This window comes from Streptomyces sp. NPDC007095 (assembly GCF_040634475.1).
Taxonomy (GTDB): Bacteria; Actinomycetota; Actinomycetes; order Streptomycetales; family Streptomycetaceae; genus Streptomyces.
This window is the reverse complement of record NZ_JBEYFS010000065.1, coordinates 1-53,751: the sequence shown is the minus strand read 5'-3', so window position 1 is coordinate 53,751 and position 53,751 is coordinate 1. Positions and strand designations below refer to the sequence as shown.

At 69.1% G+C, this 53,751-nt stretch carries 45 protein-coding genes, 1 tRNA gene and 2 pseudogenes; 26 read left to right on the top strand and 22 right to left on the bottom strand.

The genetic code is table 11. The annotated features are described in order from the left end of the window. Positions 1 to 55 precede the first annotated feature (55 nt). Both ABZ656_RS22995 and ABZ656_RS22990 read left to right on the top strand, forming a co-directional pair. Positions 56 to 1,216, top strand: coding sequence for a site-specific integrase (locus ABZ656_RS22995; protein WP_360270157.1), 1,161 nt, complete (start codon positions 56 to 58; stop codon positions 1,214 to 1,216). 325 nt (positions 1,217 to 1,541) lie between these two features. Beyond that, entirely contained in the window at positions 1,542 to 2,027 is a 486-nt protein-coding gene (locus ABZ656_RS22990) for a hypothetical protein (protein ID WP_360270151.1), read from the top strand. A gap of 142 nt (positions 2,028 to 2,169) precedes the next feature. Here the strand turns inward: ABZ656_RS22990 and ABZ656_RS22985 are convergent, their stop codons facing one another. Beyond that, positions 2,170 to 2,658 (bottom strand): GIY-YIG nuclease family protein, encoded by a 489-nt coding sequence (locus tag ABZ656_RS22985; protein ID WP_360270149.1) that lies wholly within the window; start codon positions 2,656 to 2,658, stop codon positions 2,170 to 2,172. 209 nt (positions 2,659 to 2,867) lie between these two features. Between ABZ656_RS22985 and ABZ656_RS22980 the strand changes: the two genes are divergently transcribed. After that, positions 2,868 to 3,206: a cyclic-phosphate processing receiver domain-containing protein gene (locus ABZ656_RS22980; protein ID WP_097285119.1), complete on the top strand. Its 339-nt coding sequence runs from the start codon at positions 2,868 to 2,870 to the stop codon at positions 3,204 to 3,206. A 188-nt stretch (positions 3,207 to 3,394) separates the two neighbouring features. On the opposite strand, the gene ABZ656_RS22975 is transcribed toward ABZ656_RS22980, so the two are convergent. After that, positions 3,395 to 3,772: a hypothetical protein gene (locus tag ABZ656_RS22975; protein WP_360270155.1), complete on the bottom strand. Its 378-nt coding sequence runs from the start codon at positions 3,770 to 3,772 to the stop codon at positions 3,395 to 3,397. Positions 3,773 to 4,382: 610 nt separating this feature from the next. After that, complete coding sequence (locus tag ABZ656_RS22970; protein ID WP_360270147.1) at positions 4,383 to 4,580, bottom strand: hypothetical protein; 198 nt, start codon at positions 4,578 to 4,580, stop codon at positions 4,383 to 4,385. 503 nt (positions 4,581 to 5,083) lie between these two features. On the opposite strand from ABZ656_RS22970, the gene ABZ656_RS22965 reads away from it, so the two are divergent. Then, positions 5,084 to 5,878: an NUDIX domain-containing protein gene (locus ABZ656_RS22965; RefSeq protein ID WP_079064827.1), complete on the top strand. Its 795-nt coding sequence runs from the start codon at positions 5,084 to 5,086 to the stop codon at positions 5,876 to 5,878. Here ABZ656_RS22965 and ABZ656_RS22960 read toward each other — a convergent pair. Next, positions 5,862 to 6,905 (bottom strand): helix-turn-helix transcriptional regulator, encoded by a 1,044-nt coding sequence (locus ABZ656_RS22960; RefSeq protein ID WP_360270153.1) that lies wholly within the window; start codon positions 6,903 to 6,905, stop codon positions 5,862 to 5,864. The genes ABZ656_RS22965 and ABZ656_RS22960 overlap by 17 nt on opposite strands. A 425-nt stretch (positions 6,906 to 7,330) precedes the next feature. On the opposite strand from ABZ656_RS22960, the gene ABZ656_RS22955 reads away from it, so the two are divergent. The 11 genes from ABZ656_RS22955 to ABZ656_RS22905 all read left to right on the top strand — a co-directional run bounded on the left by ABZ656_RS22955 (position 7,331) and on the right by ABZ656_RS22905 (position 13,709). Beyond that, positions 7,331 to 7,684 (top strand): hypothetical protein, encoded by a 354-nt coding sequence (locus ABZ656_RS22955; protein WP_095854622.1) that lies wholly within the window; start codon positions 7,331 to 7,333, stop codon positions 7,682 to 7,684. Between the two features lie 2 nt (positions 7,685 to 7,686). Next, positions 7,687 to 9,042 carry an FtsK/SpoIIIE domain-containing protein gene (locus ABZ656_RS22950; RefSeq protein ID WP_360270144.1) on the top strand — a complete coding sequence of 452 codons (1,356 nt, stop codon included), beginning with the start codon at positions 7,687 to 7,689 and terminating at the stop codon, positions 9,040 to 9,042. A gap of 81 nt (positions 9,043 to 9,123) precedes the next feature. Beyond that, entirely contained in the window at positions 9,124 to 9,330 is a 207-nt protein-coding gene (locus ABZ656_RS22945; protein ID WP_360270142.1) for a hypothetical protein, read from the top strand. Further along, positions 9,327 to 9,986 carry a DUF2637 domain-containing protein gene (locus ABZ656_RS22940; protein ID WP_360270140.1) on the top strand — a complete coding sequence of 220 codons (660 nt, stop codon included), beginning with the start codon at positions 9,327 to 9,329 and terminating at the stop codon, positions 9,984 to 9,986. The genes ABZ656_RS22945 and ABZ656_RS22940 overlap by 4 nt, the downstream gene beginning before the upstream one ends. A gap of 19 nt (positions 9,987 to 10,005) precedes the next feature. Continuing rightward, on the top strand, positions 10,006 to 10,197 hold the full coding sequence (locus tag ABZ656_RS22935; protein WP_069764280.1) for a mobile element transfer protein: 192 nt from the start codon (positions 10,006 to 10,008) through the stop codon (positions 10,195 to 10,197). An 11-nt stretch (positions 10,198 to 10,208) separates the two neighbouring features. Beyond that, the gene (locus ABZ656_RS22930) at positions 10,209 to 10,364 is read left to right on the top strand and encodes a hypothetical protein (RefSeq protein ID WP_360270138.1); all 156 of its coding nucleotides are present in this window, start codon (positions 10,209 to 10,211) and stop codon (positions 10,362 to 10,364) included. 24 nt (positions 10,365 to 10,388) lie between these two features. Continuing rightward, positions 10,389 to 10,721 carry a SpdD-like protein gene (locus ABZ656_RS22925; RefSeq protein ID WP_360270136.1) on the top strand — a complete coding sequence of 111 codons (333 nt, stop codon included), beginning with the start codon at positions 10,389 to 10,391 and terminating at the stop codon, positions 10,719 to 10,721. Positions 10,722 to 10,809: 88 nt separating this feature from the next. Next, positions 10,810 to 10,995: a hypothetical protein gene (locus tag ABZ656_RS22920; RefSeq protein ID WP_360270134.1), complete on the top strand. Its 186-nt coding sequence runs from the start codon at positions 10,810 to 10,812 to the stop codon at positions 10,993 to 10,995. Beyond that, positions 10,988 to 12,367, top strand: a complete 1,380-nt coding sequence (gene repSA / locus ABZ656_RS22915) for a replication initiator protein RepSA (protein WP_360270132.1) — start codon at positions 10,988 to 10,990, stop codon at positions 12,365 to 12,367. Before ABZ656_RS22920 ends, repSA begins: the two co-directional genes overlap by 8 nt. Next, on the top strand, positions 12,364 to 12,576 hold the full coding sequence (locus ABZ656_RS22910) for a helix-turn-helix domain-containing protein (RefSeq protein ID WP_360270130.1): 213 nt from the start codon (positions 12,364 to 12,366) through the stop codon (positions 12,574 to 12,576). Before repSA ends, ABZ656_RS22910 begins: the two co-directional genes overlap by 4 nt. Next, positions 12,576 to 13,709 (top strand): tyrosine-type recombinase/integrase, encoded by a 1,134-nt coding sequence (locus ABZ656_RS22905; protein WP_360270128.1) that lies wholly within the window; start codon positions 12,576 to 12,578, stop codon positions 13,707 to 13,709. The genes ABZ656_RS22910 and ABZ656_RS22905 overlap by 1 nt, the downstream gene beginning before the upstream one ends. Positions 13,710 to 13,801: 92 nt before the next feature. On the opposite strand, the gene ABZ656_RS22900 is transcribed toward ABZ656_RS22905, so the two are convergent. Continuing rightward, positions 13,802 to 13,876, bottom strand: a tRNA-Val gene (locus ABZ656_RS22900). A gap of 178 nt (positions 13,877 to 14,054) precedes the next feature. On the opposite strand from ABZ656_RS22900, the gene ABZ656_RS22895 reads away from it, so the two are divergent. From ABZ656_RS22895 to ABZ656_RS22885, 3 genes are all read left to right on the top strand, one after another. Continuing rightward, the gene (locus ABZ656_RS22895; RefSeq protein ID WP_360270126.1) at positions 14,055 to 14,831 is read left to right on the top strand and encodes a DUF4097 family beta strand repeat-containing protein; all 777 of its coding nucleotides are present in this window, start codon (positions 14,055 to 14,057) and stop codon (positions 14,829 to 14,831) included. Between the two features lie 74 nt (positions 14,832 to 14,905). Continuing rightward, positions 14,906 to 16,294, top strand: a complete 1,389-nt coding sequence (locus ABZ656_RS22890) for a hypothetical protein (RefSeq protein ID WP_360270124.1) — start codon at positions 14,906 to 14,908, stop codon at positions 16,292 to 16,294. A gap of 150 nt (positions 16,295 to 16,444) precedes the next feature. Further along, a complete protein-coding gene (locus ABZ656_RS22885; RefSeq protein ID WP_101405393.1) occupies positions 16,445 to 17,137 on the top strand; it encodes a DUF4383 domain-containing protein in 693 nt (230 codons plus the stop codon). 30 nt (positions 17,138 to 17,167) lie between these two features. Here the strand turns inward: ABZ656_RS22885 and ABZ656_RS22880 are convergent. Next, positions 17,168 to 17,530 (bottom strand): annotated as a pseudogene (locus tag ABZ656_RS22880) (amidase domain-containing protein); the annotation flags it as partial. Between the two features lie 340 nt (positions 17,531 to 17,870). Between ABZ656_RS22880 and ABZ656_RS22875 the strand changes: the two are divergent. From ABZ656_RS22875 to ABZ656_RS22860, 4 genes and pseudogenes are all read left to right on the top strand, one after another. Beyond that, positions 17,871 to 20,006 (top strand): zinc ribbon domain-containing protein, encoded by a 2,136-nt coding sequence (locus tag ABZ656_RS22875; RefSeq protein WP_360270122.1) that lies wholly within the window; start codon positions 17,871 to 17,873, stop codon positions 20,004 to 20,006. A gap of 1,098 nt (positions 20,007 to 21,104) precedes the next feature. Then, entirely contained in the window at positions 21,105 to 26,879 is a 5,775-nt protein-coding gene (locus ABZ656_RS22870) for an RHS repeat-associated core domain-containing protein (protein ID WP_360270120.1), read from the top strand. Positions 26,880 to 26,987: 108 nt separating this feature from the next. Beyond that, entirely contained in the window at positions 26,988 to 27,269 is a 282-nt protein-coding gene (locus ABZ656_RS22865) for a hypothetical protein (protein ID WP_360270118.1), read from the top strand. Between the two features lie 351 nt (positions 27,270 to 27,620). Continuing rightward, positions 27,621 to 28,295: pseudogene (locus ABZ656_RS22860) on the top strand (transposase). 222 nt (positions 28,296 to 28,517) lie between these two features. Here ABZ656_RS22860 and ABZ656_RS22855 read toward each other — a convergent pair. Beyond that, positions 28,518 to 28,817 (bottom strand): hypothetical protein, encoded by a 300-nt coding sequence (locus ABZ656_RS22855; RefSeq protein WP_360270116.1) that lies wholly within the window; start codon positions 28,815 to 28,817, stop codon positions 28,518 to 28,520. Between ABZ656_RS22855 and ABZ656_RS22850 the strand changes: the two genes are divergently transcribed. Beyond that, positions 28,816 to 29,196 (top strand): GntR family transcriptional regulator, encoded by a 381-nt coding sequence (locus ABZ656_RS22850; protein WP_360270114.1) that lies wholly within the window; start codon positions 28,816 to 28,818, stop codon positions 29,194 to 29,196. The genes ABZ656_RS22855 and ABZ656_RS22850 overlap by 2 nt on opposite strands. Positions 29,197 to 29,460: 264 nt before the next feature. On the opposite strand, the gene ABZ656_RS22845 is transcribed toward ABZ656_RS22850, so the two are convergent. From ABZ656_RS22845 to ABZ656_RS22820, 6 genes are all read right to left on the bottom strand, one after another. Further along, complete coding sequence (locus ABZ656_RS22845; protein WP_360270112.1) at positions 29,461 to 31,551, bottom strand: glycosyltransferase family 39 protein; 2,091 nt, start codon at positions 31,549 to 31,551, stop codon at positions 29,461 to 29,463. 71 nt (positions 31,552 to 31,622) lie between these two features. Further along, positions 31,623 to 32,699, bottom strand: a complete 1,077-nt coding sequence (locus ABZ656_RS22840) for a hypothetical protein (RefSeq protein ID WP_360270110.1) — start codon at positions 32,697 to 32,699, stop codon at positions 31,623 to 31,625. Between the two features lie 43 nt (positions 32,700 to 32,742). Further along, positions 32,743 to 33,225, bottom strand: coding sequence for a poly-gamma-glutamate biosynthesis protein PgsC/CapC (locus ABZ656_RS22835; RefSeq protein ID WP_234536483.1), 483 nt, complete (start codon positions 33,223 to 33,225; stop codon positions 32,743 to 32,745). Beyond that, on the bottom strand, positions 33,222 to 34,685 hold the full coding sequence (pgsB, locus tag ABZ656_RS22830) for a poly-gamma-glutamate synthase PgsB (RefSeq protein WP_360270108.1): 1,464 nt from the start codon (positions 34,683 to 34,685) through the stop codon (positions 33,222 to 33,224). Before pgsB ends, ABZ656_RS22835 begins: the two co-directional genes overlap by 4 nt. A 15-nt stretch (positions 34,686 to 34,700) precedes the next feature. Then, positions 34,701 to 36,944, bottom strand: coding sequence for a cache and HAMP domain-containing protein (locus ABZ656_RS22825; protein ID WP_360270106.1), 2,244 nt, complete (start codon positions 36,942 to 36,944; stop codon positions 34,701 to 34,703). Between the two features lie 296 nt (positions 36,945 to 37,240). Then, positions 37,241 to 38,611 (bottom strand): hydrolase, encoded by a 1,371-nt coding sequence (locus tag ABZ656_RS22820; protein WP_360270104.1) that lies wholly within the window; start codon positions 38,609 to 38,611, stop codon positions 37,241 to 37,243. Between the two features lie 495 nt (positions 38,612 to 39,106). Between ABZ656_RS22820 and ABZ656_RS22815 the strand changes: the two genes are divergently transcribed. Beyond that, positions 39,107 to 39,331 carry a zinc ribbon domain-containing protein gene (locus tag ABZ656_RS22815; protein WP_101408169.1) on the top strand — a complete coding sequence of 75 codons (225 nt, stop codon included), beginning with the start codon at positions 39,107 to 39,109 and terminating at the stop codon, positions 39,329 to 39,331. A gap of 141 nt (positions 39,332 to 39,472) precedes the next feature. Here ABZ656_RS22815 and ABZ656_RS22810 read toward each other — a convergent pair whose 3' ends face one another. The 3 genes from ABZ656_RS22810 to ABZ656_RS22800 are packed head-to-tail and all read right to left on the bottom strand — an operon-like array spanning position 39,473 to position 43,957. Further along, complete coding sequence (locus tag ABZ656_RS22810; RefSeq protein WP_101405389.1) at positions 39,473 to 40,300, bottom strand: HAD family hydrolase; 828 nt, start codon at positions 40,298 to 40,300, stop codon at positions 39,473 to 39,475. Further along, the gene (locus ABZ656_RS22805; RefSeq protein ID WP_360270101.1) at positions 40,300 to 42,744 is read right to left on the bottom strand and encodes a phosphoribosyltransferase; all 2,445 of its coding nucleotides are present in this window, start codon (positions 42,742 to 42,744) and stop codon (positions 40,300 to 40,302) included. The genes ABZ656_RS22810 and ABZ656_RS22805 overlap by 1 nt, the downstream gene beginning before the upstream one ends. 43 nt (positions 42,745 to 42,787) lie before the next feature. Next, positions 42,788 to 43,957, bottom strand: a complete 1,170-nt coding sequence (locus ABZ656_RS22800) for an HpcH/HpaI aldolase/citrate lyase family protein (RefSeq protein ID WP_101405387.1) — start codon at positions 43,955 to 43,957, stop codon at positions 42,788 to 42,790. A gap of 189 nt (positions 43,958 to 44,146) precedes the next feature. Between ABZ656_RS22800 and ABZ656_RS22795 the strand changes: the two genes are divergently transcribed. Next, on the top strand, positions 44,147 to 45,037 hold the full coding sequence (locus tag ABZ656_RS22795; protein WP_360270099.1) for a TerD family protein: 891 nt from the start codon (positions 44,147 to 44,149) through the stop codon (positions 45,035 to 45,037). 123 nt (positions 45,038 to 45,160) lie between these two features. Here ABZ656_RS22795 and ABZ656_RS22790 read toward each other — a convergent pair whose 3' ends face one another. The 6 genes from ABZ656_RS22790 to ABZ656_RS22765 form a co-directional block, all read right to left on the bottom strand. Further along, positions 45,161 to 45,901: a Tellurium resistance gene (locus tag ABZ656_RS22790; RefSeq protein WP_060896039.1), complete on the bottom strand. Its 741-nt coding sequence runs from the start codon at positions 45,899 to 45,901 to the stop codon at positions 45,161 to 45,163. Between the two features lie 107 nt (positions 45,902 to 46,008). After that, complete coding sequence (locus ABZ656_RS22785) at positions 46,009 to 47,157, bottom strand: DUF475 domain-containing protein (RefSeq protein ID WP_101405385.1); 1,149 nt, start codon at positions 47,155 to 47,157, stop codon at positions 46,009 to 46,011. Between the two features lie 111 nt (positions 47,158 to 47,268). Beyond that, a complete protein-coding gene (locus ABZ656_RS22780; protein WP_101405384.1) occupies positions 47,269 to 47,844 on the bottom strand; it encodes a TerD family protein in 576 nt (191 codons plus the stop codon). Positions 47,845 to 48,048: 204 nt separating this feature from the next. Then, positions 48,049 to 48,624: a TerD family protein gene (locus ABZ656_RS22775; RefSeq protein WP_054230998.1), complete on the bottom strand. Its 576-nt coding sequence runs from the start codon at positions 48,622 to 48,624 to the stop codon at positions 48,049 to 48,051. A 129-nt stretch (positions 48,625 to 48,753) separates the two neighbouring features. Further along, a complete protein-coding gene (locus ABZ656_RS22770) occupies positions 48,754 to 49,212 on the bottom strand; it encodes a peroxiredoxin (RefSeq protein WP_067369436.1) in 459 nt (152 codons plus the stop codon). 581 nt (positions 49,213 to 49,793) lie between these two features. Then, a complete protein-coding gene (locus tag ABZ656_RS22765; protein WP_054231000.1) occupies positions 49,794 to 50,222 on the bottom strand; it encodes a DUF3052 domain-containing protein in 429 nt (142 codons plus the stop codon). Positions 50,223 to 50,691: 469 nt separating this feature from the next. Between ABZ656_RS22765 and aceE the strand changes: the two genes are divergently transcribed. Beyond that, a complete protein-coding gene (gene aceE, locus ABZ656_RS22760; protein WP_101405383.1) occupies positions 50,692 to 53,439 on the top strand; it encodes a pyruvate dehydrogenase (acetyl-transferring), homodimeric type in 2,748 nt (915 codons plus the stop codon). The last annotated feature ends 312 nt before the right edge of the window (positions 53,440 to 53,751 follow it).

The following is a 53,751-nucleotide window of genomic DNA, read 5'->3' as shown; positions in this document are numbered from 1 at the left end:
CCACCGGATATGGAGACTTCCGTCCCACCAGGACACCCTTCCTCGGACCTACAAGATCCATTGTCAGAGTGTCCACACCACAGGGGTCGCCTCAGCAGGCACCATCACCAAGCGCAAGGACGGCCGCTTTCAGTGCGCGGTCTACGTGCTCCAGCCGGACGGCACTCGAGCACGCAAGTTCGCCTACGGCAAGACGTGGGCAGAGTGCGACGCCAAACGCCGGGAGCTGCTCGCCAAGGTCGACCAGGGCGTGCCCGTGCCCACCCGGTCGGCCAAGCTCGCCGAGTGGCTGCCCTACTGGCTGGAGAACGTCATCAAGCCTCGGCGGAAGCGGACCACGTACGCCAAGTACGAGTTCCACGTCCGGCTCTACCTGGTGCCCATGCTCGGGACGAAGAAGCTGGAGTCACTGAGCGTCGCTGACGTCCGCCGCTTCCTTGCCCGGCTGGAACAGCAGACCACCGCGGCTACTGCGAAGGAGACCCACAAGGTTCTCCGCACAGCGCTCTCGGCAGCGTGCCGCGAGGAGCTGATCGCCAGGAACGTCGTCACCCTCGTCGACGCGCCTCGGGTCGAGTCCCGCAGCCTCGATCCCTGGAGTCTGGACGAGACGCTCGACTTCCTCACCGCGGCTCGGACTGATCCGCTCTACCCCGCGTTCGTGCTCTCCATCGCGCTCGGTCTCCGTCGTGGGGAGGTCATCGGACTCCGGTGGCAGGACGTCGACCTCGACAAGCGCGAGATCAGGATCCGCAAGCAGCGGCAACGGGTCGGAGGGGAGGCATACGAGGACGATCCCAAGGGCCGACGTCGTAGGCAGGTCCTGCCACTGCCGGCCATCTGCGTGGCGCCTCTGAGGTACCAGCGCATGCGGCAAACGGCGATGCGTGAGCGTGCGGGTGATCGCTGGGAAGAGAGTGGCCACGTCTTCACCACGCGAACGGGGCGACCGATCGAGCCGCGCAACGTCTACCGCTCCTTCACCCGGGTCGCCAAGAACGCGGACCTACGGGTCATCCGACTGCATGATGCCCGGCACGGCTGCGCGACCCTGCTCACCGCGGCTGGCGTGGCGCCACGCGTCGTGATGGAGATCTTGGGGCACAGCCAGATCGCCGTCACGATGAACGTCTACGCCCACGTGGTCCAGGACACGCAGCGCGAGGCGGTCAGCCACATGGACCGGCTGCTCACGAGGCGCCTACAGCGCGAGTAGTCCCGGCGCTGATGTCAGATCCGGATGTCAAAGACCCCCAGCCATGATCGGCTGGGGGTCTTTTGCCTGGTGGGCGCGGACGGTTTCGAACCGCCGACATCCGCCTTGTAAGCCCGGTGGTTGGCCCCCTCAAAGACGCGCAGGTCATAGAGCAGATGGGGAGTGTCGAGCTGGGCGGGGTACCGCGACCGATGCATACCGCTGTTGACCGTGACTGACCGACCAATGTGGCACGGATGTGGCACGTCTGTTGATTGCCGTATGCAGCGGCGCGACCGCTGAGCTTCTGACATGGCTATCCCCAGTGGCCTGGGAACATGGTGCGATGAACATCGAGTGGGAGCTTCGTGGGCTGCTTGCCTCGCTGGCTCGGGAAGAAGGAGTCTTCGGCCGCGTCTCGCCTGAGGCTCAGGGTTCAGTGGAGGAGCAGATCCGGACTCTCGTTGTCGAGGCCGAACAGGATTGGGAGCAGTACGCTGCGCCCGGGGCGACTGGCCCCGACTCGCCGGCCGAGGTGGCTGAAGCGCTCATCGAGGTCGACTCCAAATATGCGACGGACCTTATGGCGTACCTCGCAGCGGATGACCTGGTGTTCCCCGGCAGTCCACGACGTGATCGCGTCCATGCACATCGGGCAGCAGTCCGCCTGGTCGAACTCCTTGGCTACGGATCCGCCTGGCACACGAACATCAGCGATCTCTCGGAGCAAGTACGCGCCTGGAGTTCTGTCACTCGCTATACCTTCGACGGCGTGGTCGCTGGCACTGGCCACGGCTTCACCGTGGTGCTGCTACAGGTCGGCGAAGACTGACCCTCGCCTTGTAAGTTCGATCGCAGCGCGGTGCCGTGTGCCAGAACGGGACCCGCTGGTCGCTCGCCGATCCGTCTGCGACCGCCCCGGTGCACCATCGTTCGCCGCCGTTGATGTCAACTGGTGATGTCAGCCCGACTGGCTATGCACTGACACTCAACTCCCTTGCCCGTTGCCGGGCTTGGAATCTCACTTCCGTGAGCCGACCGTGGAACGGGTTGTGGCGGTTCTGGTCGAGGTTCAGAGGCAGGTCGAGTTGAGAGATGAGCTCTGACTCCATGGTCCACGGTTCGTCACGCTCGATCCAGCACACTCGGGCGTTCTCTGCCATCCACTGACTGAGGGTGGCTTCCCCGGCCTTGCCGAAGGTCATGCGCTTCCCGCTGCCTACGCGGCGCAACTCGATCCCGAGCAGGCAACCGAGCGTGAGGCGAAGCGTTGATCCGGCCGCATTGCCCCGGTAGTGATACCGCACGCGCTTACACAGGTTCTGCGTGCTGATCCGGTTCGCCATGTACCGCGGGGCTATGCCGACGTAGAGCAGGCGCCCGGCATCGAGGTCCGGGCAGGGAGCCTTCTCGAAGTGCCATCCGTAGACCCCGGCCGCCGCCGGCACCGGGCTGGGACGCACCAAGACCTCCTGCGCCGACCACAGCCGATCCGGTTCAGTGAGAGCAGCATGGACCACGGAGCCTCCAAGGTCGGTGGGCTGATTGCCGCAGGCTACTGGCTGACCACACTGGTCCGCCGAGGGTGCCATCGTCGAGAGCTGCACCGGCCTAGTTCGGCGATCACGCTCCTCCGCTGGGCCAGCCGCGGCCTTGCCGTGATAATGCTCGGGTGAAAGAAGAGTCGCCCGTACCGACGCCCGTCATCCTCGGCATAGACGACCTCCGGCCGCTGCCCTGGACCACGCGGATCGCGCGCAGCAGCGACGAAGGTATCAAGCTCCTGCAAGAGCACCGCGACAGATTCATCGACGAACTCTGGCTCGACCATGACCTCGGCGGCGACGACAGTATCTTGCCCGTGGTGACCCTCATGGAAGAAGCCGCTTTCAACGGGCGGCCCTTCCGAATCGGCACGGTCTTCGTACACAGCGCCAACCCCATTGGCGCCGAGACCGTCGTCCGGTCGCTCACACGCTGGGACTACCAGGTCCGGCGAGCGACGGTCTAGGAATCTGATTTTGAGGTCTGGCCTCATCCTTATCAGGTCAATCACGGGGGACCGTCAAGGTCGGCGAACCGGGCCTGCGCCTCGGCCGATCGTCCACTGAGGTCCGGCGTCGACCGCTGCTGTTCGCGCTTGTTGGTGTCAGCCGCTGGTGTCAGCCACCGCACGCAGGCTTGACAGCGCATGCGGCTCTACTCCTCGGCGGAAAGAACTACGTCAGCAGCGCGCGCGTACCCCTTCGGATCGTCCACTGCCACCCGCACTCGCCATCGTTGCGGTCCCCCGATGTGCTTGACGAATCGGCTCTCTCCGAGCACGTCCCCGATCACGAACCGCCGGTCTGCCAAGTAGAGCGACCCGTCAAAGACCGTGGTGAACGACGGATCAGAGGCAATGCCATCGCCGTAGTCCTGGAACAGCCGCACCTTGATCAGAACCGTCTGTGCCTGTACACGAACAATGACGTGAGTATCGGAAGACGCGGCGGGGGCGCCCCGCAACTCCAGGTCTTCCCGAATCCAGTCTGGGGACCCCAAGGCCATGATCGGATGGTTGACGTACAAGTCCACTCCCGCTATCTGCACGGTCCCACCCTTCTGTCAGCCCTGGGCCTGCCGACATACTCGCGTACACCCGGCATCCAACCGGCACCCCCACTACCTATCCCAGCTCCCATCCCGTCCGCCGTCGACCCACACACCGTGGAGCGGGCGTGGTTCATGGCGTCCAGGTGGAGCGCGCCACTGTACGAACGACCTGGACGCCATGGGCCGCGTCTGCTCGGCTCTGCCTGGGTCGGCGGTGGTCGGGATGGGAGCTCCCCGCGCACGCCACCACGTGCCCGCGGTCGGCGACGGTGCCCCCTCCATCCCGGTGCCGGCCGATCCCCCGCCGGAGGCGGACTACCTCGCTCGCCTCCGCGAGCTTGGGCAAGGAACCCCCGGCTTCTTGCCTCAGTAACAGAGGTGCGGCCTACGGCCGCGCAAACCTTGGCAGCTCGCTGCGCTCGCGCGCGACGGCGTTCGGGAGCTCCCGCCCGCCGCGTGCTTCCGGGCCGACTCGGACCTGGCGTGCCCGACGGGTCGGCACAGTCCCTGCGACTCTCCCGGCTGCGCTCGCGAGGGAGCGCCCCGCAGCGCGTGGCTGCGGGGTGCCGATCGCAACAGGCCCTAGTGGGGTTTAGTCGACTGTCTGCCCGTCGTACATACCGCCCCTGCAGGTCGGGAGCACGGGCGTCGACCGATCGATCGTTCCGCCGCCGTCCGTGCACTCACCCGGGGTGACGCTGCTGGCGGTGGCGGTGGCGGCGCCTGTGAGGCCGAGTCCGGCGAGGGCTGCCGTGGCGATGACGGCGGCGAGGATTCGTCGAATGCGCATTTGGTTTCCCTTTCACGGATTGCCTCGGTTGGGGCACTAGTCAGCTTGATCTTCACCCATATGGGTGGCACGTCATGTTGGGCCATTCGGGTGACAGTGCTGTCAGGTGCGGGGTCGGTGACGTGACCCGTCGGACAGGCCCTGGAACGAAGAGACCACCCCGGCCGGATGGGTGGTCTCTTCGTTGTTCCGGAGGGGCAGCGTCCGCAACCATCGTCTTAGCCGTGGGCCGCTCTATGCGGTGATCGACTCATGGCCACCGGCCCTATCCACCAGTGGGCGCGCGTCGGCGCAGCGCGGGCGGAGCGGGCCGGAGGCAGGAGCGGCGCCCGCGGCGGAGCCGGGAAGCGCGCCCGGCGGAGCGGAGCGCAGCCGGGGCTTGATGAAGTAGGGAAAGTTCTACCGCACCCACATACGGATATCCGTACCTGGTCCAGACTCCGTACGTGGTCGCTACCCTGGAACGGACCAGCATCACAGGACGCAGGGAGTGTGCTCACCGGATGGGACCGAAGTCGGAGCGGGTCTACCTCACGATTCGCGAGTGGATCTCAACGGGCAAGTACCAGCCTGGCTCCAAGCTCCCGTCTGAGCGGACCCTGTCGGAAGAGCTGAGCATCGGCCGTACGGCACTTCGTCAGGTGCTCGCCAAGCTCATCGCCGAGGGCGCCATCGAGGTGCACGGCCGTAGCTCGTACCGCGTGCCGGACCGGTCCGTGAGCACTGAGACGCCAACAGACGTGGAGCCGTGGCAGATTCACGGTGAGCGGACCGTGTACGACAACCGTTGGGTGAAGCTCAGTCTCGTGGACGTCGAACCGCCCGGCGTCGAACGCTTCGAGCATCACGTCGTGCGGCTTCATCACGTCGCCATCGCCGCTGTCCTCGACGACCAGGACCGCGTGCTGATGCTCTGGCGCTACCGCTTCGTCCCCGACTCGTTCGGCTGGGAGCTGCCCGGCGGGATCGTCGACGAGGGAGAAGACCCGGCTCAGACCGCGCTGCGGGAAGTCGAGGAAGAGACCGGCTGGCGGCCGGACGCCCTGGAGCACGTGGTCACCTATCAGCCCATGGTCGGCATGGTCGACTCGCCTCACGAGATCTACGTCGGTCAGGGCGCGAAGCTCGTCGGAGAACCGACCGACCTCGAAGAAGCGGGGCACGTCGCCTGGGTGCCTCTCGCGGACATTCCCGGGCTGATGGCCCGCGGTGAGCTCATGGGCTCGGGGACGCTCGTGGCTCTCCTGCACGTGCTCGCCTCACGGGGTGCTGGAGCCGCGCCTACAACCGCTGCGTGAGCTGCTCGATCCGGCGACGATGACGCACTGACCCGGTACGGCTCGCCAGCAGTCGGGCCTGCCGCAGGTGCTCGTGCGCCTGGTCGTATTCGCCGCGCGCCATGTGCGCCTGGGCGAGATCACACCGCAGTCCCGCCGACGCTCGTATGAAGGTGGGGTCTGCGGAATCAAGGGCGTCGTACAGGCTCGTCACCGCTTCGTCGTCGCCTATCAGAGCGAGTGCGTTACCGCGCCACCTGCTGAGGTGCCCCTCGTTCAAGAAGATGCTCAGCATGTCCGCGTCTCGGGCCTCCTCCCCCGGCGGCAGGTGTCGCATCGCGTTTTCCAGCGCCCGCCGGCAGTCGTCCGGCAACCCCGCCCGGGCGCAGATCTCGGCTTCGGCCGCGTACAACCAGGCCATGAGTCGCGGGGACATCGCCTTGCCACCGACGCGTTGGGCATCCCGTATCAGCTGGACCGCGACGGAGGCCCGGCCCGCGTCGCACAGCACATACGCCTGCTCGGCCGTGGCGTGCGCGAGGTACATCGGCTCGTCAGCCTCCTGTGCCGCTCGCTTGCCCAACTCATAGTGCCGCCAGGCTCGTTCCACGGCGCCCACATCAAGTGCCTGCCATGCGGCCAGCGTTGCAGCCCCCGCCAACGCGAGGGCGACCGGGCGCCGGGTCTCCGGAAGTACGGCGAAGGTGAGCGCGTCCTCGAGCTTCGCCAGGTGCCCCGTCATCGGGTCGACAAGGCTCGCGGCGCCCATCTGCCGGTCCATGGTCCTGAACAGTTCCGTCTGATCCATGAACGTCGTCACCATGGTGAGGCTGACGCTGCGGGCGGCGTCGATCCGGCTTATGAGTTCGTCGTATCCGTCAGCCACTACAGGCACGGCCAACGCCTCGGCCCTGCCATGCAGTTCGTCGTCCGTGATGCCGAGAAGAGCGCGCAGGATCTTCGCGTAGCGAGCTGAGATCGAACGGCGGCCGTTCTCCCACTCCGAGACGTAGACGCGCAGGCTGGCCGTGGACGCGACGGTGAGCATGTGCTGATGCGCATGACGTTCGATCTCTCGAACTAACCGCTCCTGCGACCACTCTCGTGCACTCCGCGCTGCCTTGAGTCCGTTCGTCACGTCGCCTCGCCCTGCCTGTGGTTGCCAAGCCCTAATAGCAGCATGCCTCACATCCGCGCAGGTCGGCAGGGGTTAACGAGCCGGGTGTTAACCCCTGTTGGCTACCGGGGCGTTGGCAGAAACGGTTCCCTAGAAACGTCACAGGAAGGCGAGTTGAAGAGCCGGACCGACGACAACGCTTGACATCTGGTGCGCACCAGATGCAACCTACTGGTGCGCACCAGATTGAAGCGCAAACGCCCGCGGCTTTGCTGCAGGCCACCCGTCAACGCACAGGAGCGGCGACCCACCGCCAAGCAAGTACGCCGCTCCCGCCCCTGAAAGGGAGTTCCATCATGCGTCAGATTCCCGTCGACACCACCAACGCGACCGTGATGGTCGCCAAGGCTCCGCAGCCGAAGGTCAAGGACCGCCGTACCGGTGAGATCGCCCTCGACAAGGACGGCGTGACCCTGATGACGGTGGAGGTCATGTTCTCCACGCCGGACGAGGTAGAGATTCTCAAGCTCACCGTTCCGCAGCCCGGCGTCTCCGAGGACTTGGCCATGGGGACCCCGGTGGCCCTGACGGGTCTGGTCGCCTCGGCGTGGGAGAACGAGTTCAACGGGCAGAAGCGGCACGGGATCGCGTTCCGCGCGGTCGCGGTCACCTCGCTCGCCGCCGCTGGCTCGACGTCGAAGGCGGCCTGATCATGACCGCGTTAACGGTCGCCCTGGTGCTGGTCGTCGCCTCCTCAGTGATCCTGCGGTGGCGGCGCCCCGCCTGGTACTGGCTGGCCTTCGGTGCCGCCTTCGCCGCCCTGCGGGTCCTGGTCCGCTACACCTCCGTCATGGACGCCTGCGGGCTGACCGTCCCGCCTTCCCGCTGGCGCCTCACCCTCGCCCGGATCGCCAACCGGCCCGTCCCCGAGTCCCGGGCGCCTCGCATCCTGCGGATCCGTCCCACCCGGACCGGCCTGGTGCTCCGTCTCAAGCTCCGCCCCGGGCAGGACGCCTTCGACGTCTCCGCCGCCACCGACCGGCTGCGCCACTCCTTCTCCATGTACGGCGTCACCTCCCGCGAACTGCGCTCCGGCGTCGTCGAGGTGCGGATGACCGGCTATGACGTCCTCAAGCGGGTGCAGATGCCCGCCAAGACCGACACGGCGCCGATGCGGGTGCCGGTCGCCCTGCGCGAGGACGGCGCGGTGCACTACCGCGACTACCGGGCCGTCCCGCACGGGCTGACCCTCGGTGCCACCGAGTCCGGCAAGTCCGTCTACCAGCGCAACCTGGTCGCCGGGCTCGCCCCGATGAACGTCGCCCTCGTCGGCATCGACTGCAAACAGGGCGTCGAACTCTTCCCCCTCGCCCGCAGGTTCACCGCGCTCGCCGACAACCCCGACACCGCCCTCGATCTCCTCGAAGCCCTCGTCACCCACATGGAAGGCGTCTACCAGCTCATACGGGCTGAGCAGCGGATCACCGTGAACGTGCCGGACGCGGAGATCGCCGCCGACATCTGGGACCTGCCCGACCACCTGCGCCCGGTCCCGGTCGTGGTCCTGGTCGACGAGGTCGCCGAACTCGCCCTGTTCGCCACCAAGGACGAGGAGAAGCGCCGGGACCGGATCATCACCGCCCTGGTCCGCCTCGCCCAACTCGGTCGCGCCGCCGGGATCTACCTGGAGATCTGCGGGCAGCGCTTCGGCTCCGAACTCGGCAAGGGAATCACCATGCTCCGCGCCCAGCTCACCGGCCGGACCGCCCACCGCGTCAACGACGAATCCTCGGCGAACATGGCCTTCGGGGACATCTCCCCGGACGCCGTCCTCGCCGCCATCCAGATCCCCACCGAGACCCCCGGCATCGCCGTCACCGGTGACTCGTCCGGCGGCTGGGCCCGTATCCGCGCCCCGCACACCTCGCTGCGCGAGGCAGTGAACCTCTGCAACAAGCACGCCGACCGCACCCCGGACCTGCCCGCCCTCGCAGCCTTCCGGCCCGCCACCGCCGCGCTGCCCCCGGACCGGGTGCCGCTGTCCAAGACAGCCCCCGCCACCGCCTGACCCATCCCGCTTCCCCGGTCGGCGCGACCGCATCGCGCCAGGTCCCTACCCCCTCCATGCCCGAGGAAGGGAGAACACTCCATGTGCCCCGACTGCGACGACTTCGCCCGCACCGTCCTGCTGCTCGGCCAACTCGCCCTCTACGCCGACACACTCGGCGCTGACGACGACTTCATCGAGGCTGTGGGCCCGTCGCTGGCCGCGTCCCTGCCGGAGCCGCCGCCCGGCACCTTCCCGCCCGGCTACGACCCCACCGACGGCCCCGACTACCCCGGCGAGCCGTCATGAAGGCCCGGCCCGCGCTCCGCGTGGACGCCGTCCTCGTCCAGGCCGTCATCGCTGGAGCTCTGTCCTTCGCCCACCTGCACGACCTCGCCGACGCGGCCGGACAGGACGGGTGGAAGGCGTGGGCCTATCCGATCTCGGTGGACCTGCTCCTGGTCGCTGCCTGGCGACGGCTCCGCTCGGAGGGTCCGTCCCGGCTGGCCTGGTGCTGGTTCGTCATCGCGCTGTTCGCCTCGCTCGGCGCGAACGTGGCCACCGCCGGATTCCTCGACCTCGCCCACCCGCCGGCCTGGCTGCGGTTCGGCATCGCCGGATGGCCCGCCCTCGCCTTCCTCGGCGGCACCCTCCTCGCCCACTCGACCGGGGATCGGGTGCCGGTTCCGCCGGCACCCGCGCCCGAACCCGAGATCGACGTCGAACCCCTCCCCACCAATGCCCCGGAGGCCACCCCGGTCCCCGCGGCCGAGGAAGCCCCGGCTCTGCCCGCAGCCGAGCCCGCCCCAGCTCCGGCGGTCCCGGCCGCCCTGGTCGACCACGCCCGCAAGGTCGCCAACGACCACCACGCCCGCACCGGATCCCGGATCGACACCGACACCCTGCGCGCCCGCCTCGGCGTCCCGCCCCAGCTCGCCGACGCCATCGCCGCCCAACTCACCTGACCCGGAAGGACTGACCGACATGCCCGCCCGCGACCACTTCCACTCCGTCATGCGGATCGGCCCCGTGCAGATCGGCACCCACCGCGACCGCCACGGCCACACCAAACACGCCGCCGTGTGCACCAACGACCGCTGCGGCTGGTCCGCCGACTACTCCAGCCAGTCCGCCGCCCAGCTCGCCGCCCGCACCCACCGCTGCACCGCCCGCTGAGGAGACACCCCGTGCAGGTCCCGCTCTGGTTCGCCCTGATCGTCGTCGGCTGGCTCGGCATCAAGCTCATCCGCCCGCCCTGGTGGCTCATCGCCGTGCTCCTCCTCGGCGGCTACCTCCTCGCCGACAGCCTGCTCGCCCCCGCCATCGACACCGCCGTCAAGTAACCGCCCACGAAAGGAGACCCCGCCATGCTCCGCCCCAAGGTCCCGACCATGCCCCAGCCGACCGGCCTGGTCACCCCGCCCGCCTTCGTCAAGCCGACCACCGTCATCCAGCAGCACACCACGCAGACCCACGCGCCCGCCCCGGTCGTCTCCCCGGCCCCGGCTCCTGCTCGGCCGACCGTGCAGCTGACCCCCGGCGCCGTCATCGCCCTCGTCGGCAGCGGCACCGCCGTCGTCCTGGTCGTCGGCGCCGTCCTCGTCTCGATGCTCCTCGCGGTCGCCATCACCGCCGCGTCCGTGGCCGTGTGCGCGCTCGTCGTCCGCTCGCTGATCGCCTCCGAGGGCAAGCGCCGCTGACCGGCCCCCGGGCGGCCTCAACCGCCAAGTCTCCGCCGCCCGGGAGCCGTGCCCCATCCCGATCTCACAACCGGAAGGAACCCCCAGCATGACGCACCGCACCCGACCGCCGTCCCGGATCTGCCCGAACTGCGACGGCTTCGCCTCCGCCGCCATCACCCTCGGCGGCCGCGACCGGAACGGCCACCTGCGCACCATCACCGCCCACTGCCCGGCCTGCCACGGCACCGGTACCGCCCGCACCACCCGAGCACGGGAGGGCGCCCGTGCCTAACCCGCTGCTCGACCCGACCACCCTCGGCGACCTGCTGAGGGTGGCTTCGGCCGACGACTACAACCGCTGGCACGACCAGATCAAGCGCACCGGAGGATGCGCCGACCCCATCCACCTCACCGGCTGGACCCTCACCAAGGACAAGACCACCGGCCAGACCCTCCACCACTACACGACCGAGAATGAGCCCGGCGGACGGCTCCGGGTCGCCTGCGGCAACCGGCGTGCATCCCGCTGCCCGTCCTGCGCCTGGACGTACGCGGGCGACACCTACCACCTCATCCGCGCGGGCCTGGCCGGAGACGACCGCCGCGACATCCCCTCCACGGTCCGCGATCACCCCCGCGTCTTCGCCACCCTCACCGCCCCGTCCTTCGGCCCCGTCCACAACCGCCCCGACCATGGCGTCTGCCGCTGCGGCACCCACCACGTCCCCGCCGATCCGGCCCTCGGGACCGCGCTCGACCCATCCACCTACGACTACGCGGGCGCCGTCCTCTTCAACAACCACGCGGGTGACCTCTGGCAGCGCTTCACCAACCGGCTCCGCCGCGAGATCGCCGCCCGCGCGGGCCTCACGCAACGGGAGCTGAAGGAGTCGGCCCGGCTCTCTTACGGCAAGGTCGCCGAGTTCCAGAAGCGCGGCGCCCTCCACTTCCACGCCGTGATCCGCCTCGACGGACCGGACGGTCCCGACACCCCGCCCCCGTCCTGGGCGGGCGTCGGCCTGCTCACCGACGCGATCCGCGCCGCCGCCGTGCACTCCTACACCTCGGTCTCCGTCCCGGCCGCCGCCGACCAGCCCGCCCGCACCTTCCGCTGGGGCACCCAACTCGACGTCCGCCCCGTCAAGGCCTTCGGTGACGGCTCCGACATCACCGAACAGGCCGTGGCCTCCTACGTCGCCAAGTACGCCACCAAAGCCGCCGAGAACACCGGCACCCTCGACCGCCGCATCGGCGAACTCTCCGAACTCGACCGCCACGGCGTGCCCGACCACACGCGCCGCCTCATCGAGGCGTGCAAGCTCCTCGATCCGCTCTACCCCGACCGGCGTCTATGGGCCTGGGCGCACATGCTCGGATTCCGCGGCCACTTCTCCTCCAAGTCCCGCCGCTACTCCACCACCCTCGGCGAGCTGCGCCAGGCCCGCGCCGACTTCCGCGCCGCCCAGGAACGCCAAGCCCTCGGCCTGGACGACCGCGAGCCGGACACCGTCCTCGTCCTCGCCGACTGGCAGTACGCCGGACACGGCCACACCCCCGGCGAATCCGCCCTCGCCGCCACCATCGCCCGCGACCTCCAGCACAACCGTGAAACCGCCCGCGAAGCCCTACGCGACCAGTCCGCCATGGAAGGAGCCGCAGCGTGAATGACCGATACCTCAGCGTCGACCAGGTGGCCGAAGTGCTCGGCACCTCGGCGCGCTTCCCCCGTCGTCTGATAGCCGAGCGACGCATCACCTTCGTGAAGGTCGGCCGTCACGTTCGCATCCCGGAGAGTGCGGTGGACGCGTACATCGCTGAGCACACCGTGGAGCCGATCACGGGCCGTGCCTCGCACCTCAAGGCGGTGGCTTGATGCCGAACGCCAAGGGTCGCCGTCGCCGCTTCGGATCCGTACGCAAGCTGCCTTCGGGACGCTTCCAGGCCCGCTACCGGGGCCCTGACGGCCTGATGCGCACGGCTGACAAGACCTTCGCCACCCAGACCGACGCGGACCGCTGGCTCGTCAAGCAGGAAGCGAAGATCCTCGACGGCAACTGGCAGAACCCCGACGTCAAGGTGGCGTTCGGTGACTTCGCGGAGGCCTGGATCAAGGATCGCGACTACGCGGCCACCACCCGCGAGCGCAACACAGGCGTTCTCAATCGGCACATCCTGTCGACGTTCCGTGCGATCCCGCTGCGGGAGATCACCACTCCGCAGGTACGGCGCTGGCGTACTGATCTCCTCGACGCTGGAGTCGGCGCGGCCACCGTCGCCAAGGCCTATCAGGTCCTCCGCGCCATCATGAACACGGCCGTGGATGACGGCCTGATCGAGCGCAATCCGTGCCGGGTCAAAGGCGCGGGGACGGTCACCCACACCGAGCGGCCGTTCCTCTCCGTGCCCGAGGTGTACCGGCTCGCCGACGCCGTTCCGCCTCACTGCCGCGCCCTGATCCTCCTGGCCGCCTTCACGGCGCTGCGCTTCGGTGAGCTGGCGGCTCTCCAGCGTCGGGACATCGACCTGGAGGCCCGCACCGTGTCCGTCCGCCGCTCATACGCCGAGACTCGGACAGACGGCCTGACGGTCAAGGCCCCCAAGAGCGCGGCCGGTGTCCGCACCGTCGCCTTCCCGGCCTCGCTCGTGCCCGAGCTGGCGCACCACCTGGCCGAGCATGCCTCCGCCGGCCGAACTGGTCTCGTCTTCGTCGGGGCCCGCGGCGGTGTCCTCCGCCGCAACAACTTCCGCCGGATCTGGCTCCGCGCGCTCAAGACAACCGGCCTCGGTGACGTCCATTTCCACGATCTCCGGCACACCGGAAACACCCTCGCCGCGACCGGTGGCGCCACCACCCGCGAGCTGATGCACCGGATGGGCCACTCGTCGGTGCGGGCCGCGCTGGTCTATCAGCACCTCGTCAACGGCCGCGACCACGAGATCGCCGACTACGTGGACGGGCAGATCAGGAAGGTGAAGCGGCCCCGGCGCGGCCCATCTGGCACGTAAGTGGCACGGCGCCCCCCTGCGGCCGGAAACGACAGAGGCCCAGATCACCGGATTCTCACCGGTTGACCTGGGCCTTGTTCGTGTCCTGAGACTGGTGGGCGCGGACGGTTTCGAACCGCCGACATCCGCCTTGTAAGGGCGGCGCTCTACCGCTGAGCTACGCGCCCAGGACGAGTCGACAGCCTACATTGCCCGGGGGGATGCCCCGCAAACCCGTATCCGGGGGTTAACCCCACCTCCGGTCCGGGAGCAGCCCGGATCCCCCGGCGTACCCCGGAACCGTACGGTCGAAAGGCGTCGAAGGGCATCGGAGCGCGTCGGCGTTCATTCCAGGGGGAAATCTTCATGGCTCGGACACAGACACCTGCTCGGACCGTGGCGGTCGCCGGTGCCGTCGTCGCTCTCGTCGCGACCGCCGCAGGCTGCGGGGCGAGTGCCGGGGACGACAGGCATCCGGAGCATCGGGCGTTCGCGCTGCACGGTCGTACGCTCACCGTGGACTCGGACGACTCCGCGCTGGAGCTCGTGGTCGCCGAGTCGGCCGAGGCGGACAAGGTCGAGGTCACCCGGTGGTTCCAGGGACACGTCGTCGTCGGTGGGGATCCGCGCGTGACCTGGGCGATGAAGGACGACCGGCTGACGCTGCGGATGAAGTGTTCCGGCGTGGTCGCCGACTGCAGTGCACGGCACCGGATCGTCGTGCCGCGCGGTGTCGCGGTGAAGGTCGTCGACGGGGACGGGAGCGTACGGGCGGAGGGGTTCAAGGAGGCGCTCGGGATCCGTACGTCGGACGGGAGTGTCCGCGTGAGGAACTCCTCCGGCGCGCTGGACCTGCGTACCGCCGACGGCTCGATCCACGCCCTCGGCATCGGCTCGCGCCGCGTGCGCGCCCAGTCCTCGGACGGGTCCGTACAGCTCGAACTCGGCGTCGTACCCGACCTGGTCGAGGCCCGCAGCCAGGACGGTTCGCTCACCATCGGGCTGCCCCACGACACCTATCGGGTGACGGCCGAGAGCGGGGACGGATCCGTGCGGGTGTCCGTGCCCCGGGACCCGGCCAGTTCCCATGTGGTGTCCGCCCACGCGAACGACGGAAGCATCACAGTACGAACCGCGAACTAACCGGCCCGTGTGTTCGTCCTTAACCGGTGGGAGAATGACACCCGGCAAGGCGGATGACAGCACGGGAGAGGGATGTGACGGCGACACGTTCAGAGCCGTACACGCCGTTTGCGCCACGCGCGCAGTCGGTACGCCGTCAGCCCCATCGGTGCCGTGACGTGCTGACCCTCGTCACCCTCCCGCTCCTCGCCGCCCTCGTCCTGCCCGCCGCCTTCGCCGGTGGCGGCACCCGCCGCTGGTTCGGCGGACGCGCCGAGAGTCAGCGGGCCGAGGCGCAGGCCGCGAAGGACGCCGCCGCGGCCGCGTTCTACGAACTGGACACCGCCCAGCGCGATCTGCGGATCTCGATCGAGACCATCACCGCCGTCGACGACTCCCCCGCGGCCCGCCGCGCCGTCTCCGACTTCGAGGCGCTGGGCCGGCGCATCGACGAGGCCAGTCAGAAGTACATCGAGGCCGTCGACGCCCACGACCTCGACCGGGACGAGCTGGAGGCGTCGGTCGCCACCCGCGCCCGAGCCGAACTCACCGCCGCCAAGGACCAGCTGGGGCGGGTGAAAGGGGACCTGGACCGGTTCACGCAGGGGCTCGGGCCGCTGCTCGGAAAGGCCGAGACGCAGCTCGCCCGGCTCGCGCCCGCCGTCGAGCGCGCCCGCCAGGCCCTGCTCGCCGCCTCGAACGCCCTCGACGGCGCACGGGAGACAGGGCTCAGAGCCGATGATCTCGCCGGCCGGCTCGCCGCGCTCGGGCCCGAGCTGACCAAGCTCAACCAGGGGGCCGGACAACATGGTGTACCAGAGACGCTGGAGCGCGCCGAGCGGGTCTCGCGGGAGGCCGGGGCGGTGCGCGCGGAGGCCGAGCGGCTGCCGGAGCGGGCCGCGGAGATCGACCACCGGCTGGTGTCGCTGCGCACCCGCGCCCAGGCGCTGACCACCCGCGCCGGGCAGGTGGAGCCGGTGCTGAGCGAGCTGCGGCGCCGGTTCGCGGCCGCGTGCTGGCAGGACCTGCAGCACGTACCGGAGCAGGCCACCGAGAACGTACGGCAGGCCGAGCTGAAGCTGAAGGAGGCGCAGGCCGCGCGCGACGCGCAGCGCTGGCCGGACGCCACCTCGCTGCTGTCCACGGTGCGCGCGCTGCTGAACGGCACCGACGAGGCCGTGTCGGCGGCCGGCGACCGGCTGCGGCGGCTGAACGCCGTGTCCAAGGACCCCCAGCAGGAGATCGACCGCACCCGCTTCGCCATCCGGGACGCCCAGCGCCTGGCCATGTCGGGCCGCAACACCCCGGATCCGCGGCACGCCCGCCCGCTCGACGACTCCGTCGCCCGGCTGGAGCGTGCCATCGCCGCGCTGGAGGGGCGCCACCCCGACTACTGGCACTTCCTGACCGAGACGGAGGCGGTGCGGGCCACGGCGGCCCGGGTGGTCTCGCAGATCCGCGAGGAGCGCGGCGGCCCGGTCTGAGCTTCTGCCATACCCCTCGTGCCGGTCTCCGGTACCGCCGATCCCGGCCCCGATGTCGGGGATCCCGGTCCGCTGTGTTGGCGGTCCCGGGCCTCCGGGCGGATGCTGGGATGTACGTACGGCCTCCGCTAGCTGAAGAGGGAGGCGGACATGGCCACGCACGTACTTCGTCCTGGAACCCGACGACGCATCGCCTTCGACGACCATCTGCCGGTCGATCACCGGCTGAACACGTTCTACCGGATCGGCGCAGGTCTGATGGGCCTCTTCCTGCTCGCCTTCGGCATCCTGGGCCTGACCAACAACGTCGGCTTCTTCACCACCCACGGGGACACGGTCATAGGGCTGAACACCAACGGCTCGCTCAGCGTGCTGTCCATCTGCGTGGGGCTGCTGCTGTTCGTGGGCATGGTGATCGGCGGGAACTTCGCCTCGACCCTCAACATGGTCTTCGGCGTCCTGTTCATCCTCAACGGCTTCCTGAACCTGGCGCTGCTGGACGGCCGCTACAACTTCCTCGCCTTCCACATCCAGAACGTGCTGTTCAGCTTTGTGGTCGGCGTCCTGCTGATGTTCTTCGGGATGTACGGGAGGGTCGGCTCGGCCCTGCCGCACGACAACCCGTACTACAAAGCCCGCCACCCCGAGGAGACCGAGCGGGCGGAGCGGATGCGAGCGCTGCGGGAGTCGGCCTCGGCAACGGCCCTGCAGCAGTCGCACAGGGCCGCGCCGACGCCCAAGGCCGTGGGCGGCACGGAAACCAAGGCAGCGGAGACCACGGCATCGGAAACCAAGGCATCGGAGACCAAGCCCGCCGAGCCGCCCGGGCCCACGGATCCCTAGGTCACCTCAGGTGATCAGGTGATCAGGTGATCAGGTGCGGTACGCGTAGTACGCCGAGGTCGGGTACGACGCGATGATGCTCGACAACGACCGGCGGTAGGTGTCGGCGTCGTGGTACGTCAGGTACGGGATGCCGCTGGAGCTGCGGTAGGACGTGATCATGGTGTGGTCCTTGGACCCGTCCTTGTCGAAGTCCACCTGCAGGACGTCACCGACGTCCATCTGGTAGACGTTCGCCAGCGGCGCGGTGCGCTTGGCGGTCTGGGTGAACCAGGACCACTCGTTCACGCCCGCCCAGGAGTCGGACTGGCCGTTGGCGACGTAGTACCAGGTGTCGTACTCCTCCGGAGTCACGGTGCTGATCGGCTGCCAGCCGCCCGCCAGCAGGGTCTTCAACTGTTGGGGGGGTTGGCTTAAGGCGGCTGGTTGATGCTGTTTCGTGTCGTCGGTATGGATCCTCAGGTTCTTCCGCCGGTTTCATCCCCGTCCAGTCATGGTTTCGGCCGGTGTTGAGAGATGTGGGTGTTCACTTTCTCGTCCTCGTCGGTTGCTGACGCTTGTGGCCTTCCCGCGCTCTCGGGGCGCGGGGTTCTCGGGTGGACCAACAGGCCGGGACGAGGTCGTGTCTTTGTGTGATGGTCGGTCGTTAGGCCGATCGCAGTGGCGGGATGCGGCAGCCCTGGGGAAGTGGCCGGGCTCATAGGGAGAGCGGGGTGGCGGGGTGGGCAGGGTGATGGCGACGGCGACGTGCACCGCCTTCCGCGGCGTCCTGGAATCCACCGGTGAGCGGGTCGGGCAGCGGGTCCTGTTGGAACGGGTGGGTTTTCTAGCCCGGTTGAGCCGGACACTGACGGGCGCTCTGGTGGCTTCCCGGTGGGACGAGGTCTGTCTGGACGTGCTGGCCGCCGGGGTGGATGAGCGGGGCGAGGACCTGCCGTCCAAGGGGTGGATGGCGCTGCGCCGCCTGCACTGGCCGCAGACTGTCACGCCCCCGGCGGGGGTGTATGTCCCGGACCGGGTGCGCCGGGGTGCGGAGGAGTACGCGGCGCGCACCCTGCGCTTGGCCCTGCACCGCCGCAGTATCGTGGCCGCGGTCCTGGCCACCTGGCCCGCCGATCCGAGCCGGCGCACCGAGACGGAATGGGCGGCGCTGCGGGCGGCGCTGCCTGCCGGGGTGGCGGGTGCGGAGATCCGCAACCGCACCCGGCAGGTCCGCGGATTCGTGGCCGAGCACGGGAAGTTGCCCGCCGGGCTGTGCGCCTTGGAGGGCCCGCCCCAGGTAGCCCCGCAGGTGCTGCTTGCCGCGATGGACCGCCAGCAGGTCACCCTTCAGCGGGTGGACGAGGCCACCGCCCGGCTGCGGGTCAAACTCCCCCTGCGGGCGGCCCCCGCTTCGGGGCGGGACTGGGCCTGGCACGTGATCGACATCCGGCTGCCCGGCACCATCACGCCGGATGCGGTGCTGCACACCCCGGCCCTGCGCCCCACCCCTGCCGGGAGAATCGCCGTCGACCTGCCGCACTCCCGGCCCGCCCCGGCCACCAAGGCGAGCGGGCATACTGTGGCACTCGGTTTCGACTGGGGTGTCAACACCCTGCTCACCGGCGTCCTGGGCCGCCTGACCGGAAAGGGGCAGACCCGCCGGGTGGTCACCGACGGGCGGCCCCTGGTCTTCGACGCCACCGTGATCAGCACTTCCCTGCACCGACTGCGCGGCCACCGCGAGCACCTCGCCGCCAAGCGCGATCGCCACCAAGCGCTGGCCGACGGGCTCGGCGTCCCGCACCCGGCCTGGGGGGAACACCTCGACCGGGCCCGGGTACTGGAGGTCGAGCACGGGCGGGTGTGTGCCCGCATCCGGCACCTGAACGACGCGCTGGCCTGGGCGGCCGCCCGCTGGGCCGTCGACCAGGCGGTCACGCTCGGCGCGAGCGTCATCTACCTCGAAGACCTCGCCACCCTGGAAACCCGTGGCTACCGCAAGGGCAACGCCCGCCTGTCCGGACAGGTGCGCGGCACCGTCGCCGAGGCGATGCGGCACCTGGGAGCGACGGCGGGGATCGCGGTGGTCACCGTCCCGGCCCGGGGCACCTCCAAACGCTGCCCCGGCTGCCTGAACACCCTCACCCACCACCCCGCCCCCGACCGAATCGGTGAGCGGGGCTGGAAGTGGGCGCACTGCGCGGGCTGCGGGCTCTCGATGGACCGCGATCACGCCGCCGCCCGCCGGATCGTCTCCCGCGGCCTGCTCGCCCAGACCCACACCGTCACCGACCGCACCACCGGGGCCCGGACCATCCGCACCACCATCGAGGGCACCGTGCGCCTGGTGAGGCGTCCGAAGAAGACCACCCGCCGCCTGCGCCGACAGCGCCGCGCCGAGCAGGCCCCGCCCCGGCCCCGCGGGCCGAAGGCCACTCCGGGCAAGGGGTACCCCACCCCCAGCAGGCCGAGCGTCCCCCGGCACCGAGGTGCCCGGCGCGCCGCCGAACAGACCCCGGACCACAAGACTTCCCGCCGTATGCCCGATGTGCGTACGGTCCCCGCCACCACCCCCGCCTTGGGGGCAGTCCAGCGTCCGGCGGGGCATGACACCCAGGCACCAGCCGCCGTATCCGGTCCGGTGCCAGGTCATGGAGTACGCGCCCCCGGCCGGATCGAAGAAGACCTTCTTCCGGCCGGCCGGGGGCGGCTCTCACGCAGAACCTGTCGGCGATGTACCCGCGCCGCCGAGCGGACCGGCTTCCACCACCTGCACACCACCGAAGTCCACCCCCTCACCCCGAGGTTCGGACCACCGGACGGTGACCGCACACGGCCACGCCGCGCCCGAAAAGCCTGGAAACCACAGGCACACACAGAGTTCTAGAGACGCTCTGGCTCACGAAGTTCCCCGTCGAGAGCTTCCAGGTGCCGTCCGGCTGGGCGGCGAAGGTCAGCAGGTGGTGCGCCTTGAAGTCCGTGGTGCCGGGCTCGTCGCCGCGGATCTTCTTGTACGTGAGGACGGTGGTCTCGGTGACCCAGGCGGTGGCCACCTTTCCCCACACCCGCGTCCTGTCGACGGTGACTTGGTGTCGGCGGCGGTGTAGGCCTCACCCAGCGCCGCGAGGCGGGAGCGGGTGCCGCGCAGGGAGGTCACCGCGGTGTCCTCCGTCTTCGACAGTACGGCCGCCAGCTTTATTCCTCCCGTCGACTTCGCCGCGAGGGCCGTGCAGGGCACCCGGCGTGTGAACCACCCCGGGTCGGACGACCCACCCTCGGCATCGAGTGTGCATTTGTGACCCTGCACAATGAAATATCTGAATTTAGCTAGCATCCGCGTGCACATGCGTGAGCTTGGCGACCATTTTTGGCCATATCCGATCAGCTTTCACCGGCTCAAATTGGATCTAGACGACGAGAATTCCCAGCCTGTATCTCTTGTGTGATCATGGGCGCCGCCTGCGCCCGGACGTACTAGAGGAGTCCCGTGAGGACCAGTCGCACATCCCGCTTCCGGAGAAGACCGAACGGCGGATCCCCATCAAGCTCACCTCGGCGAATGACAACAGCAACGGCGCTGGCGCTGTTGCTGTTCACCGAAGCGGCCGTAACGCTCTCGACCACTGGGTAAGCCTTCGCCATCCCCGCTCACAAGGCGCGCACCACCTCGGCGGCGAAGTCCCGCTCCGCCTCTACCGGACCACTCTCGGCTCCTGACGTAGCGTCGGCATTCGCCACAGCCCGACTGCGCAAACACAAGGTCGAGATCCTTGACCAACTTACAACCAAGACCACCACTTGGGCAAATCCGAACGGCTCGCTGACCACCCGGTCATATGCCGCACCGATCCGCTTCAAGCGAGCCGGGAAATGGGTTGATGTCGATACGACCCTGCAGGTGAATGCCGGGGGCTCCATCACACCCAAAGCCCAGCCAAATGGTTTGGTTCTCGCGCCTGGTGGCAAGAATGCCACGCTTGCTGACGTGGGTTCGGGCAAGCACCGGGTCGCGGTTGGGTGGAAAGGTACGCTTCCCAAGCCCTCACTCAAGGGCACCACCGCCACCTACGCGAACGTCTCGCCGGGCGCGGATGTGACCGTGCAGGCGACGCGGACCGGCTTCGAGGAGAACGTGATCCTCAAGTCCCGCCCCAAGGCCGGTTACACGGTGACCATTCCTGTCTCCGCGAATGGGCTGACGGCCAAGCAGCGCAAGAACGGCTCGATCACCTTCACCGATGCCCACGGCAAGGTCGCCGGCACGATACCGGCGCCGGTGATGTGGGACGCGAAGGTCGACGCCAAGTCCCTGGAGCACCCGCACCGGGCCCCAGTGAAAATGACCATGTCCCAGGCCGGAGACACGGTGAATCTCACCCTGGCCCCGGACGCGAAGTTCCTGGCTGACCCCAAGACGCGGTACCCGGTCACGGTGGACCCCTCCACGAGCCTTTCTCCCCTGCTGGACACGTTCGTGGAGAACACCGACACGACCCCCGAGTACACGTCCACCGACCTGAAGCTGGGCACTTATGACGGCGGCACGGACGTCGCCCGCTCGTTTCTGGAGTTCCCGGTCCTCCAGCTCGACAACACGCAGATCCTGTCCTCGTCGCTGAATCTCTACGAGTACTGGGCCGGTGACTGCGTCCAGTCGCCGTGGGAACTGTGGGAGTCCGGAGAGTCCTCCACGGACACGGTCTGGTCGAACCAGCCTGTCTGGAAGTCGAAGTACGCCTCGACCACCCAGACCAAGGGCTACTCCAGCGACTGCACCGCCTCCAGTCCGGCCGGTTGGGTCTCCATCGACCCCACGACCTTCCTCCAGTACGCCGGTGACAACGGCTACGACGCCGCCTACATGGGGTTGAGGGCGTCCGACGAGACGGACAGCAGCGGCTGGAAGCGTTTCTACTCCGCCAACGCCTCCGCCAACGTGCCTTACTTGTCGGTGACCTACAACTCGTACCCGATGCCGACCGCCCCCACAGTGGCGCCCGGTGTCTCCTCGGTCTCCGGCTCCACCACGACTCTCTACACCAATACGGCCACCCCGCAGCTCCAGTCAGCTGTCACCGACGCCGACGGCGGCAACGTGATGGCCCAGTGGAACGTCTACGACACCACCGGTGGCGCCAACACCAAGGTCATTTCCAACCTCAACGGCAGCTGGACCGCCTCCGGAGGTATCTCCAGCGCCTCCGTCCCGGCCGGAACACTGGTGAACGGTCACACCTACACCGCGTGGCCCTATGGGTACGACGGCTCCCTGTGGTCGCGTCAGACCGTCCCGAACGGACTGGTCTTCACGATCGACACCACCAAGCCCGGCACGCCGACGATCACCTCCACGGACTACCCCTCCGGCGGCTGGGGCAAGGGCGCCGGACAGAGCGGCGCGTTCACCATCGCCCCGCCCTCCGGCGGCACGGACACCGCCGCCGTCGTCTGGCAGCTCGACTCCGGGGCCCAGAACTCCGTGGCGACCACCGGTACCGCTGTGAGCGTCAACGTCACCCCGCCCACCGACGGCCCGCACACCCTGACCGTCTCCACCCGCGACAATGCCGGCAACCTGTCCGCATCGACGGTCTACAGCTTCAACGCGGGTAACGGCGCTGTCACCTCGCCCACCGACGGCACCAGGACCGCGCGGCGTGTCACGCTGACCGCCGCCGCAGCGTCATCGACGTGGCAGTCGGTGAAGTTCCAGTACCGGCGATCCGCCACGGACAGCTGGACCACCATCCCGGTCGCCGAGGTGACGTCCGGCGGCAACGCTGTGAGCAGTTGGCCGGTGGCCGTCACGAGCGGTGCCTCTTCCCCGCTTGTCTGGGACGTTTCCGATACCTTGGGCGATGACGGCTCGGTCCAGGTCCGTGCCGAGTTCACGGATACTTCTTCGGCGAGCCACGACACGTCCGCCGTAACCGTCACCCTGGACCGCGCGGCCACCCAGACCGCCAGCGCCTCGGTCGGGCCGGGCACGCTCAACCTGTCAACCGGCAACTACACCCTGGCCGGCCCGGAAACCTCCGTCTTCGGAATGTCGGTCGGCCAGACACTCGATTCCCGCACCTCCCAGGGGACCCCGCCGGCCGGTCAGATCGCGCCCTTCGGGCCCGGCTGGGAACTGGCGGGCGCTTCTGCGACGGCGATGACGGACTACACCGAGATCCGTCCGGTGACCTCCACCGCCGTGGAACTCGTCGGCTCAGCCGGCTCACAGGTCTCGTTCACCAAGAACAGCAACGGGTCCTGGACTCCGGAGCCCGGCTCTGAGGCGTACACACTCAGCTACAGCAGCTCCCCGGACTCCTACACGCTGACCGACACCTCGGGAACGACGACGGTCTTCGCCAAGTCCTCCACCACGGCGGGTGTGTGGGCTGTCGCTTCGACGAGCCCGGCCGGCAGCGGCACCACGGTGCGCTACCGCTTCGACTCTGTGACCAGCGCCGGCACCACCTCGATGCGCCTGGCCCGGATGGCCGCGCCCACGTCCGCGATCTCCGACCTCAACGCGTCCTGCCTCGCCCCGGCGACGCCGGCAGCGGGCTGCCGGGTCCTGGAATTGGGCTATGCCGCCACGACCACCGCGACGGGCACGACCAGCGGTACGTTCGGCGACTACACCGGCCAGGCCAACAAGATCGTGATGTGGGCCACCGACCCGTCCACGGGTACGGAGACGTCCAAGACCGTCACCCAGTACGCGTACGACTCCACCGGCGCCCTCCGTCAGGTGTGGGACCCGCGGATCACGCCCAACCTCGTGACCGCGTACACCTACACCGCGGCCGGCCGGGTGGCCACACTCACGCCTCCGGGCCAGCTCCCCTGGACGTTCACCTACGGCGCCGCGGGCACCAGCGGCGACACCAACGCGGGACGCCTGCTGAGCGTCTCCCGCCCGACCCTCACCCCGGGCTCCGCGTCGTCGACCAACGGCACGGCAACCACCACCGTCGTCTACGACGTGCCCCTCACCACCTCGGCGGGCGGCCCCTACGCGATGGGCGCTTCGGACGTGGCCGCCTTGGCTCAGGCCGATGCGGCGACCGACGCCACAGCGGTCTTCCCCGCCGATCAGGTTCCCACCTCCAACACCGGATCCGGGCACCTCACCTCCGGCTCCTACACCCGCGCCGCGATCCACTACCTTGATGTCAACGGGCGCGAGTCCAACACCGCCTCCCCCGGTGGCCACATCACCACCACCGACTATGACGCTGTCGGGCACTCCGCGCGCCAGCTCAGCGCCGCCAACCGCGAACTCGCCCTGGCCACGAGCACCAACACCGAGCTCAACGTGCTCGGACTGGCAGCGATGACCACCGCGCAGCGTGCCAACCTGCTGTCCACGGTGGACGTACGCGACAGCAGCGGCCAGCTGGTGACCGACACCTACGGCCCGCTGCACCAGGTCACTCTGGAGCACGCGTTGGCCGCCTCAGGTACCAGCGCCGCCCGGGTCGCCGGCTCCGTCGTCGCCGCCCGGACACACACCCACAACACCTACGACGAAGGCCGTCCCACCGACGGCTCTGCGGATGCGTCCGGCCTGGTGACCACGGCCGTCACCGGTAGCGCCATCGCGGGCTACACCACGGACGCGGACACGCGCACCACCAAGACCACCTACGACTGGACGCTGGGACAGGAGACCAAGACCACTGTCGACCCGGCAGGCCTGGCGATCAGCACCGCAACGGGGTACAACGCCGCGGGCAACGTGATCTCCAACTCCCAGCCGTCCTCTACTACCGGCTCTGACGCCGGTACCACCACGACCACCTACTACACCGCTACCGGCAGCAGTCCCTGCGGAGGCCACCCCGAGTGGGCTGACATGGTCTGCCGGACAGCCCCGGCCGGAGCCATCACCGGTGGTGGCTCCAACCCGAGCCAGCGGGCCACCACGACCACTACCTACAATCTGTACGGCGCGCCGAGCACGGTGACCCAGACCGCCAACGGCGTCACCCGTACCACCACCGCCACCTACGACGCGGCAGGCCGCAAGAGCACGGTCGCGGTATCCGGCGGTGTCGGCCAGGCTGTGCAGACGACGACCACGACCTACAACACGAGCAACGGTCAGCAGGCCAAGGTCTCCACGCCGGACGGCGCCTCGACCACCGTGAGTTACGACCAACTCGGCCGCGGGATCTCGTCGACCGACGCGGACGGGAACACCGCCGCCGTTCAGTACGACGCCCTGGACCGACCCACGCAGACCAGCGACACGGCGCCGTCGACCACCACCTACGCCTACGACACCGGCAAGGACCCGCGCGGTGTGGCAACGACGCAGACCGACTCCAACGCCGGGGCCTTCAGCGCCACCTATGACGCCGATGGCAACGTGAGTACGGAGTCCCTGCCGGGATCGATCACCCTCAAGATCGCCACGGACGAGACCGGACAGGCCACCTCCCGGGTCTACACCGACGCGAACGGGAACGTACTGCTCTCCGACCAAGCGGGGTTCTCCGGAACCGGGCTGGAGGTCAGCCGGGCCCAGTCCACCACCGGAGGCCTTGGCGTCAACAACACGTACGCCTACGACGCCGCGGAACGCCTCTCGGACGTAAGCCAGACCGTCCTCACCACCAGTGCCACCACTGGCGCGACCAGTACCTGCACCACGCGGCACTACGCCTTCGACAAGGACTCCAACCGCACGGGTCTGACCACGGCCGTCGGCGCCGCCAAGGCGGCCTGCCCCACCAGTGGTGGAACCACGGTCAGCCACAGCTACGACAGTGCCGACCGTCTGGTCGACAGCGGCTACACCTACGACGCCCTCGGTCGCACGACCGCTGAGCCGAGTGGGACGACGACCGCGTACTACGCCAACGACCTGGCCTATCAGCAGACCTCCGGCACCAGCCGCGTCACCTGGCAGTTGGACCCCCTGGGCCGCAGCCGGTCCTACAAGTCGGAAACCAACACATCCGGAAGTTGGACCCAGACCGCGGCCCGCACCAACCACTACGACGGTTCCTCGGACTCGCCTTCCTGGACCAGCGAGAGCACGAGCGCGTACACGCGCAACGTCAACGACATCGCCGGAGACCTCAGCGCCATCTACTCGTCGGCGAAGGGCGACATCCTGCTGGAGCTCACCAATCTGCACGGTGACGTCAACATGGTGCTGCCCATCAACGACAGCGCCATTCCGGTCCTGGTGATGGCGGCCGACGAGTACGGCAATCCGCTCGCCGGTACCAGCACCTCGCGCTATGACTGGCTGGGCGGCAAGCAGCGCTCCAGCGAGACGCCCACCGGCGACCTTCTCATGGGCGCCCGCCTGTACAACCCGTCACTCGGCCGCTTCCTTCAGACCGACCCGGTCTTCCAGGGATCTGCCACCGCCTACGACTACGCCAACCAGAACCCGGTGACGGGATACGACCTCACCGGAACACGAGGCAATTCCAACGCGCAGTGGTGCAGAGTCTCGGGAAATTGGAAGACGTGCCGGGCCTACGTCAGTGAATGGCGTACCCACCGCCTCATCGGCCTCCTCTACCTGGGCGCTGCGGTGTTCGGCGCACTCTCGTTGGTCTGCGGGTGGTTCTGCGCCTCCATAGGGGCTGGGCTGGGGCTCGACGCCGCTGCCCTGCAGGTGATCGACGACTGGGGTGGAGACCGCGGGATCTACTTCGAGATCAAGGAGTATCGAGTCTCCTGGTGGTGGTGGGGCTGGCACCACAGATGGGTCTGGTCCGGCGGCTACACCTGGCACCAATAACAGGCAGTGAATAATGGCGGTGCGGAACCAGGATTCCGCACCGCCACCCCCGCTGGACCTGAAGTTCGGGAATACTTCTCAATTCCTCATGATCACGGGAGGGAATAAATGGGCCTTTCGGACGTACTGACGTTCGTCGGCGTGTTGTGTATGGCCATCTTCTTGATCACGATCTGCGGTCTGCGTTTGGCGAACCTCAGGAAGTCGGCCGAATCTGTCACCAAAGACTCTGCGAAGGCATGGGCCGGTATCGCGCAGGGGACGGGCCTGATCATTCTGGTGGGGTCGACCCTTCCGGACCACCATCGCCTTCTTTGGGACGGAGTGCTCGTACCGACGGGAATCACCCTGCTGATGACCGGCCTCTACCTCTACCGCAGGGCGCGGTGACTGGAAGTCCCGTCGGCGCCGGTCACGTCCGCTGGAGTGGTGTATCGACAGCCACTCGGTGATCTCGTTTTGAGGCTATGCGGTGAGCTCGCTGGGCAGGACGTGTCGTCGGTCTCTGACTCGATCGGGTGGAGGCGGGCCTTGGCGAGGAGTCCGCGGCCCATGTAGCGGCGGGCCTCGGTCCATTCGTCGTTCTGCTCAGCCAGGACCGCGCCGACCAACCGGATCAGGGCGGTGCGGTCGGGCAGCGAGCTGGATGCCAGCGAGTCTGCTCGAGGGGCGTCCCGAGCCTGCTTTCGAGACTGCCGTCGCGCACGGCCATGGTCCTCTCCTCTGTAGGTCCCTGCCGGAATGCGCACCACCGTCGCGCTGTGTGAGGCAGGCGGGGCGGCGGTGTGTGACGGCGGCCGGACGATCCTCCAGTCCGGTCGTGACCTGGGCATTTCCTGGCCCATCGTCCAACGCTGCTTCCACATCGTCCAACTCGCCCAACGCCACCTCGCCGACCTGCGGCGGCGCCTCACCTGGAAGCAACACGGCCGTCGGGCCCGCAAGGGCGATGCCGTTTACACCGTCCGCAAGCTCCTGCGCCGCAACAAGGAAGACCTCAGCACCGAACAACTCCGCCTCCTCACAGCCGCGCTGGAGCACATGGGCACCTACGGGCGGCAGATCCACGCCGGCTGGCAGGCCAAGGAACTCCTGCGCGACCTGGCCTCCAAGCACACCCACACCGCCCCCGACCACTCCGCGATCTCCGCCGGCCGCCACCGCTTCAACGCCCACATAGCCGACCACGCCCACCTGCCCGAACTCCGCACCCTTGCCGAGACCATCGACACGTGATGGGACGGCATCGAGGCGTACATCACGACCGGGATCACGAACGCCGCCAGCGAGGGCAACAACCGCCTTATCAAGCTCGAAGCCCGTAACGCCTTCGGCTTCCGAAACCGCGAAAACCAGCAACTACGATCACGCTGCGCTACGACCCGCCGAGCCCGACGGGAGCAGCACCCCCACTAAATTCGAAGACCCAGAATCGCTGCTACTCGTGGCGCTACTTTTGCTGCTGCCCCTCTTTCCGTCGATGCTGCTGTCGATCGCCATCGACAGGGCGAGCACGGCGATTCCAGCCACGATTCCAATCCCGATGCTTTTCTTTCTCACTTCGGCTTCTCCATCTCTTCTGTCGTTAAATCAGAAACCCCCGCCATATCGACGGGGGTTCTCTTGTCGCATAGGGGATCACTCTTCGTAGTCGGGAATCCTCCGCCCCCGGCTCTCTGCGATGTTCAGTACGTCTGTCAGGCTTTCGATGAGACGTCCGGCAATCCAGCGGAGTTCATCTGCCGTCAGCTTGGCCTCTTCTGTGACCATCGGTCGCGCCAACTCCACGATCACGGTTGCCGTTTCGATCTGCTGACTCTCGATGTTGTCTGCCAGGAGAGACAGGGGAGTTGGTGACCCGTCAGTGATCAGGTGCGCCCTCTTCCCTTCCGGCCCGGAGAACGGCAACAGTCGGACGTGAGCGCTACGCTCTGCCATGTCATTCCTGCTTTCGTCAGGTGTGGCCACGCCCCCGGGACCTCTCACCAGGTCCCGGGGGCCCTTTCTCCGAGGCACGCGCTTACGCGTAAGCGCGGTAGCAGATCACCGCAGTACCGCGCACCCTGGCCGTATGGCTGACCTTGATCGTTCCCGGAATCTCTGGCCCCAGATTGCCGATGACCTACGGCGCCGGTTGCATGCTGGAGAGTGGGAACCTGGTGAGCGCTTCCCTGGGACGGTTGCACTGGCAGCGGAGTACGGGACGGCACAAGCGACAACACAGAAAGCGGTAGTGACGCTGCGCGCTGAGGGGTGGCTACGGCTGGAAGTCGGGCAGGGTAACTACGTGACGGACGCACCCCCAGAGAGCCCCTGAGCGCTCCTGGTGGCCACCAGGGAGACGGATAGGCAACTTCACTAGGGAGTCCTACGCAACCTGCCTGATCCTCCTTCACGGGGTAGTCAGGGCACGTTTCCGCAGGTGAGAGTCTTTGTTAGTCACGTTGCCTTACAAGCAGGATGTCGGCGGTTCGAAACCGTCCGCGCCCACCAGATGCAGGTAGCAGGTCAGGGGCCCCTTCGGTGTGATCACCGAGGGGCCGTTCCCGTGACCGCGGTCCCTCGGTTCGGGGGCGTCGCCCTACTTTTGAGGGCTGCAGTCGTAGAGGGCGAAGCTGCCGACAGTGCGGCGGCCATAGGCGGTGGGCCGGATGCGGGTGCAGTGGGACTTCACCCAGGTGGTGGCAGGAGTGGTGGGGCGCTGGGTGGTGAGCAGCGCATAGCGCACCTGGTGGTCGGCGACGAGGCTGCCGAACTGCTGGGCGGTGGGGAAGGGGGTGCTGCCGGTGAAGCCGCCCATGACGAGGATGGGCTCGGACTTCGCGCGCAGCAGGGGCTCCGCGGTGTAGGCGGCCTGGGTGGCGAGCAGGTACTTCTCGCCGTTGCGGTGCGCGGAGAGGTAGTCGAGCAGGGCGGTGTCGCGGGCGCTGGGCCGGTCGAGCCCTATTCTCCGCGGGGCGCGGTGCTGGTGCTGGTAGTACGAGTTGCCGACCGGACCGGTCATCGGCGAGGCCGCGGCGCCCGCGTAGAGCGGGTCGAGGCTGGAGACGGCCCAGCCGGCCGGTACCACCAGAGTGGCCGCGATCCCGGCGGCGAGGGCCGCGTGGATCATCCGCGGGGAGGTGCGCGGCCCGCGGCTCCACAGGCCCACCACACCGCACAGGGCGAGCATCACGGCGACCGGCAGCAGCCAGGAGACGAACCGGGTCGGCCAGTCGAGCACCAGCGCCCATGCCGCCGTCAGCGCGATCGCCACCGGCAGTGCCATGTGCCGCCGGCCGCCCCATGCGCGCGCCGGCCCGTGCTCGGATTCGTCCACGGCCACCTGCGGTGACCATGGCTCCGATTCGTGCGCCGACAGGTACGGCGACCAGGGCACCGGCTCGCGCTCCGGCTCGTGGTCCGCCCCCTGCTCCGGCTCGTGGTTCGGCCCGTGCTCCGGCTCGTGGTCCGGTCCCTGCTCCGGCTCGTACGCCGACTCGTACTCCGACCGGAAGAGCGAGAGCCCGCCGCCGGTCAGCGCGGCGAGCGCCGGGGCGATGACGGCCGTGTAGTAGGCGTGATTGCCGTTGGAGGCGCTGAACACCAGGGTGTGCACGGCCAGCCAGCCGCCCCACATCAGAAATCCCGCGCGCAGCATGTCGGTTCGCGGTTGCCTGGCGCGCCAGACGACGCCCAGGACCGTGGCGAGCACGGCGAGAGGCAGGAACCAGGCCACCTGCGGGCCGATTGTCTGGTTGATCAGCACGCCCCAGCCGGTGTTGCCGGTGGTGCGGCTGGTGGCGGTGCCCGCGACGGCGCCGAACGCGGTGGAATCGCTGCTGAAGCGGCTCAGGCCGTTGTAGCCGAAGACCAGGGCGAACGGACTGTTGTCGGACGTTCCGTCGAAATACGGGCGGTCGGCAGCCGGTGTCGCCCAGGCGATCAGCACCCAGAAGCAGGAGACCGCCAGCGCGACCGCACCGCCCAGCAGGAAGCGCAGAGCCCGCTTCAACGGCGCGCCGGGCGCGACCAGTTGGTACACGGCGGCAAAGACCGGCAGCACCAGCCACGCCTGCAGCATCTTCGCCTGGAAGGCGAGCCCGACCCAGATCCCGCAGGTGATCAGCGGCAGCAGCCGCTCGGTGCGCACCGCTTTCTGCAGCGCTCCGGCGGCCGCCACCAGGAGCAGGGTGAGCGCGGTGTCCGGGATGGTGGCCCGCGCGAGGACCACCGTGACCGGGGTGAGGGTGAGCACCAGCGCGGCGATCAGCGCGGCGAACGGACCGGCCCAGGCCCGTACGATCCGGTGCAACAGCCATACGGTGAGGACGCCCTCGACGACCTGCGGAAGCGCGGCCGCCCAGGTGCGCGGGCCGAAGAGCCAGACGGAGACCGCGTCGGGCCAGAAGGCGCCGGGCAGCTTGTCGATGCTGATCGAACCGCTGGCGTCGAGCCCGCCGAAGAAGAAGGCGCGCCAGCCACTGGACATCGACCGTATCGCCGCCCCGTAGAAGGGGTGGAGCGCGGCGTGCCCGATGCCCCAGGAGTACAGCACGGTGGCGACGACCAGCACCGCGGCGAGCGCCGGGCGCTCCCAGCGCGGGGCGTCTTCCGGCCGGCCGGAGCGGCGGTTCGCCGCTCGGCGGCCTCGGTGCGCTCCGGTGGGCCGGACGGCGGGGATGGCGGTCATGGCAGTGGGGGTCCTCGGATCGGCAGGTCAAGTGAGGCGGCGGTGCACAGGCCGGGGCGCGGGCGGCGGAATCACAGGCGGCGGGCCGCCCGGAAGCCGCGGGCGTAGAAGTCGGTGCCGTCCAGCAGCGCGTGGCCCGACAGGTCGCCCATGGTCGGGCCGTTGGCGGCGGAGCGGCTGGAGTAGAAGCGGTGGCGGCCCTGGTCGTCGAGGCCCATGTAGAAGCCGACGTGGTCGATGAAGTTCGGGCGGTCCTTGATGATGGCGAAGAAGACCAGATCGCCGGGTTGCAGGACGCCCAGATCGGTGGGTCGCTCGTCGGTCTGGGGGATGATCAGGCGGCCGGGGCCGTAGGCGGCGATGGCGTAGGCGCGGCGCGGCAGGCCGACGCCCTTGGTGTTGGTGTTGTGCAGAGGGACGCCCATGCGGTAGCCCCACACCAGGCGCTGGAAGCCGGAGCAGTCGACGCAGCCGTAGCGGGCTTGCTCCGGCTGCACCCGGGTGCCGTCCGGGAAGTCCCAGGGCACGCCCAGGTAGTCGAAGAAGTCGGACTGTTCGTCGTAGTAGGCGAAGTCCAGCGGGTTGGTGACCTTGGAATTGCGCGGGCCGAAGTGCGCGGTGCCCGCGTAGCGCACGCCGTCGGCGTTGCGCTTGCCGCGCGCCCCGGCGCTGCTGTACTGGAACGCCACCGCGAAGACGTCCGGGCTGGTGTCGATGAGCGCCTTGCGGAACCAGGTCGTGAACCAGGCGGACTTCTCCATGCCCTGCTGCCACGTGTGCGGCAGCACCCGCACCCAGGCGTCGGTGGTCACCTTGGCCTCGGTGGTCCGCGGCTCGCTGAAGGTGCGGGCGGGCCCGGTGAGTACGGCCGTACGTGCTCCGTCGGTGAACGTGGCGAGTGTGCCGCCGTCGGCGGAGCGGGCCACGGTCCGGTCGGGAGCGGTCAGCCGCTCGAAGGTGTGGGCCCCGGTGGGCCGGGAGTTCGGGCCGGTGCCGGTGCCGTCGTCGGCCGAGGCGTCGCCGCTGTCGTGCCCGAGGCGGTCCCAGGCGAACGCGCCCGCCACCCCGGCGGCCGCGACGCCCGCGATCGTCCCGAGCAGGGCGCGGCGGTTCGGTTGGCTGCGTCTGCCGTCGTGTTGGGAATGCATGGACGATCCTCCTGGAGCACGAGGTGAGAGGGCGGTGGCCGGGTCAGGCGGTGGGCAGGACGCCGATCAGCAGACCGGAGACCAGCACCACGTAGGTGGCCAGTGTCACCGCGGTGGTCGAGATGAGCGTGGGCGCCAGCGGCTGACGGACCATCTGGTAGGAGACCAGGCCGGGCACGATGAAACCAAGGGTCTGTGACGTATAAAGCAGCGGGAACTCGTGGCTGAGGGCGAGCATCACGGTGGTCTGCATCAGCACCGCGCACAGCACCACCGCCGCGAACAGCCGCTTGCCGTAGAGGATCACCGTGCGCTGCAGCAGCTTCGTCATGAAGTACGTCAGCCCCGCCACACCGACCATCAGCCCGGCCATCTGCACGTCGGTGACGAGCGTGAGGGCGATCCAGCCGGGGGTGATCATCCCACCGGGGGAGAGGTTGGTGGTCAGGTAGCAGACGAGCGAGAAGACCAGCCCGAGGGCGATGCCTAGCGCGGCGGTCTGTGCGTTGAGATTGGCGGGGATCACGGGTTCCTCGTGGACTGGGACGGATCGTACGGGTGGCGCTGGTCGTCTGCGGCGGTCCGGCCGTCGGGCCGGCCCTCGCGGGCGGCGACCCGGCGGGCGAGTTCGCGCTGTTCCGGGAAGTGGAAGGCCATCGTCGGGGTCTCCAGCGGCGCCACCCAGCTGTACGGCTCCGGCTCCGGCGGCCGGGCCGTCGCGATCTGGGGCCGGACCAGCGCGATCTGCATGGTCTCCTGGTCCAGTCCGTCGCCGCCCGGAACAGCGTCGAGCAGCTCCTCCGACTCGTCCAGCGGCAGCTCGGCGAGACATTCCAGGAACAGCTCGCCCTGGCCGTGGATGTTGCCGATCGCCACCAAGGAGGAGGCCGGGCCGAGTTCGGCGAGGATCGCCGCGGTCACCTCCTCGGGGTCCCGGCGGTCGCCGCCGAGATCCACCACCCGCCCGGTGAAGTCGGCCGGAATCGCGTCGCGGGCGCTCTTGGTCGGGTGGCCGATCAGGAACACCGTCTCGGCGCCGAGGTCGGGGATGATCGCGCCCATCTGGCCGTTGCGCTCCACCCGGTCCGGGCGGCAGTTGATGACCGCGTTGACCGGCCGCCTGATCGCGCCCAGATCCTCCAGCTGCTTGACGTTCATCAGCGTCGACTCGGGGTCGTTGGCGGCGAAGACGTTGGCGAACCGCAGCCGCTTGCCCTCGGGGGTGAGGTAGCGCTCCACGGACAGCACGCCCGGGTCGGGCGGCGCGTCCCACATGCCCTGCATCGCGGTGTGCCGCTCCACGCCGAGCAGCTCGGCGACGGTGAGCGCGATCGCCACGTTCTCCTTGAAGGTGAACCAGCTGAAGCCGCGCAGCTCTTCGTCGGTGACCATCTCGGGGTCGGCGTAGACCAGCCTGCAGTTACGGGCGTCGGCCTCCTCCTGGAGGATGTGGAAACGGTCCTTCTCCGCCGTCACGCACACCCCGCCGACCGGCATCGAGCGGGAGAGCGAGCGGGCGACGTCGTCCAGCGTCGGCCCCATCTCCTCCAGATGGTCCTCGCGGACGTTGCACAGCACGCCGATCGTGGAACGAATCAGCTTCTCCTGGTTGATCTCCTGCAGCGCGGGCATCACCGCCATGCACTCGATCACCAGCGCGTCCGGCCGGTAGGACGCCGCCCGCCGTACGATGCCGATCTGTTCGACGATGTTGGCCAGGCCGAACTTGCGGTACACCGGCTCCTCGGTGGCATCCGGATGGATGAACCGGGCCGCGGTACCGGTGGTCTTGGCCACCGTGACCAGACCGCCGCCGCGCAGCGCGCCCGCGCACAGCCGGGTGATCGAACTCTTGCCGCGGATGCCGTTGACCAGCACCCGCGTGGGTATCTGCTCCAGCGAGGCGAAGTGCCGCTGCTGTTCGAGGATTCCAGCGATCCACAGTGCGGCGCAGCACAGCAGGACTATGACATAGAGGAAGAGCACGCCGATTCCGTCCTTCTACCGCTGGAGGGTGTTCTCGCGCAGGGGCCGGTAGGGCCCGGCGGCATGGCCGGATCTCGCTGCCCGGTCCTGTTCCGCCAGGGCCTGGCGGATCAGCTCCAGACTACGGGTGACCGAGCCGATCTCGTCGTGGTTGACCGGGTGCAGCACGGTACGACGGTCTCCGCCGGCGAGCCGTGCGACTAGCACGGCGACCGAGCGCAGCGGCCGGATCACCAGGACATGCAGCCAGCCCAGGCAGAGCGCGCCCAAGGTGAGGCCCAGGATCCCGGCGAGCATGGTGCGCTGCTGCGCCTGCATCGCGGGGATCTGGAGCGCAGCCGCGGGTTCCGCGGTCACCACGTGCCAGCCGAGGTGGGCCGTCGGACCGCTTTGCGCCAGCGGTGCGGCGGCGTCGACGGACGGGCCGGAGGACGTGCGGAGCACCGCCGAGGTCGCGGTGCCCGGTGTGCCGGGGGCGCCCTGGGTGGAGCGGGCGAGACGGGTCAGGCCGGAGTCGGGCAGCGACTGGAAGGCGCGGTAGCCCACACTCGCCGCCAGCACCCTGTGGTTGCGGTCCGTCACCCAGACGCTGCCCAGCTTCGGCCTGGGCAGAAGGGAGTTGAGAGCTTTCACGTCGATCTCGCCGAACAGCACCACCCCGGCCGCCGAGGTCTTGCCCTTGACGGCCCGGATCTGGGCGTAGGCGGCGATCGCCGGGATCCGGCCCGAGGTGTTGACGGTGGTGATCCCGCCGCCCCCGGGCACGTGGACGAGGGTGCGCAGCGGCGTCTCCCCCACCCGCAGCGTGATGCCGCCCGAGCGGTCCAGGAGGTACAGCGAGCGGTACGACCGGTGGTCGGTGAGGGCGTGGCGCAGGACCTTGGCCTGGTCCGCCCGGCTCGTGCCCGGCAGCCGTGCGGCCGTCTCGGTCAGGTCGGTGTACGACTGGTCGAGGGACTGCCGGATCCGGTTCGTCGCGATCTCGGTGCGCGCCTGCTGGTCGGCGAGGACCGGAGCGGGCACCGCGCTCGCGGCGTCCGCCCGGTTCAGCACGGAGATCATCGGCACCGCCCAGCAGGCCACCACCACGACGCCGGCCACGGCCAGCGCCCGATAACCCGCTCCGCGCCGGGCCGGGATCTCCTCGGGGCCGCTCTCGCCGAGCAGTTGCCGGCGCAGTGACTCCAGTGCCCGCCCGATCCGGGCCAGTTCCCCGAAGCCGTGCACCGGAACCGGTCGGTACAGCTCCTCCAGCGCGGCCGTCCCGTCCTCGGTCGCGCCCCTGGCCAGCCGGCCGGCGGACAGATACAGCCGCAGCAGCGGCCGCTGCACGGAGAAGTGCAGTGCCAGCCCGAGCAGCAGCGCGACCCCGGCCAGCGCCACCGCGGCCTTGAGGGCGAAGGGCAGGTAGTCGGTGGCGCCGGTCGCGACGGGCACCGCGCGGGAGGTGAACACCACGAGACCGAGGTCGTCGGTGCTGCCCGGACCGGTCGCCGAGGCGACCTGGGCCCAGCCGGCCACCGTGCGCCGGCTGCCCGTGGTGGCGCCCAGCAGGCTTCCCGAGCCGTCGGTGTCAGGCCCCGCCTTCGCCGCACGGGACGCCGTCGCGGGCAGCCCGCTGTCGGCGGCGGCCGGCGCCGCCGTGCCGCGGGTCGTGGTGGCGAGTGCGGTGCCGCTCGCGTCGAGCACGGCAGCGGTGCGTCCGTCGCCGAACGTCGTGAGAGCGGGGAGCACCTCGGAGACCACGAGCAGCCACTGCCGGTCTGCCCGGTTCACCAGCTGGTCCTGGTTGGCGTCGTCCTGCTGCGCGGGCACCGTGACCTTGGCGAAGTACAGCAGTTCCCGGGTGCCGTTCGAGGTCACCAGGCGGGGCCGGAGCACACCGTGCCCGGACGCCGTCCTGGTGATGTCCACCCCCGCGAGCGGCACCGACTTGCCGCCGGCCGCCAGCAGTTTGCCGGTGCGCGTGTCGAGCAGCACACTGCCGACGACCGCCCTCCTGGCAGAGGTCAGCGCCTTGAGCGTGGTCGTGGGGGTCGACGCGCTCGTCGCGGGGTACGTGTTCGCCGTACGGTGCACCGAGCTCGCCTCGACGTCGATCGCGGTGCGCATCGACAGCGCGGTGTCCGCGGCGATCTGCTGCTCCCCGTTCAACACGGCCTGCGGCACCCGCGTCGCGTGGATGCCGTCGAGGCCGATCACGGTCACGACGGCGACCACCAGCAGCAGTACGACGAGAGCGGCTATCGGCGGGCGCACCCCGCCAAGCATCGGCATATCGGCGCGGCGGCGGACGCGGTGTCGGCGCGGCGCCCGGGGGGCGGAGGGCAGGGCAGGGGATCCTTCCTCAACTGGCGCCAAGCGTTCGAATGTTTGACGTCGCAAACACTCTAGCCTCACACCATCACATAACCATCACATAACCATGCCAGTGTCGTACGTGTGAACTGGCCATGGGGAGAAGGCCGGCCCGCGGTGGGCGACCACCCCCGACACGACGAAGGGCGGACCCGCGAACAGGACCCGCCCCTCGCATCTCCGGTCCGGTCGTCCGGTCAGCGGACGAAGGAGATCTCCGGGTACTTCGTGGAGGGGCCGTCGAGCAGGGTGCTGTGCTTCTTGCTCAGCTCCTGGTCGAAGAAAGCCGCAAGATAGACGCTCTGGACCTTCACCGCCCGGGTCGGGTCGATCGTGCCGTACTGCTGCTGGAGCTGCCACTGGGACATGCCGAGCAGGGGCGCCTGCTGGGGCACCATCCACTCGTTGTCGCTGAAGGACAGGTGCGCCGAGCCCTTGAGCTTGATGTCGACCCGGTAACCCTTGAGGTGCGACCACATCGTGCGCCACGACGAGTCGTTGTTGCGGTTGTGGCTGCCGGAGCTGAAGAGCATGAAGGGGCGCTTCAGGTCCTTATTCTGAGCCGACCCGAAGAACTGGCCGTCCAGGTTGGCACCGGCGGCGATACGGCTGTCGAGCTGCATGGAGGTGGCGACCGCCGCGCCGCCAAGTGACCAGCCGAACATCCCGATGCGCGACATGTCCACCGACTTCGTCAGCCCGGAGGGGAGCGTGGCCTTGCCGGCGTCGGGGTTGCCGCCCTTGCTGAGCGTGCCGAGCTGGTTGATGACGAACTTGATGTCGGCCGCGCGCACCTTCAGCGTGTCGGAGGAATGGGCGCCCGCCGGCATCGTGTTGACCTCGAGCCGGTTGCCCGGGAACTGCACCTCGTTGGCGTCGTGGGTGTGGTCGACGGTGACGACGAGGTAGCCGCGGCTGGCAAGGTCCTGGGCGAGGGCGGTGCCCATCGCGCGGTCCGAGTGCAGTCCGGTCGAGTACAGCAGGACGGGCAGCTTGCCGAGCTTGGTGTTCACCGGGGCGAGGACATGTCCCGCGGTCTTCGGCAGGGTCACCTGCTGCGGCGACAGGCCACGGGTGGCGAGGAAGTGGGCGCCGGAGATCGACGGCATCCAGGGTCCCTGGTAGTGCCCGGACGTGTTGGTGGCCGGGTACCAGAGCGACACCATCAGCTCGCGAGGCTTGCTGCCGGAAACGTAAGGATCCGTACGGGACTTGTCGACGAGGTGCAGGCCCACCATGCCGACGCTGTACTTCCCGGTCGGCGCGGGCATGGTGAGCTGGAGACCGGCCGCGTTGGCGCGGCCGGCTGCGAGGGTCTTGGCGCTGAGGGTCTTGGCGTTGAGGGACTTCTGGGGCACCGCCTCGTCGTTCGTGGGCGCCCAGGGCGTGTTCTGGTCGGCTTGGTCAGTCTGGTCGGGCGAGAACCCGTTGGCCGCAGGCTTGGCGGCCGTGTTCCCGGCGGCCATCGCCGGCGTCATCCCCGCACCCAGGGCGACGGCCAGCGCACTCGCCGTGCCGGCCGCTCTGGCTATCACTTGGCGGCGGTGGCGCGGGCGGCGGTGTTTCATAGAACCCCCTTGTTGGTCGGCGATCGCGGAACGGGCGATCGACTGTCGCACACCGTACCGCCACAGAAATCGACGGCCTTCGGGCCCCCAGCGTTCACCGCGGCAGCGGGCGGGGCGAGCAGCTGAACCATGGCGACCACCGTGGAATCACCGATCAGACACCTCTGCCCGCCACCCCTCGCGGCGCCGGCGCACGAGTCCGGCGAGCTTCAGTGGACCGGCGGCCGTCCGTTGACGTCGGCAGAAATGAGGAACTTCACTCGTTGGTTTCCTCGGCGGGTCGGACATGGAGGAGAGGGCCGGCCGGGTCCGTGAGGCGGCTGCGACAGAGCTGGAGTACACCGCCTGACGTTCCGGCGCGGGTGCAGACCGGCCCCGCCTGTGCGCTTTCCCCGTGGCGGGTGGGATCTTGTCCAGGTCCATGGCGACTGCGATGAGGAGCAGGTCTTCGAGGTTGGGACACGATCGTCGGCTTCCGGCCGCTAACCTGTGCGTATGCCTCGCTACGAGTACCGCTGCCGGACCTGCGGCGACACCTTCGAACTGAGCCGCCCCATGGCGGAATCCGCCGCTCCGGCGGACTGTCCCGCCGGGCACGACGACACGGTGAAACTCCTGTCGACCGTCGCGGTCGCCACCGGCGGGTCGGCGTCCGCGCCCGCCCCGCGCCCGTCCGGAGGGGGCGGAGGCGGGTGCTGCGGCGGCGGTTGCTGCGGCTGACCGACCAGGATTTTTCAGGAAGTCTTCAGCTTTTCTTCGCCCGAATCCTCCGCGCGGCCCGGGCGTGTCGCACTCTCAGACCCTACGAGGCCCCCGCACAGGCCGGGCACGGCTCCCCCTCGGGCCACGCCCGGCTCCCGCTCAGACCGCGCCCGGGCGGCCACAGGCGTGCACGAACTCCCGCAGGATCCGCTCCCCCGCCACGACCCCCCGCTCCGGGAGGGCGGTGATCGCCGGCGCCGTCCAGTCGGCCTCGGCCAGCTCCCCGTGGCCCGGCCGCCAGCCGCGGTCGGCGGCGAGCAGCAGGTCGGCGTCGAGGAGGGAGTCACCGGCGGCGAGGGTCAGGATCGCGCCGGTGCGGCGGGCGACCTCGCGCACCGCCGCGCTCTTGGTGAGCGGCTTCGGCACGGCGTAGATCTTGCGGCCCTGCAGCGACACCGTCCAGCCGCGGCCCTCCGCCCAGACGGCGAGCTCCTTCACCCACTCCTCGGGCAGCAGCTCGCGCTCCACCACCAGATAGGCGAACAGGTCCTCGGCGACCCGGTGCTTGCGGACCCAGACCGGATCGGCGGTGGCCGCCAGATACTCCCGCACCTCGTCCAGCGGCGCGCACTCGCTGGCGAGCCGCGCGGTCACGGCCGCGTGCCAGTCGGGGTCGGAGACACCGTCGACGAGCAGGTGCCCGCCGTTGGCGCAGATCGCGTACTCGGGCGCGGGGCCCGGCAGGTTGATGCGCTGGTACTGCTTGCGGGTGCGGGTCGTGGTGGGCACGAAGTGGGCCGTGTCGCCGAGTTCGGTGAGCAGCGCGGCGGCCGTCTCGGTCATGTACGACAGCGGCTTGGCCTCGTGCACCTCGACGCAGAGCAGCCGGGGCGCCCGCGCGTCCGGCATGGTCAGCGCGAGGGCGGCGGAGGAGTAGATCAGCGTACGGTCGAGATCGCTGGCGACAAGCACCCTGGGCGCGGACATCAGACCGTCACCGCCTTGCCGTCGGCGCCGGTCGCGCCGCGCGTGTACTTCGGGTGGATCAACCCCACGCAGGTGTAAGGGAGTTCGTCGACCTCCTCGACGGGCACCCCGCGCTGCTGGGCGAGCAGGCGTACGTGGTCGAGGTCGGCGCCCGCTCCGGCGCGCGCCAGGATCTTCCAGGGGACGCGGCGCAGCAGCACGCGGGTCGTCTCGCCGACGCCCGGCTTGACGAGGTTCACGTCGTGGATCTCGTAGTCCTCGCTGATCCGCTCGACGGCCGCCCAGCCCTCCCAGGTGGGGGTGCGGTCGGTGGCGAGGAGCTCCTTGGCCTGGGCGCAGGCCGCGTCGGCGACGTCGGGGAAGTGGGCGGCGACGGCGTCCAGGAAGTCGACGGAGACATCGGAGCCGGCGAGCTCGCGGTAGAACTTCGCGCCGTGGAAGTCGTACTCGCCGACCAGGTCCGAGCGCAGCACGGTACGCGAAATCAGGCCTGAGACCGTCGAGTTGAGGCAGGCGGAGGGGATGAGGAAGTCCTCGCGGGTGCCGTACGTCCGTACGCACGAGCCCGGGTCGGCGAGGACCGCGATCTCCGGGTCGAAGCCGGTGATCCCTTCGGCGGACTCGAACTCCCCGATGGCCGCGGTGAGTTCGCGGGTGATGGCGCCCTTGCCGGTCCAGCCGTCGACGAACACGACGTCGGCCGGGTCGTGGTGGGCGGCCAGCCAGCGCAGCGCGTTGGCGTCGATGCCGCGGCCACGGACGATGGAGACGGCGTAGTGCGGCAGGTCGAGGCCGTGCCGGTGCTTGGCCCAGCGGCGCATCAGGACGCCGACGGGGGTGCCCGCGCGGGCCAGCGAGACGAGGACCGGACGCGGGGAGCGTTCGGCGAGCACCAGCTCGGTGACGGCGCCGACGGCCTGGGCGATCCGGGCGGCCGAGGTGCCCAGGGCCGACTGGAACAGCTCCTGGTACTGGGGGCTCGGCTGGTACTCGACCGGCAGCGACTCCGCGTAGTGCGCGCCGCCGCTCTGGATCGCCTCCTCGCGCTCCTCGGTCGGCGCCTCCAGCGTCACGTCCGAGAGGTCCTGCAGCAGCCAGCCGACCTCGTCGGGCGCGTACGAGGAGAAGGCGGGGCCGCGGAGGGGCTCGGGGAGCATGGAGGGCCTTTCTGTGGACGGCCGTGCGGGGGCGTACGACGGGACGACGGCGAGCAGGACGCTCGGGGTGTGCTCCGCGAGCTGGGCCAGCAGGCCGTCGGGGGCGTGCAGGCCGGGTGTGTCGGCGGCGGAGTCGACCACGGCCACGACCGCGTCGAAACCGGCACCCGCGACGTTGTAGGCGTACCGCTCACCCGGTCCGTCGTCGGGGTCGTCGTGGGCCGGGAAGACGAGGCGCGTCCGTATGGCGTAACCGGGGTCGTCGAGGGCGAGCACCGGGGAGCGGGTCGTCGTGGAGTACCGCACCTCGGCGGGCACCACCTGCTCCAGCTCCCTGGCCAGCCTGAGCGGCGCGTACATCAGCTCCTCGAAACCGAGTACGAGGACGCGCCGCGCCCCCTCCGGCAGCGCGTCGGCGACCCGCGCGGCCATGGCGGGCAGCGCCGCGTCCAGCCGTATTCGATGCCCGGGCGTGAACCCGTGCCGTCCCCCGTCGGGCAGGCCCCGGGGCCAGCCGAGCTCTACACGGGTGGCACCGGAGTGCCCCCGACGGCGGGCGGAGGGCTCGCCGCGCTCGGTGGTCTCGTGTTCCGCCACCAGCGCCTGGCCCTTCTCGAGGACGCCCTCCGGGAGGTTCACGGTGCCCCGCGCCGCGGCGACCAGGTCCACCCGTGCGCCGATCTCCGTCGCGAACTCCGCCAGCCGGCCCAGGTCCGCGGCCGAGCGCATGTCGACCAGGGCCACGACCACATAGCGGTCGCGCGGATAGCGGGCGTGGAGGTCGCGGATGGTGTTGAGGACCGTGTTGCCGGTGGAGAACTCGTCGTCGACGAGGACCAGGGGGCCCGGGCCCGCCAGCAGACCGGGGTTCTCCGGCAGCAGGAGGTGGGAGGTGGCGTGGGAGTGGGACTCCTCGAAGCCGCCCGCCGTGTCGACGCCGGGGACCGGGCGGCGGGTCGAGTGGAGGTAGGGCGCGAGGCCCACGCCGTCGGCGACGGAGTGGCCGAGGCCGGTGGCCGTCTCGGCGTACCCGAGGACGACGGCCGCGCGGGCGTCCTCGGTGCCGAGCAGCTCCCGCACCCGCCGGCCGAGCGCGAACCCGTGTCCGTACACCACGGACGGCGACTGCGGGACGTGCTTGCCGAGCACGTTCGACACGAGCAGATGCGCCCGGCGGGGGTTGCGCCGCAGCGCGAGCCCCAGCAGGTCGCTCAGCTCCTCGTCACCGACGAGCTCGACACCCAGTCGCTCGGCGACCCAGGTCCCCGTCCACACCACGTTCTTCATCGATTCCTTGTCGGTCGGTCGAGGTCGCTCGAGCCGGCGCGGTTCACGCAGGCAGGGCGGCCGCGAGCAGTTCCACGAAGCCGATGTCCTCGTTCGCCACACCGAACACCTCGGCGCGCTGGAGGGTGCGCTCGGCCCAGGCGCGGTGCGGCTTCACTTCATTCATTTTGTTCGTGTACGCCGACCGCAGCACGCCCCCGCCGCCCCGCTCGGGCCTGAGGATGTCCTGCGCGTCGCTGTACTCCTCGTGGCTGACCACGGACAGCGCGTGCACCGCCGGTACGTGGGAGGGGTGGATACAGGTCTTGCCGAGCAGACCGTTGGCCCGGTCGAGGGCGATCTCGCGCAGCAGCCCGTCCAGGTCGTGCTCGATCAGCGCCTGGCGCAGCTCCTCGACCTCGCCCTCCTGGAAGGGGCTGCGGCGCAGCTGCGGCTTGAACATGCGCTCCTGGACCCGGAAGTACTCCCACACGGGCCCGGTGACCGTGAACCCGGTGCCGTCCGAGCGGCCCAGCATGTTCACCACGTCCGCGATCACGGAGGCGACGATCTGGACGTCGTAAGCCGTCATGTCGGGCGCCCTGCGCAGCCCGTACGCCGAGCAGAAGTCCGTGACGCCCAGGCGCAGCGCGAGGACGCGGTCGCGGTACTTGTCGACGACCCGGGAGATGCCCTCCAGGGTCTCCCGGCGGCTCTCCAGGTACAGCAGGCCGGGCGACTCGAGGACCGGCATCGCGAACAGCCGCCGGCCGCTCGCGGACTCGGCCGCGGTGAGCGCCTCCATGAACGGGACGCCCCGCTCCTCGGTGAACTTCGGCAGGACGAACCCGGACAGCAGCCGCACGGACGCGCCGAGCCGCCGGACGAGGTCCGGGATCTGGTCGGGCTCACGGACCCGTACGAACAGCAGCGGGAGCCCGTCGGTTTCCGGCCGTCCGGCGAGGTCGGCGAACTGCCGGACCAGGTTCTCCTCGGCGCCCACGACCTCGGCGTCGTCGATCGAGTCCTCCAGGCACAGCACCATGGAGACCACGCCGCGCCCGGCCTGCTTGACGACGTCGTCGGCGAGACGGGGTCTGGTCGCGGGGCTGTACAGGGTGGCGCCGAGGGCCGCCGCGAGCACGCGGGCGGGCGAGTCGGCGGTGAAGACGCACGGCTCCCGGTAGAAGAGACGCTGCCGCTCTTCAGGGGCGATGTGCCCGAAATGACGCATGAAACTCCCCCGTGGCGGCTAGGCGGACTTACGTGAGGTGGCCGGTAATAGTACGTACAAATCCATGTCAGTCGTTCCCACAAGGCGTGAAGTTCAGGTAACTCGGCCATGTCGGTTGCCCGCACGTCCCGACCGGGAATCCTTACCCCCGCGTTGTCGTGACCAGGACCGAGAGGGCAGGATGACCGCATGACGCACGCGATGCTGAAGGGGTCGAACGTCCCGCTGGACGCCACAGCGGTACGTGCCGTGCTGCGCTGGACGCCCGGGCAGGGTGTCCCCGATGTCGATGTCTCTGCGCTGCTCCTCGGTCCCGACGGTCGTGTGCGATCCGACGAGGACTTCGTCTTCTACAACCAGCCACGCCATCCCTCGGGCAAGGTGTGGCGACTTGGCAAGAAACGCGTCGCCGAGGGCCTCACCGACACCATCCAGACGGATCTGACGGGTGTCGAGTCCGGTGTCGGACAGATTCTGCTGGTCGCATCGGCGGACGGTGTCACCTTTGACCAGGTACGCGCCCTACGCATCCTGCTGTACGACGCGTCCGGCACGACCGGCACCACCGGCTCGGACGGTGAGCCGCTGGCCTACTTCGACATCAAGCCGGAGACGGGTACGGAGACGGCGCTGATCTGCGGCGAACTGTACCGGCGCGGTCAGGGCTGGAAGTTCCGGGCACTCGGCGAGGGCTATCCGAACGGTCTGGAGGGGCTCGCCTCCGACTTCGGGATCACGGTGGACGAGTCCGAGCCGGAGGCCGTCGCGCCCGTGCCCGACGCCACCGCCTGGGCGGACCCCGCGGCCTCCCCGGAGACCTCGGTGCCGCTCCCGCCCGAGCAGTCCGCACCGGTGCCCCAGCAGCCCGCCTACGGCTATCCGGGGCCCGCGCAGACGGCCCCCGCCCAGCCCGCGTACGGCTACCCCCAGCCGACCAGCCAGCCCGCCTACGGCTACCCGGGGCCCGCGCAGACGGCCCCGGCCGTCCAGCCGGCCTACGGCTTCCCGCAGGCGGTCGGCTCCCTCCCCGACCCGGATTTCAGGCTGCCGCCACAGGGGCCACAGTTCATCGGACGCTAGGAAAGCGCCCCCGAAGGGGCGCGGGGCTGCATTCGACATGCGGCTCCGCCGCGTGGGCGCGACAAGCCACAGCGGCCCCGCAGCCGCGACTCCTCGGATGCACCCGAGCTCCAGGGCGAACCATCAACGGTCGGCCTTGGACTTGTACCCCCGCCCCCACTGCAACCCCCACCCGTACAACCGGTCCAGCTCCGCCTGGAACCCGTACACGAACTTCACCTCACGCCGCACGGTGATCTCGCCCTTGTTGTTCTCGATCATCACCACCGCGCAGGAGCGGGCCTGCGGATGCCGCTCGTCGAGGCCGATCTCGATCCGGGGCCCGTTGCTCGGGTAGAGCGTGATGATGGCGTGCGTACGGTCGAAGGCGGGCGTCTGGTCGTAGATGTACACGAAGACCAGGAGCCGCTTGATGTCGTCGCGATGGTCGAGGTTGACGTAGGCCGTCTCGCCGGACGCCGAACCGAACCGGTCGTCACCGCTGAGCTTCACGTACGGCGGGTCGTTGATGTCGCCGAGGAAGTTGCCCAGGGGCTGCACCACGCCCTTGGAGCCGTCCGCGAGCTCGTACATCACGCCCAGGTCGAGGTCGACGTTCACCATGCTCTGGGTGTGCGCCTGGACCACGTCCGGCTTGAAGGTCTTGAAGGGGTGCCGCAGCAGGCTGCCCCGCTGCTGGCCGCCGCCGATGTCCGACGTGCGCATGCGCCAGGACAGGTTGATGCGCAGGTTGCCGGTGGCCGCGCCCTGCTTGGTGAGCGAGACCGTGTGGTTCCGCTTGGTCAGTTCTATCGAGTTGGTGGCGGCACTGCCGGAGTCGAAGTCCGTCGAGCGTCCGCGCCACAGGTCGTCCCAGAAGCCCATTGCCTTGTCCCGCCCCCACGTTGCCTGGATATGCGACGGGGCGGCCACGAGGACTCGTCCTCGACGGCCGCCCCGCTCAGAGCGTTCCCGGAATCACGCTCCCGGACTCACACCCCGGACGAGACCTCAGTCTTGTCGTCCGAGGCCGTCGCTTTTCCCTCGGCCTCCGCGAGCGCCCTGTTGCGGCGCACCGAGGACCAGAAGGACCAGGCGATCAGGACGACACCGACGAGACCGGTGATGACCTCGTGGATCTGGTACTGGATGGTGACCAGGAGGATCACGGCGAGGGCGCCGATGGCGTAGTGCGCGCCGTGCTCCAGGTAGACGTAGTCGTCGAGGGTGCCCTGGCGGACCAGGTAGACCGTGAGCGAGCGGACGTACATGGCGCCGATGCCGAGGCCGAGCGCCATCAGCACGATGTCGTTGGTGATGGCGAAGGCGCCGATGACACCGTCGAAGGAGAAGGACGCGTCCAGGACCTCGAGGTAGAGGAACATGAAGAACGCGGCCTGACCTGCGAGGACGACGGCCGGCTTCTTCTTGCCGGTCCGCGCGGCCTCCTCCTCTTCCTCGTGCTCGCGCTCCTCGTCTTCCTCGAGCTTGTCCTCGAAGTAGCCGGAGAGCCCGCCGACGACCATGTACGTGATCAGGCCCGCGATGCCGGCGATCAGCACCGTCTGCGCCTTGTCGATGTGCGCGCCGCCGTGCTGGTGGGCGTGGACCGCGAACGTCATGGAGGAGACCAGCAGCACGACCAGGGCGATGCAGACCGACAGCATGTCGACCTTGCCGAGCTTGGCCAGCGGACGCTCGATCCAGCGCAGCCACTGGATGTCCCGGTCCTCGAAGATGAAGTCGAGGAAGATCATCAGAAGGAACATGCCGCCGAAGGCGGCGATCGCCGGGTGGGCGTCCGTGACCAGCTGCTGGTACTGGTCCTTGTCGGTCAGCGCGAGGTTGACCGCCTCGATCGGGCCCTTCTTGGCCGTGACCGCCACGATCACGACAGGGAAGACCAGCCTCATGCCGAAGACGGCGATCAGCACACCCACCGTGAGGAAGATCTTCTGCCAGAAGGCATTCATCTTCTTCAGGATCCCGGCATTGACCACCGCGTTGTCGAAGGACAGCGAGATCTCCAGGATGGCCAGGATCGCCACGATGCCAAAGGCGGTCCACCCCCCGTAGATCACCGCTGCGACCAAGCCGAGCGCGGTGACCGCAAACGACCAGCCGAAGGTTTTCAGAAGCACTGGCTACCCAATCATCGTGTATGTACGGGTCTCCCCCGCGCCGTACTCGGCTTTACCTACTGTTGACCACGAAGTCTAGAGGGCCGCCCCTTCGGCTGACTCGGGCGGGCCCTAGGAAACATTGACTCCGAAGTCGAGCGCGATGCCACGCAGACCGGACGCGTACCCCTGTCCGACCGCTCGGAACTTCCACTCCTGGTTGTAGCGGTAGACCTCGCCGAAGATCATCGCCGTTTCCGTCGAGGCGTCCTCGGACAGGTCGTAGCGGGCGAGCTCCTGGCCGTCGGCCTGGTTGACCACGCGGATGAACGCGTTGCTGACCTGGCCGAAGGTCTGACCGCGGTTGTCGGCCTCGTGGATGGAGACCGGGAAGACGATCTTGTCGACGTTGGCCGGCACCTTGGAGAGGTCGATCAGGATCGACTCGTCGTCGCCCTCGCCCTCACCCGTGAGGTTGTCACCGGTGTGCTCCACGGAGCCGTCCGGGCTCTTGAGCTGGTTGTAGAAGATGAACCACTCGTCGCCGAGCACCCGGCCGGAATTGCACAGCAGGGCGCTGGCGTCGAGGTCGAAGTCGGCTCCGGTGGTGGAGCGCGCGTCCCAGCCGAGCCCGATCATCACGTGCGTGAGGTTGGGTGCGGCCTTGGAGAGGGAGACATTGCCTCCCTTGGCGAGCGTGACGCCCATGATGCTGGTCCTCCCCGAGGTCAAACTTTCAGTTGTGCCGCGCGACCTGCGCGCGGTGGTCCAGCGGGTCCGGCGCCGCACATGAAGCGTGCGGCGCCGGGCCTGGAGCCGAAGGCCGTACGGCTCAGACGTTCACGTCGGACGGTCGCGTCAAACGTTCAGATCAGACGTTCGCGTCCGACGTGTCCCCGTCCGACGGTCGTGTCAGACGTTGACGCCGAAGTCCTGCGCGATACCGCGCAGGCCCGAGGCGTAGCCCTGGCCGATGGCGCGGAACTTCCACTCCGGGCCGTTGCGGTACAGCTCGCCGAAGACCATGGCGGTCTCCGTCGAGGCGTCCTCGGAGAGGTCGTAGCGCGCGATCTCCGCCTCGCCGGCCTGGTTCACCACGCGGATGAACGCGTTGCGGACCTGGCCGAAGGACTGCTGGCGGTTCTCGGCGTCGTAGATGGAGACCGGGAACACGATCTTCTGGACGTCGGCGGGCACGGCGGCGAGGTTGACCTTGATCTGCTCGTCGTCGCCCTCGCCCTCACCGGTGATGTTGTCCCCGGTGTGCTCGACCGAACCGTCCGGGCTCTTCAGGTTGTTGAAGAACACGAAGTTCTGGTCGGTGCTCACCTTGCCGTCCGCATTCGTGAGGATGGCGCTGGCGTCGAGGTCGAAGTCGACGCCGGTGGTGGTTCGGGCGTCCCATCCCAGACCGACGATGACCGCGGTCAGTCCCGGGGCCTCCTTGGTCAGCGATACGTTGCCGCCCTTGCTGAGGCTGACTCCCACGAGTCCTCCCAATGGTGTCCAGGGGCGGGGAGCCCCGTCGTGCGTTGGTATCGGATCAACGTGTCGATCCTAGTGACGGGTTCCCGCACCCTGCAGGCCCTGCGACCGAACAATCACAGGGTGTCGGGCTCACAGAGTGTCGAGCGCCTTCACGTACTCGTTCAGGTCACGCGCGTCCGGCAGACCGTTGACGACGGTCCAGCGGACGACGCCCGCCTTGTCGATGATGAAGGTGCCGCGCACGGCACAACCCTTGTCCTCGTCGAAGACGCCGTACGCGCGCGAAGTGTTGCCGTGCGGCCAGAAATCGGAGAGCAGCGGGTACTCCAGGCCCTCCTGTTCGCCGAAGACGCGCAGGGTGTGGATGGAGTCGTTGGAGACGGCCAGCAGCTGGACGTCGTCGTTGACGAACTTCGGCAGTTCGTCGCGGAGGGCACACAGCTCGCCGGTGCACACGCCGGTGAAGGCGAACGGGTAGAAGAGCAGCACCACGTTCTTCTCACCACGGAAGTCGGACAGCTTCACGGTGGCGCCGTGGTTGTCCTTGAGCTCGAAGTCCGGTGCCTCGGTGCCGACCTCGATCGCCATAGTCACACGCTCCCCTTCCAAGGGCCTGTTCGGGTGAACCCCACCCTACGCAGCACCCCCCGCCCCCACCCGCCGCACCCCGACCACGTGCCCCGCTCGCCCCACACAGCACCCCCCGCCCCACCCGCCGCACCCCGACCACGTGCCCCGCTCGCCCCACGCGGCACCTCCGGTACGCGCCTCGCACCCGCGCGCCCGCGCGACCGAGCCCGCGCCGCGCGTGCCACCCACCCGGCCGACAGCGCCACGCGGGCACGGCCGACCTGGGCAACGCCGCCCTGTGGGCACCGCCCGGCCCGGTAAAGCCGCCGTCCGGCGCGAGGCCGATCGCGGGACCCCGCCGCCCCGACGCGGCGCGCGCCCGCTCGTCCGGAACGCAACGCCTTGCGGGGGCTGCCGCCATTCGGGTGGGGTGTTGTCTCGGAAGCCGGCGTTCCGGCCCGGGGACCGCGGCGGTGAGATGGTCCGGCGCGGGTGCTCCTCGCCTCCCCCACAGGCCCGGGGCATGGGGGAGGCCCCCGGCGGCGGGGACGCCGACGGGGGCCTCTTGGGTGGTTTGGTGCGGCAGACGGAGCGAGAGCTCAGCGCTTCGACTTGGGCGTGGCCAGACGCGTGCCCGACCACTCCTTCCCGACCGAGATGCTCTTCGTCTGGGAGAGGCCGGCAGTCTGGGCGGCGTCACTGATGTCGCTGGGCTCGACGTAGCCGTCCCGGCCGGTCTTCGGGGTCAGCAGCCAGATCATGCCGCCGTCCTCAAGGAGACCGATGGCGTCCACCAGAGCGTCCGTAAGGTCGCCGTCCTCGTCGCGGAACCACAGCAACACGACGTCAGCGACGTCGTCGTAGTCCTCGTCGACCAGGTCCTGGCCGATCAACGATTCGATACCTTCACGGAGCTCGTGGTCAACGTCGTCGTCGAAGCCGATCTCCTGGACCACCTGTCCGGGCTCGAACCCCAGCCTGCCGGCCGGGTTGGTCCGCTCCTCCGCGTGGTCCGCGGTCGCGCTCACGGCTTGCCTCCTGATCATGTTTCGGTAGATGTCTCAGCCACGCGCGTACGCGAAGCATTGGCCGTAGTCCACACGGGCGGGGCGGATCGCGCAAGTACCCGGCCGTCGAGACCGCCGAAACGGTGACGATCCCGGCGGTGTCGGCGCAACCCCAGGCATGGATTCAAGGCCATAAGTGACGCACACCACACCCTTCTGCCCCATTTATGAATTTCGGAACCCTTGGAGCGTACGAGACCCGAACGACTTTGCGGAACGCGTCACGGAGTGAGCGTATCGTTGCGTTTTGGTCGGGCACGTCCCAACGAACTGCGGGAATGTGTTGGTTACCTCTCGGTAGAGATGACGATTCCGTTCCCGAGGTACACGATGGGGATCGGTGCAGACAGACCGAAAAACCGCCCCAGACAGCCTCCCAGACAACCCCTCGGGCAGCCCTCACACGCCCCTCTGACAGTGAAGGAACAGCGTGGCTTCCGGATCCGATCGCAATCCGATCATCATTGGCGGCCTTCCCAGTCAGGTCCCGGACTTCGACCCCGAAGAGACCCAGGAGTGGCTCGACTCCCTCGACGCCGCCGTCGACGAGCGCGGCCGTGAGCGCGCCCGCTATCTGATGCTGCGGCTGATCGAAAGGGCCCGCGAGAAGCGCGTGGCCGTGCCCGAGATGCGCAGCACGGACTACGTCAACACGATCGCCACCAAGGACGAGCCCTTCTTCCCCGGCAACGAGGAGATCGAGCGCAAGGTCCTCAACGCCACCCGCTGGAACGCCGCCGTGATGGTCTCGCGCGCCCAGCGTCCCGGCATCGGCGTCGGCGGCCACATCGCCACCTTCGCCTCCTCCGCCTCGCTCTACGACGTCGGCTTCAACCACTTCTTCCGTGGCAAGGACGAGGGCGACGGCGGCGACCAGATCTTCTTCCAGGGGCACGCCTCCCCCGGTATCTACGCCCGCGCGTTCCTCCTCGACCGGCTCTCCGAGCAGCAGCTCGACGCGTTCCGGCAGGAGAAGTCGAAGGCTCCGTACGGTCTGTCCTCGTACCCGCACCCGCGCCTGATGCCGGGCTTCTGGGAGTTCCCGACCGTCTCCATGGGCCTCGGTCCGCTCGGCGCGATCTTCCAGGCGCGGATGAACCGCTACATGGAGGCGCGCGGCATCGCGGACACCTCCAAGTCACACGTCTGGGCGTTCCTCGGGGACGGCGAGATGGACGAGCCGGAATCGCTCGGACAGCTGTCCATCGCCGCTCGAGAGGGTCTGGACAACCTGACCTTCGTCGTCAACTGCAACCTCCAGCGCCTCGACGGCCCGGTACGCGGCAACGGAAAGATCATCCAGGAGCTGGAGTCCCAGTTCCGGGGCGCCGGCTGGAACGTCATCAAGCTGGTCTGGGACCGCACCTGGGACCCGCTGCTCGCGCAGGACCGCGACGGCGTGCTGGTCAACAAGCTGAACACCACCCCGGACGGCCAGTTCCAGACGTACGCCACCGAGACGGGCGACTACATCCGCCGGCACTTCTTCGGCGACGACCACCGGTTGCGGGCGATGGTCGAGAACATGACCGACGACCAGATCCTGCATCTGGGGCGCGGCGGTCACGACCACAAGAAGATCTTCGCGGCGTTCTCGGCGGCCAAGGCGCACGCGGGCCAGCCGACGGTGATCCTGGCGCAGACGGTCAAGGGCTGGACGCTCGGCCCGAACTTCGAGGGCCGCAACGCCACGCACCAGATGAAGAAGCTGACGGTCGCCGACCTCAAGGGCTTCCGGGACCGTCTGCACCTGCCGATCTCCGACAAGGAGCTGGAGTCCGGCGCGCCGCCGTACTACCACCCGGGCCGGAACTCGGAAGAGATCCAGTACATGCACGACCGCCGCAAGGGGCTCGGCGGATACGTCCCCACGCGCGTCGTACGGTCGCAGCCGCTGGCCCTGCCGGACGACAAGGCGTACGCGAGTGTGAAGAAGGGCTCCGGTCAGCAGTCGATCGCCACGACCATGGCGTTCGTGCGACTGCTGAAGGACCTCATGCGGGACAAGGAGATCGGCAAGCGGTTCGTACTGATCGCGCCCGACGAGTACCGCACGTTCGGCATGGACTCGTTCTTCCCGAGCGCGAAGATCTACAACCCGCTCGGCCAGCAGTACGAGTCCGTGGACCGCGATCTGCTCCTGGCCTACAAGGAGTCGCCGACCGGCCAGATGCTGCACGACGGCATCTCCGAGGCGGGCTGCACGGCCTCGCTGATCGCCGCGGGTTCGGCGTACGCCACGCACGGCGAGCCGCTGATCCCGGTCTACGTCTTCTACTCGATGTTCGGTTTCCAGCGCACCGGTGACCAGTTCTGGCAGATGGCCGACCAGTTGGCGCGCGGTTTCGTCCTGGGCGCGACCGCCGGCCGTACGACTCTGACCGGTGAGGGCCTTCAGCACGCGGACGGCCACTCGCAGCTGCTCGCCTCGACCAACCCGGGCTGTGTCGCGTACGACCCGGCGTTCGGGTTCGAGATCGCGCACATCGTCAAGGACGGTCTGCGCCGGATGTACGGCTCGTCCGACGAACACCCGCACGGCGAGGACGTCTTCTACTACCTCACCGTCTACAACGAGCCGATCCAGCACCCGGCCGAGCCGGCGAACGTGGACGTGGACGGCATCCTCAAGGGCATCCACCGCTACTCGGAAGGGACTTCGGGTTCCGTCCCGGCGCAGATCCTGGCGTCCGGTGTCGCCGTGCCGTGGGCGGTCGAGGCGCAGCGGATCCTCGCCGAGGAGTGGAACGTACGCGCCGACGTCTGGTCGGCGACCTCCTGGAACGAGCTGCGGCGCGAGGCCGTCGACGTGGAGCGGCACAATCTGCTGCACCCCGAGGAGGAGCAGCGCGTCCCCTATGTGACGCAGAAGCTGAGCGGCGCCGAGGGTCCGTTCGTGGCCGTCTCCGACTGGATGCGATCGGTTCCGGACCAGATCTCACGGTGGGTGCCGGGCACGTACCAGTCGCTGGGCGCGGACGGCTTCGGCTTCGCGGACACGCGCGGCGCCGCCCGGCGCTTCTTCCACATCGACGCGCAGTCGATCGTGGTCGCGGTGCTGACCGAGCTGGCCCGTGAGGGCAAGGTCGACCGGTCGGTGCTGAAGCAGGCGATCGACCGCTATCAGCTGCTCGACGTGGCGTCGGCCGACCCGGGAGCGGCGGGCGGCGACGCGTAGGCGCTCCGCGCGAGCGCCGGTGGATGACCGAGGGCCTGTCGTCTGGATCAGGTCGTTTCAGGAGCCGGCGCTTGATCAGTGGCGGTGAGCGGGGTCTGGTGCGTGCGGCTGCAAGGCGGAGGAGGGAAGCGACGCGGAGCGTCGTCGACCGACGACAACGCCGCAGATGTGCGTGCCGGACCCCGCGGCCCAGGCCTGATCCAGACGACAGGCCCTAGGCCCTGTCGTCAAATTCCCGTCTGCCCCGCGACGCCATGCACGCACTCTCACCGCACCAGGCACAGATCCAAGTACGTCCAGTACGAGGGCCTG

What these genes read in the sequence shown, in the direction of transcription:
- ABZ656_RS22925 (WP_360270136.1), top strand. Translation starts at nt 10,389, where the DNA reads ATGCTCCGCCCCAAGGTCCCGACCATGCCCCAGCCGACCGGCCTGGTC.
- ABZ656_RS22855 (WP_360270116.1), bottom strand. Translation starts at nt 28,817, where the DNA reads ATGGCAGAGCGTAGCGCTCACGTCCGACTGTTGCCGTTCTCCGGGCCG.
- ABZ656_RS22810 (WP_101405389.1), bottom strand. Translation starts at nt 40,300, where the DNA reads ATGTCCGCGCCCAGGGTGCTTGTCGCCAGCGATCTCGACCGTACGCTG.
- ABZ656_RS22895 (WP_360270126.1), top strand. Translation starts at nt 14,055, where the DNA reads ATGGCTCGGACACAGACACCTGCTCGGACCGTGGCGGTCGCCGGTGCC.
- ABZ656_RS22950 (WP_360270144.1), top strand. Translation starts at nt 7,687, where the DNA reads ATGACCGCGTTAACGGTCGCCCTGGTGCTGGTCGTCGCCTCCTCAGTG.
- ABZ656_RS22970 (WP_360270147.1), bottom strand. Translation starts at nt 4,580, where the DNA reads ATGCGCATTCGACGAATCCTCGCCGCCGTCATCGCCACGGCAGCCCTC.
- ABZ656_RS22990 (WP_360270151.1), top strand. Translation starts at nt 1,542, where the DNA reads ATGAACATCGAGTGGGAGCTTCGTGGGCTGCTTGCCTCGCTGGCTCGG.
- ABZ656_RS22850 (WP_360270114.1), top strand. Translation starts at nt 28,816, where the DNA reads ATGTCATTCCTGCTTTCGTCAGGTGTGGCCACGCCCCCGGGACCTCTC.
- ABZ656_RS22820 (WP_360270104.1), bottom strand. Translation starts at nt 38,611, where the DNA reads ATGAAACACCGCCGCCCGCGCCACCGCCGCCAAGTGATAGCCAGAGCG.
- ABZ656_RS22805 (WP_360270101.1), bottom strand. Translation starts at nt 42,744, where the DNA reads ATGAAGAACGTGGTGTGGACGGGGACCTGGGTCGCCGAGCGACTGGGT.
- ABZ656_RS22945 (WP_360270142.1), top strand. Translation starts at nt 9,124, where the DNA reads ATGTGCCCCGACTGCGACGACTTCGCCCGCACCGTCCTGCTGCTCGGC.
- ABZ656_RS22770 (WP_067369436.1), bottom strand. Translation starts at nt 49,212, where the DNA reads ATGGCGATCGAGGTCGGCACCGAGGCACCGGACTTCGAGCTCAAGGAC.
- ABZ656_RS22960 (WP_360270153.1), bottom strand. Translation starts at nt 6,905, where the DNA reads ATGCTCACCGTCGCGTCCACGGCCAGCCTGCGCGTCTACGTCTCGGAG.
- ABZ656_RS22885 (WP_101405393.1), top strand. Translation starts at nt 16,445, where the DNA reads ATGGCCACGCACGTACTTCGTCCTGGAACCCGACGACGCATCGCCTTC.
- ABZ656_RS22955 (WP_095854622.1), top strand. Translation starts at nt 7,331, where the DNA reads ATGCGTCAGATTCCCGTCGACACCACCAACGCGACCGTGATGGTCGCC.
- ABZ656_RS22815 (WP_101408169.1), top strand. Translation starts at nt 39,107, where the DNA reads ATGCCTCGCTACGAGTACCGCTGCCGGACCTGCGGCGACACCTTCGAA.
- ABZ656_RS22840 (WP_360270110.1), bottom strand. Translation starts at nt 32,699, where the DNA reads ATGCATTCCCAACACGACGGCAGACGCAGCCAACCGAACCGCCGCGCC.
- ABZ656_RS22905 (WP_360270128.1), top strand. Translation starts at nt 12,576, where the DNA reads ATGCCGAACGCCAAGGGTCGCCGTCGCCGCTTCGGATCCGTACGCAAG.
- ABZ656_RS22935 (WP_069764280.1), top strand. Translation starts at nt 10,006, where the DNA reads ATGCCCGCCCGCGACCACTTCCACTCCGTCATGCGGATCGGCCCCGTG.
- ABZ656_RS22940 (WP_360270140.1), top strand. Translation starts at nt 9,327, where the DNA reads ATGAAGGCCCGGCCCGCGCTCCGCGTGGACGCCGTCCTCGTCCAGGCC.
- ABZ656_RS22800 (WP_101405387.1), bottom strand. Translation starts at nt 43,957, where the DNA reads ATGCGTCATTTCGGGCACATCGCCCCTGAAGAGCGGCAGCGTCTCTTC.
- ABZ656_RS22780 (WP_101405384.1), bottom strand. Translation starts at nt 47,844, where the DNA reads ATGGGCGTCACGCTCGCCAAGGGAGGCAATGTCTCCCTCTCCAAGGCC.
- ABZ656_RS22875 (WP_360270122.1), top strand. Translation starts at nt 17,871, where the DNA reads ATGGCGACGGCGACGTGCACCGCCTTCCGCGGCGTCCTGGAATCCACC.
- ABZ656_RS22790 (WP_060896039.1), bottom strand. Translation starts at nt 45,901, where the DNA reads ATGGGCTTCTGGGACGACCTGTGGCGCGGACGCTCGACGGACTTCGAC.
- ABZ656_RS22965 (WP_079064827.1), top strand. Translation starts at nt 5,084, where the DNA reads ATGGGACCGAAGTCGGAGCGGGTCTACCTCACGATTCGCGAGTGGATC.
- ABZ656_RS22865 (WP_360270118.1), top strand. Translation starts at nt 26,988, where the DNA reads ATGGGCCTTTCGGACGTACTGACGTTCGTCGGCGTGTTGTGTATGGCC.
- ABZ656_RS22795 (WP_360270099.1), top strand. Translation starts at nt 44,147, where the DNA reads ATGACGCACGCGATGCTGAAGGGGTCGAACGTCCCGCTGGACGCCACA.
- ABZ656_RS22920 (WP_360270134.1), top strand. Translation starts at nt 10,810, where the DNA reads ATGACGCACCGCACCCGACCGCCGTCCCGGATCTGCCCGAACTGCGAC.
- ABZ656_RS22845 (WP_360270112.1), bottom strand. Translation starts at nt 31,551, where the DNA reads ATGACCGCCATCCCCGCCGTCCGGCCCACCGGAGCGCACCGAGGCCGC.